48 protein-coding genes (2 of these 48 cut by a window edge) are annotated in these 57671 nt (G+C 70.4%); 25 read left to right on the forward strand and 23 right to left on the reverse strand.

Annotation, left to right across the window (positions count from 1 at the left end; all coding sequences use genetic code 11):
- Both Pla133_RS21230 and Pla133_RS21235 read left to right on the forward strand, forming a co-directional pair.
- Positions 1 to 704 carry the 3' portion of a sulfatase gene (locus tag Pla133_RS21230; RefSeq protein WP_419191810.1) on the forward strand. It extends 607 nt beyond the left edge of the window, so 704 of the gene's 1311 nt are visible here — the last part of the coding sequence; the start codon falls outside the window, past its left edge; the stop codon is at positions 702 to 704.
- Positions 704 to 1351: a toxin-antitoxin system YwqK family antitoxin gene (locus Pla133_RS21235; protein WP_419191811.1), complete on the forward strand. Its 648-nt coding sequence runs from the start codon at positions 704 to 706 to the stop codon at positions 1349 to 1351. The genes Pla133_RS21230 and Pla133_RS21235 overlap by 1 nt, the downstream gene beginning before the upstream one ends.
- 542 nt (positions 1352 to 1893) lie before the next feature.
- Here the strand turns inward: Pla133_RS21235 and Pla133_RS21240 are convergent.
- Both Pla133_RS21240 and Pla133_RS21245 read right to left on the reverse strand, forming a co-directional pair.
- Entirely contained in the window at positions 1894 to 3381 is a 1488-nt protein-coding gene (locus tag Pla133_RS21240) for a hypothetical protein (RefSeq protein ID WP_419195408.1), read from the reverse strand.
- A gap of 1136 nt (positions 3382 to 4517) precedes the next feature.
- The gene (locus tag Pla133_RS21245) at positions 4518 to 6149 is read right to left on the reverse strand and encodes a glycosyltransferase family 39 protein (protein ID WP_419191812.1); all 1632 of its coding nucleotides are present in this window, start codon (positions 6147 to 6149) and stop codon (positions 4518 to 4520) included.
- A 313-nt stretch (positions 6150 to 6462) separates the two neighbouring features.
- Between Pla133_RS21245 and Pla133_RS21250 the strand changes: the two genes are divergently transcribed.
- From Pla133_RS21250 to dprA, 3 genes are read left to right on the forward strand one after another with little or no spacing between them, the layout of a single operon-like run.
- Positions 6463 to 8235, forward strand: coding sequence for a phospholipid carrier-dependent glycosyltransferase (locus Pla133_RS21250; RefSeq protein ID WP_145069008.1), 1773 nt, complete (start codon positions 6463 to 6465; stop codon positions 8233 to 8235).
- Positions 8236 to 8276: 41 nt separating this feature from the next.
- Positions 8277 to 9692, forward strand: a complete 1416-nt coding sequence (locus Pla133_RS21255; RefSeq protein ID WP_419191813.1) for a sulfatase family protein — start codon at positions 8277 to 8279, stop codon at positions 9690 to 9692.
- A 56-nt stretch (positions 9693 to 9748) separates the two neighbouring features.
- On the forward strand, positions 9749 to 10657 hold the full coding sequence (gene dprA, locus Pla133_RS21260; RefSeq protein WP_419191814.1) for a DNA-processing protein DprA: 909 nt from the start codon (positions 9749 to 9751) through the stop codon (positions 10655 to 10657).
- A gap of 39 nt (positions 10658 to 10696) precedes the next feature.
- Here the strand turns inward: dprA and Pla133_RS21265 are convergent, their stop codons facing one another.
- Positions 10697 to 10888, reverse strand: coding sequence for a hypothetical protein (locus tag Pla133_RS21265; protein ID WP_145069015.1), 192 nt, complete (start codon positions 10886 to 10888; stop codon positions 10697 to 10699).
- On the reverse strand, positions 10885 to 11751 hold the full coding sequence (locus Pla133_RS21270) for a DUF6677 family protein (protein WP_145069017.1): 867 nt from the start codon (positions 11749 to 11751) through the stop codon (positions 10885 to 10887). Before Pla133_RS21270 ends, Pla133_RS21265 begins: the two co-directional genes overlap by 4 nt.
- Positions 11752 to 11888: 137 nt before the next feature.
- Between Pla133_RS21270 and Pla133_RS21275 the strand changes: the two genes are divergently transcribed.
- On the forward strand, positions 11889 to 12338 hold the full coding sequence (locus Pla133_RS21275) for an acyl-CoA thioesterase (protein ID WP_145069019.1): 450 nt from the start codon (positions 11889 to 11891) through the stop codon (positions 12336 to 12338).
- A gap of 181 nt (positions 12339 to 12519) precedes the next feature.
- On the opposite strand, the gene Pla133_RS21280 is transcribed toward Pla133_RS21275, so the two are convergent.
- Complete coding sequence (locus Pla133_RS21280) at positions 12520 to 12783, reverse strand: hypothetical protein (RefSeq protein ID WP_145069021.1); 264 nt, start codon at positions 12781 to 12783, stop codon at positions 12520 to 12522.
- A 375-nt stretch (positions 12784 to 13158) separates the two neighbouring features.
- Between Pla133_RS21280 and Pla133_RS21285 the strand changes: the two genes are divergently transcribed.
- The 7 genes from Pla133_RS21285 (at position 13159) to iscX (ending at position 18858) form a co-directional block, all read left to right on the forward strand.
- Positions 13159 to 13791, forward strand: coding sequence for an RrF2 family transcriptional regulator (locus tag Pla133_RS21285; protein WP_145069023.1), 633 nt, complete (start codon positions 13159 to 13161; stop codon positions 13789 to 13791).
- A 41-nt stretch (positions 13792 to 13832) separates the two neighbouring features.
- Positions 13833 to 15053 (forward strand): IscS subfamily cysteine desulfurase, encoded by a 1221-nt coding sequence (locus Pla133_RS21290; RefSeq protein ID WP_145069025.1) that lies wholly within the window; start codon positions 13833 to 13835, stop codon positions 15051 to 15053.
- A 113-nt stretch (positions 15054 to 15166) separates the two neighbouring features.
- Complete coding sequence (gene iscU / locus Pla133_RS21295; RefSeq protein ID WP_145069028.1) at positions 15167 to 15571, forward strand: Fe-S cluster assembly scaffold IscU; 405 nt, start codon at positions 15167 to 15169, stop codon at positions 15569 to 15571.
- Positions 15568 to 15894, forward strand: coding sequence for a HesB/IscA family protein (locus Pla133_RS21300; protein WP_145069030.1), 327 nt, complete (start codon positions 15568 to 15570; stop codon positions 15892 to 15894). The genes iscU and Pla133_RS21300 overlap by 4 nt, the downstream gene beginning before the upstream one ends.
- Before the next feature lie 14 nt (positions 15895 to 15908).
- Positions 15909 to 16649, forward strand: a complete 741-nt coding sequence (locus tag Pla133_RS21305) for an iron-sulfur cluster co-chaperone HscB C-terminal domain-containing protein (RefSeq protein WP_145069032.1) — start codon at positions 15909 to 15911, stop codon at positions 16647 to 16649.
- A gap of 21 nt (positions 16650 to 16670) precedes the next feature.
- Positions 16671 to 18548: a Fe-S protein assembly chaperone HscA gene (hscA, locus tag Pla133_RS21310; protein ID WP_145069034.1), complete on the forward strand. Its 1878-nt coding sequence runs from the start codon at positions 16671 to 16673 to the stop codon at positions 18546 to 18548.
- Between the two features lie 100 nt (positions 18549 to 18648).
- The gene (gene iscX / locus Pla133_RS21315) at positions 18649 to 18858 is read left to right on the forward strand and encodes a Fe-S cluster assembly protein IscX (RefSeq protein WP_145069037.1); all 210 of its coding nucleotides are present in this window, start codon (positions 18649 to 18651) and stop codon (positions 18856 to 18858) included.
- Between the two features lie 246 nt (positions 18859 to 19104).
- On the opposite strand, the gene Pla133_RS21320 is transcribed toward iscX, so the two are convergent.
- The 5 genes from Pla133_RS21320 to Pla133_RS21340 all read right to left on the reverse strand — a co-directional run bounded on the left by Pla133_RS21320 (position 19105) and on the right by Pla133_RS21340 (position 26214).
- Complete coding sequence (locus Pla133_RS21320; protein ID WP_145069040.1) at positions 19105 to 19641, reverse strand: DUF1697 domain-containing protein; 537 nt, start codon at positions 19639 to 19641, stop codon at positions 19105 to 19107.
- Entirely contained in the window at positions 19638 to 20036 is a 399-nt protein-coding gene (locus Pla133_RS21325; protein ID WP_145069042.1) for a VOC family protein, read from the reverse strand. The genes Pla133_RS21320 and Pla133_RS21325 overlap by 4 nt, the downstream gene beginning before the upstream one ends.
- Positions 20033 to 23578, reverse strand: a complete 3546-nt coding sequence (locus tag Pla133_RS21330; RefSeq protein ID WP_145069044.1) for a hybrid sensor histidine kinase/response regulator — start codon at positions 23576 to 23578, stop codon at positions 20033 to 20035. Before Pla133_RS21330 ends, Pla133_RS21325 begins: the two co-directional genes overlap by 4 nt.
- A 468-nt stretch (positions 23579 to 24046) precedes the next feature.
- Complete coding sequence (gene gpmI / locus Pla133_RS21335; protein ID WP_145069046.1) at positions 24047 to 25582, reverse strand: 2,3-bisphosphoglycerate-independent phosphoglycerate mutase; 1536 nt, start codon at positions 25580 to 25582, stop codon at positions 24047 to 24049.
- 23 nt (positions 25583 to 25605) lie between these two features.
- On the reverse strand, positions 25606 to 26214 hold the full coding sequence (locus Pla133_RS21340) for a hypothetical protein (RefSeq protein ID WP_145069048.1): 609 nt from the start codon (positions 26212 to 26214) through the stop codon (positions 25606 to 25608).
- A 108-nt stretch (positions 26215 to 26322) separates the two neighbouring features.
- Here Pla133_RS21340 and Pla133_RS21345 point away from each other — a divergent pair, with 108 nt between their 5' ends.
- From Pla133_RS21345 to Pla133_RS21380, 8 genes are all read left to right on the forward strand, one after another.
- A complete protein-coding gene (locus Pla133_RS21345; RefSeq protein ID WP_145069050.1) occupies positions 26323 to 27096 on the forward strand; it encodes a M48 family metallopeptidase in 774 nt (257 codons plus the stop codon).
- Positions 27097 to 27316: 220 nt separating this feature from the next.
- Positions 27317 to 28786 (forward strand): glycogen synthase, encoded by a 1470-nt coding sequence (locus Pla133_RS21350; RefSeq protein ID WP_145069052.1) that lies wholly within the window; start codon positions 27317 to 27319, stop codon positions 28784 to 28786.
- A gap of 7 nt (positions 28787 to 28793) precedes the next feature.
- Positions 28794 to 29702, forward strand: a complete 909-nt coding sequence (locus Pla133_RS21355; RefSeq protein WP_145069054.1) for an ROK family protein — start codon at positions 28794 to 28796, stop codon at positions 29700 to 29702.
- Positions 29703 to 29777: 75 nt separating this feature from the next.
- Positions 29778 to 30713, forward strand: a complete 936-nt coding sequence (locus Pla133_RS21360; RefSeq protein WP_145069056.1) for an ABC transporter ATP-binding protein — start codon at positions 29778 to 29780, stop codon at positions 30711 to 30713.
- Positions 30710 to 31846: an ABC transporter permease gene (locus tag Pla133_RS21365; RefSeq protein WP_145069059.1), complete on the forward strand. Its 1137-nt coding sequence runs from the start codon at positions 30710 to 30712 to the stop codon at positions 31844 to 31846. The genes Pla133_RS21360 and Pla133_RS21365 overlap by 4 nt, the downstream gene beginning before the upstream one ends.
- A 305-nt stretch (positions 31847 to 32151) precedes the next feature.
- Positions 32152 to 33603 (forward strand): FAD-binding oxidoreductase, encoded by a 1452-nt coding sequence (locus Pla133_RS21370; protein ID WP_145069061.1) that lies wholly within the window; start codon positions 32152 to 32154, stop codon positions 33601 to 33603.
- A gap of 167 nt (positions 33604 to 33770) precedes the next feature.
- The gene (locus Pla133_RS21375) at positions 33771 to 34934 is read left to right on the forward strand and encodes an FAD-binding oxidoreductase (protein ID WP_419191815.1); all 1164 of its coding nucleotides are present in this window, start codon (positions 33771 to 33773) and stop codon (positions 34932 to 34934) included.
- 523 nt (positions 34935 to 35457) lie between these two features.
- Positions 35458 to 36759, forward strand: a complete 1302-nt coding sequence (locus tag Pla133_RS21380; RefSeq protein ID WP_145069065.1) for a (Fe-S)-binding protein — start codon at positions 35458 to 35460, stop codon at positions 36757 to 36759.
- Here the strand turns inward: Pla133_RS21380 and Pla133_RS21385 are convergent.
- The 9 genes from Pla133_RS21385 to Pla133_RS21430 form a co-directional block, all read right to left on the reverse strand.
- On the reverse strand, positions 36729 to 37511 hold the full coding sequence (locus Pla133_RS21385) for a hypothetical protein (protein ID WP_145069067.1): 783 nt from the start codon (positions 37509 to 37511) through the stop codon (positions 36729 to 36731). The genes Pla133_RS21380 and Pla133_RS21385 overlap by 31 nt on opposite strands.
- Positions 37512 to 38258, reverse strand: a complete 747-nt coding sequence (locus Pla133_RS21390) for a hypothetical protein (RefSeq protein ID WP_145069069.1) — start codon at positions 38256 to 38258, stop codon at positions 37512 to 37514.
- 88 nt (positions 38259 to 38346) lie between these two features.
- On the reverse strand, positions 38347 to 39207 hold the full coding sequence (locus tag Pla133_RS21395) for a 3-hydroxyacyl-CoA dehydrogenase family protein (protein WP_145069071.1): 861 nt from the start codon (positions 39205 to 39207) through the stop codon (positions 38347 to 38349).
- Positions 39208 to 39241: 34 nt separating this feature from the next.
- The gene (locus Pla133_RS26635) at positions 39242 to 40273 is read right to left on the reverse strand and encodes a zinc-binding dehydrogenase (protein WP_419191816.1); all 1032 of its coding nucleotides are present in this window, start codon (positions 40271 to 40273) and stop codon (positions 39242 to 39244) included.
- Entirely contained in the window at positions 40270 to 41112 is an 843-nt protein-coding gene (locus Pla133_RS21410) for an enoyl-CoA hydratase/isomerase family protein (RefSeq protein WP_145069073.1), read from the reverse strand. Before Pla133_RS21410 ends, Pla133_RS26635 begins: the two co-directional genes overlap by 4 nt.
- A 372-nt stretch (positions 41113 to 41484) precedes the next feature.
- Positions 41485 to 42471: an ADP-glyceromanno-heptose 6-epimerase gene (gene rfaD / locus Pla133_RS21415; protein WP_145069075.1), complete on the reverse strand. Its 987-nt coding sequence runs from the start codon at positions 42469 to 42471 to the stop codon at positions 41485 to 41487.
- Between the two features lie 96 nt (positions 42472 to 42567).
- A complete protein-coding gene (locus Pla133_RS21420; protein ID WP_419191817.1) occupies positions 42568 to 43308 on the reverse strand; it encodes an NAD(P)H-hydrate epimerase in 741 nt (246 codons plus the stop codon).
- Entirely contained in the window at positions 43305 to 44849 is a 1545-nt protein-coding gene (locus Pla133_RS21425) for a hypothetical protein (RefSeq protein WP_145168492.1), read from the reverse strand. Before Pla133_RS21425 ends, Pla133_RS21420 begins: the two co-directional genes overlap by 4 nt.
- Positions 44850 to 44862: 13 nt before the next feature.
- On the reverse strand, positions 44863 to 46416 hold the full coding sequence (locus Pla133_RS21430) for a bifunctional metallophosphatase/5'-nucleotidase (RefSeq protein ID WP_145069081.1): 1554 nt from the start codon (positions 46414 to 46416) through the stop codon (positions 44863 to 44865).
- Positions 46417 to 46544: 128 nt separating this feature from the next.
- Here Pla133_RS21430 and Pla133_RS21435 point away from each other — a divergent pair, with 128 nt between their 5' ends.
- From Pla133_RS21435 to Pla133_RS21445, 3 genes are all read left to right on the forward strand, one after another.
- Positions 46545 to 47567: a hypothetical protein gene (locus Pla133_RS21435; protein ID WP_145069083.1), complete on the forward strand. Its 1023-nt coding sequence runs from the start codon at positions 46545 to 46547 to the stop codon at positions 47565 to 47567.
- Between the two features lie 348 nt (positions 47568 to 47915).
- The gene (locus Pla133_RS21440) at positions 47916 to 48737 is read left to right on the forward strand and encodes a hypothetical protein (protein ID WP_145069085.1); all 822 of its coding nucleotides are present in this window, start codon (positions 47916 to 47918) and stop codon (positions 48735 to 48737) included.
- Positions 48738 to 48815: 78 nt separating this feature from the next.
- Positions 48816 to 50120 (forward strand): MFS transporter, encoded by a 1305-nt coding sequence (locus Pla133_RS21445; RefSeq protein WP_145069087.1) that lies wholly within the window; start codon positions 48816 to 48818, stop codon positions 50118 to 50120.
- A 258-nt stretch (positions 50121 to 50378) separates the two neighbouring features.
- On the opposite strand, the gene Pla133_RS21450 is transcribed toward Pla133_RS21445, so the two are convergent.
- The 4 genes from Pla133_RS21450 to Pla133_RS21465 form a co-directional block, all read right to left on the reverse strand.
- A complete protein-coding gene (locus Pla133_RS21450) occupies positions 50379 to 53486 on the reverse strand; it encodes an SUMF1/EgtB/PvdO family nonheme iron enzyme (protein ID WP_145069089.1) in 3108 nt (1035 codons plus the stop codon).
- A gap of 43 nt (positions 53487 to 53529) precedes the next feature.
- Positions 53530 to 54183 carry an ECF-type sigma factor gene (locus tag Pla133_RS21455; RefSeq protein WP_145069091.1) on the reverse strand — a complete coding sequence of 218 codons (654 nt, stop codon included), beginning with the start codon at positions 54181 to 54183 and terminating at the stop codon, positions 53530 to 53532.
- 92 nt (positions 54184 to 54275) lie between these two features.
- A complete protein-coding gene (locus Pla133_RS21460; protein WP_145069093.1) occupies positions 54276 to 55190 on the reverse strand; it encodes a coiled-coil domain-containing protein in 915 nt (304 codons plus the stop codon).
- Positions 55191 to 55402: 212 nt separating this feature from the next.
- Entirely contained in the window at positions 55403 to 57163 is a 1761-nt protein-coding gene (locus Pla133_RS21465; RefSeq protein ID WP_145069095.1) for a mucoidy inhibitor MuiA family protein, read from the reverse strand.
- A 159-nt stretch (positions 57164 to 57322) separates the two neighbouring features.
- On the opposite strand from Pla133_RS21465, the gene Pla133_RS21470 reads away from it, so the two are divergent.
- Positions 57323 to 57671, forward strand: the beginning of a protein-coding gene (locus tag Pla133_RS21470) for an RNA polymerase sigma factor (RefSeq protein ID WP_145069097.1). The gene runs 377 nt beyond the window's last position; 349 of the gene's 726 nt are visible here — the first part of the coding sequence; the start codon lies at positions 57323 to 57325; the stop codon falls past the right edge of the window.

Consider the following 57671-nt stretch of genomic DNA (forward strand, 5'->3'; position numbering starts at 1 on the left):
ACCCGGCCCAGTCGCCGGCGTTCGGCACGGAGGAAGACCAAGACCTCTACCGCGGCGAGATCGCGTTCACGGACTTCCACATCGGTCGCGTGCTCGACGCCCTGGCGGAGCAGGGTCTCGACTCCGACACGGTGGTGGTCGTGATCGCCGACCACGGTGAGGAATGGAACGAGCACGGCCGCCGGGGCCACGGGCACAACCTGCACCGGGAGACCCTGCGGGTGCCGCTGATCGTGCGCGTACCCGGGGCCGAGCCGCGACGGGTCGCCACGCGCGTGTCGAACGTGGACGTGGCTCCGACCCTGCTCGAGCTGGCGGGCCTCGAGGACCTGCCCGGTGGTAGCGGGCGCAGCTTGGTGCCCCTGCTCGAGGGCGAGGCGCTGGAGGACGTGCCCGCCCTGGCCGAGCTCGGCCGGCGCGGACCGGAGCGCCAGACGAGCCTGGGCAGCGGGCAATGGAAGCTGATCCTGCACGAGCCCGAGGGGCGTGCGGAGCTCTACGACGTGCAGGCCGATCCGGACGAGAGCCGCGACCTCGCCGCCGAACGACCGCGCATCGTCGAACAACTCACGGCCGAGCTGCGCGCACGCCGCGAGGCCGCCATCGTCTCCGCGCCGCTGGACCTCGAGGCATCAGAGTCGGTCCAGTTGGGCGGCGCCGAACGCGCCGGCCTGGAGGCCCTCGGCTACGTGGAGGGCGAGTGATGGCCCGCGCAGGCCTGGCCGCCGCGTTGTTGCTGCTCTGCGCCTGCAGCGACGGCACGCGCGTCGTCGAGTACCCCAACGGCCAGGTCTGGTCCGAGGCCAAGCTCGTCCACGGCCTCCAACAGGGTGCCTGGCGCACCTATTGGCCCGACGGTACCCCCAAGTCCCTCGAGACGTGGAAGGACGGTGTTCTCGACGGCGACTACCGCGCCTGGTGGAGCGACGGCGCCCCGCGCGTCGAGGGCACCTACACCCAGGGCCGCATGGACGAGCAGTGGCGCAGCTGGTTCGAGAACGGCCAGATCGAGTCCGAGGAGTTCTGGCTCGACGGCCGCCGCGAAGGCACCTCCACCATGTGGTTCGAGAACGGCCAGGTCAGCTCGATCACCGACTACGCGAACGGCCAGGCCCACGGCGACATGCTGACGTTCTACGTGGACGGCCGCCCCGAGAGCGAAGGCACCATGGCTGGCGGCGAGCTCGACGGCCCCTGGCGCCGCTGGAGCGAGGGCGGCGAGCTGCGCTTCGACGGCAAGTACGAGGACGGCAAGCTCCACGGCTACTGCCGTTTCTGGAGCGACGACGGCGAGTTGGACGAGGCCCGCACGGGCAACTACGTCCACGGGCGCCGCGCGGGCCGGCGCTGACGTGGCAGTCGCCCGCTGCGACGGGGTCCGTGCAGTCCGTCAGGAGCAGCCGAGGCCGTCCGTGACTCGCTGTTGGAACCCGCGCCGACTTCGCCCTTCGGGGACCTGAGTCGGGGGCTGCCTCAGTCCTTCATGACCCGCAGGCCCGTCCGCGCAGCAGCATCGATCCTGCGGCTCGACGAGGATCGCACCGAGAGATCTGTTCACGTTCGCCTGCGGTCCATGTCACCCGTGTAGGGCTCTCGTGCATCTCTAGTCTCCTGGATCAGAAACTCGGCGTCACTTCCAGGAGGTCCGATCGATGCTGGCTAGGCGCGCCGACGACGCGTATCCGCTGCGATACTCGGAGGAGGCGCTGGCGACACCAGCGGCGATCGGAGCCCGGGAAGTAACGCCGAATTTCTGATCCAGGACACGAGGCGAATGGGAGCCCAGCGCCTTCTGCGCCGGGCTCCCACTCGCTCAAGCGGCGGTTTCGTGCCTGGCGCGGCACGAACGGAAACGACTCCGCGTGAACCGCTTGGCAACGGAGCCGCGCGCGTTCAAGGGCAGCCCAGGAGATGCAGGCCGTTCGAAAGTCGGACTGTGGATCCTAGCTCGCCCCCCTGCATGTAGAAGGACTGCCCGGCGATGCCCGGCTGGTCGAGACTCAACGGGACCGAGAACAGGCCCCCGGCGTCAAAGGAAACAACGCTCAGGAACGAAGCGGCGGGACCGACGTCGACCAAGATGTTCCCGAAGCCAAGGTCAAGCAGACCCGGTTCCGCGCTGACAACGAAGATGCCCGTAGCGCCAGGAGATGCACCCTCGAGCTGCACGCTGCCTGCAGCCGAGCCAGTCGTCGGTGAGAAGTCGAGATCGAGGGGGTAGTCCGAGCCATCGTCGAAGGTGCGTGCCGCACAATCTGGGTTGCGACGCAGCGCGACCGGGACGAAGCCGCTGCTCGGGAACGCGAATCCCACCGCGACCAAGGAGCCGTCGGCCCCGCCGTCGACAGCGCGGGTACTCGCCAAGGGAAGCTGCTCCCCGAACGTCGCAGGGAAGTCCTCGAGGGCGTACCAGCCGGTCGAAAAGTACTGAGAGGCGAATCGGCCGGTCCCTCGGAGTGTTCCGAGCGGCGTCCGACGAATGTTTCCAAGCGCGTGGAGACTGTCGACTTGGGTCCACACGGAGCCATCGAACCGCAGGTCGTACGCTTGCCCAGCACCGCCCTGCAGTTTGGCTTCACCCGTCGCCCAGAGCATCGTCGGCGACAAGGCTGCGATCGATCGGAGCTCGCGCTGGTTGCCGAGCTGAGGAACGGGAAACTCGGTCCATGAAGAGCCATTGAAGCGGGCGCTGAAGGCGTTGGCGTACCCTTGGGATGCCACGTTCCCGCCTCCAACGACCCACACATCGTTCGGGCCGGCGATCGTGACGGCCCGCGCAATTCGGTCGAACGGAAACGCGGGCGGAAGATCGTGGGCCACGAGCTCCGTCCCGTTCCACTGCAAGGCGATGGGCACGGCGACGCCCGCAAATCCCCAGCCGGCGAACCAGACTTCGTCAGTGCCCGCGGACTCCACGTCATCCAGGAAGACCGCAGTGACGCCGGCTGGCGAAGCGGGGACGCTGACGATCTCCCAGCTCACGCCGTCGAAGTGCATCACAAGGGGGAGCGAGTTCGGACCAGGGTGAAGGTTGCTGCTATCGTGGCTGCCGAAGACCCAGAGATCGCTTGCGCTGGTGCCATCGATTCCTTCGAGGCGAACCGATCCACCGGATTGGATCGGAAAGACTGGGATTGGCACCTCGTTCCATGTTCCGTTTTCGTCGAAGTGCATCACCCACCCATGGGTCATGGATGTAAAGACGGAACCTGTCTTGAAGCTCCCGACGCTCCAGATGTCCTTCGACGAGAAGGTCTTGACGTCGTAGAAGCGGGCTTCGATGGCATTCGATGGAGCCATGGGACCGAATGCCTCCCACACGCCCCCGGGATCGGGATAGAGCACGGGCACGTCCTGTGCCTCCGACTTGGTGGCGCCCAAGAACAGCCCCGCGATTGCGAGGCCGAGCGAGCCTAGCCTGGTCGAGCGTGGACCTCGCCCCACAGCCCGGATACGCCAACGCAGGGCGCTGGTCGAGACAGTGGGCAGCGAGAGGGGTAAGCTCGGGCGATCTTGGGCGCTCATGGTCGTCGCTACCGCGGTGGCGGCCGTTCCTGTGAGGTGAATCAGGAGACAGATGGGTGGAGTCGCTCTCGCGAATCGACACGATCCCGAGACGCGCAAACTCCGTACCAGCCCAACAACTCCACGACCGGGTGCTTTGGAGGAGGCTCGGATCCAGGAACTAGACCTGCGTCCAAGTCCCGGATGGGGCTTCAGGATCTCGTGTGGGTCGCGGGATCGAGGCCGCCAAGGGCGGCCCAGGACGAGTTCATCGAGTGACGGGACAGTGCGTGGTTCAGCCATCGCCCTGCTCACCGCGATCGTCGGGTCGTGTGTTTGGCTGACAGCCCGATCGGAGGACGAAGCGCGAAGTCTCCCGGCGGCCACGCAGGGAGGGCGTCACCGGAGTCTCGATTCCCACGGTGTCAGACCTGAGGACTGCACGAACTCTCGATGGGAGTCGGCAGGACCTTCGCACTTCAACCGGAGCCGAGCCGAGTGCGTCCCAGGTGCGCATCCACCTCCGGTACGCGAACGGGATCGCGGCGACCTTCGTGGATATTGCACTGATCCGGGGGCCGCGGGAGAGCCAGGGGCTAGACGACGCAGCCGAGTCCGCCGCGAGCGCTGAAGGAGTCTTGCTCGACCGGGGCGTCAGTGACGCGAACGGATCCCAGGCGCTGCGAGTCGGCCACTGGACAGGGCCCGACGGCCTCGCGTTCGAGGTCCGGGGGTCGCCTCGACTCAGGATCGACGAAGTGACGTGGAGCCTCGCCTACGACGATCGAGTCAACGCGGTCGCCGAGTTTCGAGAGGCTCCAATTCACATCAGGACTCTCACCGCGGGCGGCGACGGGTTGCCCAACTGTGCGCTCCAGGCAGCCGTCGTGTCTTCGGGCTCCGACGCCGGGCAACCTCCGAAGATCCGGCTAGGAGTCCGGGCCATGGGGGGCGCGAGCCGGCAAGCCTGCAATCGTGCCCCTTGTCGGTATCCAGGACTCCGCGACAGCCTGTCAGCCGCCCCACACCCAGACTTCCTGGAACGGATACAGCCAGTCGTGGGGCGCGGGTGAGAGTCCGAAGCTGAACAGGCGGCGCAGGGCGGGGGAGATTCCGGCGAATCGCTGCGGGGCGCCGTAGCGGGCGTCGAGGGCGGCCAGGAAGGCGCGGGCTTCGGGATCGTCCAGGCGCAGTTCCTCGCGCCAGTCGAACTCGCTGGCGACGAAGGCGTCGGCGGCTTCGCGTGACAGGACCGCGGGGTCGAATCCGGTGGGTGCGGCGAAGGTGAAGGGCGAGTCGCCGGCGGCTAGGCGGGCTTCGAAGCGAGGTTTGAGCTTGGGGCCGCCGTTCTCTCGCACGAAGGGCGGGTGAAAGAATGTCGGGACGACCGTGGTGCCGATGAGTGCGCCGGGTTCGAGCTCGGTCTCGCAGAATTCGAGGGCGCGCTGGCGTGGATCGGGCGCGAGCAACGCCGAGGCTTGCAGCGTGGAGAGGGCTCCGGTGGTGACGAGCAAGACAGTGGCTGCGAGCCGCCGCGCTGACGTGAGCCGCTCCGCGCGGCCGGCGATCAGCGCACCGGCGGCTACGCACAGGACGGGCGCCAGGGGCAAGAGGTAGCGCATGAAGCGCACTTTCGACGTGCCGAGTAGGCCGAACACGAGCAGGCCGAAGCCGGCGGCGATCAGGCCGCCGCGTCCTCCCCGGCGAGCCAGGGGCACCAGCCCGATCACGCCGACGGCGAGCAACGGCCAGCCGAGCAGGAAGGGCAGGTTGGTGACGAGGTGGTAGCTCCAACCGTCACCGGTGGCTTCGAACAGGTTGCCGTGGCCCGAGCGCGGGTGCTGCACCAGCTCGTACTCGAGGTCGCGCAGGAACTCGGCGCTGGAGAGGAAGGCGTGGGGCGTGCAGCCCGCGAAGGTCGCGAGGGACGCCAGGCCCGCGAGCAGCGCGCGTGCGAGCCTGGTCCTCGCGCTCGCCGCGCCCACGCCGATCCACGCCGCCACCACCGGCGCGAGGACCACCGCTCCCGCGCTGTACTTGACCGCCGCGGCGAGCCCACCCACGACCCCCGCGATCAACAGCCAGCGCCCCGGTCGACCCTCGCCCGGATCGAGGGCCCGCGCCGTTGACGCCAGGGCCAGGACCACGAAGGCCGTCGCCGGCGCGTCGGGCGTGGCCCAGGCCGAGAGCAGCGCGGCTCCGGGCGCGACCGCGAGGGCCAGCGCTGCGACGGTCGCCGCGGCGCCCCCGAGCAGCCTGCGCGCCAAGGCCCAGGTCGCGCCGATCGCCACCAAGCCCGCGATGAGGCTCACCGTCCTGCCGACCAGGTGCCAGCCGCGCGGACCGTCAATCACCCCCAACCAGGCGAGCGGCGCACCCAAGGCCGCCGGCAGGTACACCGCCAGGCTCCCGTACTGGAAGCGCGTCGGGTGCAGGGTCGGCTCCGTCGCCACCCGCCGCGCGGCGTCGACCAGGCGGTACTCGTCCGGGTGGAACGACCACAGGTGCCCTTCGCCCGGCAGGCCCCAGCCCATCCCGGCCAGGCGCAGGAGCAGTCCGAGCCCGAGGGCGACCCACAGGCCCCCACGTCCGCCCGCGATGGAGGTCGGCGCGCCGGGATCGGCCAATGGGCATGCACTCGCCATCGCGGCCATTGTGCGCGGCGCCGACACGCCGGAGCCAGCTTCGGTCGCGCGCGGCGAGTTCGCGGGCACAGGCTTCGCATCACCACGCGGTCGCTCGCTCCATGAACAGAACCTCCGTCGGCGGGGCGAGTCGACTTCCCCTGCCCAGGGGCACGGCGCGACTCCACCGCGCGGCTGCATCCCGTCGAGAACAGGGAGCGAGGCCCGCCCGCCAACCCGCCGACCCAACACCTCGACCGGGGTGGCATCGCTCCCCCGCCGCCGGCATCCTCCCTGGCGCGCGGCGCTCCCCCACCCTCCGCGCGCACCACCGATGCCCTCCGCCCCCGAAGCGAGCCCCCCCGTCGCCCGCGACGACGCTGCCGCCGCGGCCGGCCGGCGGCGGCTGTGGACCGCGGTCACCCTGCTGTGGCTCGCGGCCCTGGGCGGGCGGCTGCTCGGTCTCGATTACCTATTGCCCCACGCGCCGGAGCCGGACGCCTACGTGGTGCAGCAGGCCCTGTGGATGCAGGCCCACGACGGGGCGCCGACCGAGGGCGTGGACGCGGTGGTGTGGCGCAAGTACCCGCACCTGTTGGCGCGGGTCTTGAGCGTCGCCCTGCCCGAAGCGGCGGCCCTGCCGCCCCTCGAGCCGTCCACGCTCCAGCAGCACCTCGACCAGGCCGCTCGGCCGTACGTCCTGGGGCGCGCCCTCTCGGCGCTGCTCGCCAGCTTGGCGGTGCCCCTGACGTTTCTGCTCGCGCGGCGTTTCGTCCGTCCGCGCGTGGCTCTGATCGCGGCAGCGCTGATGGGCACCAGCCTGCTGCACCTGTACCTGTCGCAGATGGCGCGCCCCCACGGGCCGGTGGCGACCTTCACCCTGGCCACGACTTGGCTCGCCGTGGAGTGGTACCGCCGGCCGCGGGCGAGCGTGGCGGTGGGAGCCTGCGTCGCCGCGGCCCTGGCGGTGGCGACGCTCCACAACGGCCTGGCCGCCCTGGCGCCGCTGGGGGTGGCGTGGGTTCTGACCCTGCGCCGCGACGGCCCGCGCGCCCTGCTGCCGGCGGCAGGCGTGCTGCTCGCGGTGGGGCTGGCGCTGTGGCTCGCCTACCCCTTCCTCGGAGAGCCGCCGCTCGAGGTCGACAGCGCGCTCGGGCTCGACGCCGAGGTCGTCGCGGCCGGGCACGAGGTGCAGCTCGACCGCTTCGGCGGTGGCGGGTTCGCGGTGATCGGGCGGGCCCTCGTCGACTACGACCCGGTGCTGCCCCTGCTGGCCGCGATCGGTCTCGCAGCGCTGGTGCTGCGCCGCGGCTGGACCACGGAACAGCTCGGGCGCGGGGTCGTCGTCGCCGGCTTCGGGCTGCCGTACCTGTTGGCCATCGGCCTGTACGACTTCAGCTTCGAGCGCTTCGCCCTGCCCCTGTGGCCGCTGCTCGCGGTGCTCGGCGCCCACGGATTGGCGAGCCTGGCGCAGGGCATCGGTCCGCGCGCCAAGTTCGCCCTGCCGTTCGTCGTCCTTGCGATCCCCGCGCTGCTCTGCGCGCGCAAGCTGCAACTGAACCTGAGGCCCGACACCTACGAACGGATCGCCGCGCGCGTCGAGCGCCGGCTGGATTCGACCGACGGGCTTCTGCTCGCGCATCCCCAGGGGTTCCTGCCCCTACCGCTGCTCGAGCGCGTCACGCGTGAGCGCTCCTGGTCGGGCTTGACGGTCCTGCCCTGGCGCGAACACCTGCTGTGCTATCCGCCCGCGACCGACGCCAACCCGATCCTGGTGCGCCAGGCCCCCAGTCGCTCGGAGCTCGACGCGCGCGGATGGCGCGCGCGCGACGGCACCGTCTCCCCCGCCATGCTGCAGGCCCTGATCGACCAACTCACCGGCGTCGAGGGCGAGTGGATCCTGACCGTCGACCTCAGGCGCGGTGCGCGGCGCGGCGGCCAGGAACAGGCGCTCGAGCGTTTCGCGCGGCTGGTCACCACCGAGTCGCCTTGGCGCGACGGCGACGACAGCGGCGCCGAGGTCGGCTACCAGGGCGAGAGCGCGCTGATGCGCCTGGTGCAGGGCGAGCGCCTGGGCCCCTGCCTGCGCCTGTGGGACCTGCCCTGAAGGCAAACGGCGGGCGGCCGACCGACGTAGACTTCGAAGCCGTGATCGCTCGTAACCACACCGCGCATCCGCGCCCGCTCGCCGTTGCCGCCCTGGCCGCCGCAGTGGCCTTGACCGCCTGCAGCCACGCGCCGAAAGGCCCGCGCGACGTGCTGCTGGTGACGATCGACACCCTGCGCGCGGACATGCTCTCGAGCTACGGGCACCCGCGGCGCTCCACGCCGAACCTGGACGCCCTGGCCGCCAGCGGCGCGCGCTTCGAGCGCCACTATTCCACGGCGCCGATGACCGGGCCGTCCCATGCGACGATGCTGACCGGGCTCTACTCGTCCGAGCACGGCCTGTTGCGGAACGGGAAGCTGTACCCGTCGGAGCCGCCCTGCCTGCCGGAGGAGCTGGCCGACGCGGGCTACCAGACCCTGGCGGTGGTCGGCTCGAAGGTGCTCGACGCGAAGTTCGGCATGGACCGCGGCTTCGACGTCTACGACGACGAGATCAACATCGAGGACGGCGAACGCCGCGGGCGGCCGGTCAGCGCCGAGCGCTATGCGTCCGAGGTGGTCGACACGGCCCTGGCCTATCTCGGCGAGATGTCCGAGTCGGAGCCGGTCTTCGCCTGGATCCACGTATTCGACCCCCATGCGCCGTTCGAGGCGCCGGTGGAGCTGCTGCCGCGCCGCAACGTGCAGGCCATCTTCGACGACCGCCTCGAGCCCTCGGAGCTCTTCGACCGCGCCCACCTGCTCAAGGCCTACATCGGCTACGAGTTGGAGATCGCCTACACCGACCAGGAGATCGGGCGCCTGCTCGAGGGCTGGAACGCGCGGGAGCGTGGGCGCGACAGCGTCGTATGCGTCACCTCCGACCACGGCGAGGGCATGGGCGAACACGGCTACATGGGGCACGGGCTGTACCTCTACGACGAGCAGTTGCACGTGCCGCTGATCCTGCGCGCGCGGGGCGTGTTCGAGCCCGGGCTGGTCGTGTCCGAACGCACCTCGGCGATCGACTTGGGAGCCACGCTCTTGGGGCTCTCTGGCGCCGTGGAAGAGGTTCGCCTGCCGGGTGGCGACCTGGCCGCCTTCGGGCGGGGCGAGGGCGGACCTCGCGACGTGGTCGCCGAGCGCCCGCTCTTCAGCGAGTGGGACCTCGACCAATCCCAGCGCCGCGCAGCCCTGGATCAATTCGACGACCGCGGCAACGCGCGCGGGACCCACGTGGCTTTGGTGGCGGACGACTGGAAGTACATCTGGAGCTCCGACGTGGGGCCGGAGCTATACGACCTGGTAGCCGATCCGCGCGAAGTCTCGAACGTCGCGGCCCAGGCCGAGCAGCGTCTGGGGGACCTGGCCGAGCGGTTCGACCTCTGGCGGCGCGCGCGGCAACCGGCCTTCGTGAACGAGGAGCTCGACGACGACGAGACGCTGAAGATGCTCGAGGAGTTGGGCTACCGCTGAGCGCGGAACACGGTGGTTTACCTGTAACCGCGCGGGCGCCCGAGCGTCCCTGGGGTGTGGGAACGGCGCTCAGACGACTGGACCGCGGCGGCAGATCCTGGCCCGCGGAGTTGGACACGATCGAAGGCGCGCCCGAGTGCCTGTGGGCGCGGGGGCGAGTGGAGCTGTTGGCGGGCGACGACTCCGCGCGCGGTGGGCCGCGGGTCGCGATCGTCGGCAGCCGTGGGCCGAGTCCCTACGGCCAGGACCAGGCGCGGCGCTTTTCGGCATGGCTCGCGGCGCGGGGCGCGACCATCGTCAGCGGCCTGGCGCGCGGCGTGGACTCGGTGGCCCACGCAGCGGCCTTGGACGTTGGGGGCGACACGATCGCGGTGCTCGGCTCGGGCGTGGACCGTCCCTGGCCGGCGGGGCCCCTGGCGGAGCGGGTGGCTTCGGAGGGTCTCTTGCTGTCGGAGTTCGAACCCGGCACCCCGCCGGCCAAGCACCACTTCCCCCAGCGCAATCGACTGATCTCCGGACTGTCCGCCGCAGTGGTCGTGATCGAGGGCGCCTTTCGCTCGGGCTCCTTGATCACGGCGCGCTGGGCGGCGGACCAGGGCCGCGAGGTCTTCGCCCTGCCCGGCCGGGTCGACCAGCCCCTGGCGCGCGGTTGCCATCGCCTGCTGCGCGAGGGCGCGGCCCTGGTCGAGGATCCCGGGGAGTTGGCCGAGATCCTGGGGCTGGGCGCGGCGCCCTGTCACGACGGCTCCGCGGACTCGGTCGCAGAGGTGCCCCTGTTGGCGGCCCTGCAGGGCGAGACGTCGACCGCCGGTGAGCTGGCCACGCGGCTCGCGAGACCGCTGAACGAGGTGCTGACCGATCTCGCGCTGCTGGAACTCGAAGGGCGCGTGGCGCGTGCGCCGGGCGGCCTCTACCGGCGCGTCGAACGTGGCCCCACCGATCGCGGCAGGAGTGCGCGTCGATGATGACGGCGATCGCTCGTCTGGGCAGCGTGCGCCGGCCGGTCAGCCGACGTACAGGCCCATCAGGACCAGGGCCGCGGCCAGTGCGATGCACGAGCCCACGAAGACCATGGCCCGCCGGGGCAGGTCGCGGAAGGCCCCGCGGTCGTCGGCGTGGCTCAGGAACGACGTCACCACGACGATCGGAAGGGTGCCGATGGCGAACAGCACGACGTAGGCGAGGTAGCCGATCACGCTGCGCTCTCCCCGATCTCGACCTCGGCGCTGCGGTGGCGGTTGCGATGCTTCTCGCGGTCGGCCACCGGATCGCGGCCGAGCAGCTTGGATTCCTGCCAGGCGAAGACGTCCATCAACACGACGGCGTTGAGCAGACCCGCCATGGCGCCGAAGGTCAGACCGAAGTCGATGTACGGCATCGAGCCGCTGACCGGCGGGCGACCGCTCACGAACTCCGTCAACACCGCGGGCAGACCGCACATCAACTGCGCGCCCCAGTAGTAGAAGTGCCGTTCGCGGCTGAGGTTCGCGCCCTCCGACAGGACCGTGCCCAAGGCGAAGAGGCCAATCAGCAGCACGGCGACGATCACGCCGCGAAGGACCCTGCCCTGGAGCAGGTGACCGAGGCCGGGCACAGCCCAACCGGCGACCACGAACACGGCCGGGGAGAGGCCCGGGCGACGCTCGGCGCCGGCGCGCGCGGAGAAGTGCGCGTCGACCATCAGCGCCATGTTCGCCAAGCCGCTGAGTGCCGCGAGCAGGGAGCCGATCCAGATCCCGCTGGGATAGGGATGGGGCACGTAGCCCGGGTCGCCGAACCCGTGGCTCCGCATCTGCCAGATCAGTCCACCCAGGTTGCCGACCTCGGGGGTCAAGGCGACCGAGAAGGCTCCGCGCAGCTCGGGGTCGAGGAACTCGAAGGTCATGCCCCCGGCCAGCTTGACGCCCAGCCAGTACATGCCGCCCACGACCACGAAGGCCACCACGCCCTGGGCCACGCGGCCCAGGTACAGGTGCCCCGCCCCCGGCAGGAACCAGGTCAGAAGGACGGCGACGAGGGGCTCGCCACCTGCTCTCGCATCACTTCGGGGGGCATCCATCGGCCGGGTTTTCTATCAGGGCTGGAGTTTGGGCGCCACGGAAGATCAGAGCGGCCGAGGATCGGAACAGCACGAGAACGGCGCTGCCGAGCGTCCCGATCGCACGGTGCCCCCCGAGCGCTGCGTACGATGCCCCCATGGACGGCACGAGCCCCGAATCGATCGAATTGCCCCACCGGCATCGGATCCGCGTGCGCTACGCGGAAACCGACCAGATGGGCCGGGTCCACCACGCCAACTACCTGCTCTACCTCGAGGAGGCGCGGACCACGATGATGGAACAGCTCGGCTGGCCCTACGACGAGCTCGAGCGCTCGGGCCTGGGCCTGGTGGTGCGAAGCACGGACCTGCGCTATCGCGCGGCGGGCTTCTACGGGGACAGGCTCGTGGTCGAGACCGTCGTGGCGTCGATCCGTGGCGCCTCGGTGGAGCTGTCCTACGCGGTGCGGCGGGAGTCGAACGGCGAGCGCCTCGCGACCGCCGGCACCCAGCTGGCCTGCGTGAACCTGCGGTCCGACCCGCCGGCGGTGCAGATGCTGCCGGAGGGGCTGAGGCGCGCCTTCGAGGCCTGCCGCGGCGAGCTCTGACCTGCCGCTGGAGTCCTGGATCAGAAATTCGGCGTCACTTCCCGGAGGTCCGATCGATGCTGGCTAGGCGCGCCGACGACGCGTATCCGCTGCGATACTCGGAGGAGGCGCTGGCGACGCCAGCGGCGATCGGAGCCCGGGAAGTAACGCCGAATTTCGGATCCAGGACACTAGGACCCCGTCAGGCCGGTTCCGGCGGGAAGTCGTTCGGGTCGAAGCTCGACCCGGAGAGTTCGAAGGAGGACTCGTCTTCTCGAGCCACTGCCGGCGCCCAGTCGCGCTCACCGATGGGCGCTCCACTGCGGGGCAGCACCGGCGGGAGGGACTCCAGAACCCGCATGGCGCAGGCCGGGCAGGCCTGCCCCCCCTCGATCTCGTTGAGGATCGGCGGGTCGCCGAGCGGCTGCTTGCAGGTGAAGCACACGGGTTCGCGGGAGGACTCCATCACGCGTGGCTATCGGCCGTGCTCGCGGGGTGCCTGAAGTCCGGCCCCCTCCGGCGCAGTCCCAGCCCCCGTCAGACCCGCTTCCGGGCGTCGGGCTCCCGGACCCCCGCGGGTCGTCCGCCGAGATCCGGACACCGGCCAGGACCAAAGCTCACGTCCAGGGGAGGTTTTCGTCGATTACCCCCCTCCCAAGCCGCCCAGGGGGCGTCATAATCCCCCGTCGAGCCGCTGCCCGGACCTTTCGGGTCGCACGCTCGCCCTGCCGCGTCCGCGGCTTTCTTTTGGCCCACAAATAGCACTGTTTTGGTGCTCTTTGCCGGCTGCAAGGGAGCCGAGGGCGGACCCGAGGCGGGGCGGCACGCCGACCCGCACGCCATGCTCCAACTCACCAAGCGCACCGAATACGGCCTGATCGCCCTGGTCCACCTGGCGGACCGGGGCGGTGAATTCGTGAGCGCGCGAGAGATCGGCGAGCACTACCCGGTGCCCAAGCGCCTCTTGGCCGAGGTGCTCAAGGACCTGGGACGAGCGAAGCTGGTCGAGTCCCAGCGCGGCGCCACCGGCGGCTACACCCTGTCGCGCCCCTCCGAGTCGATCTCCTTGGGCGAGATCATCGCGGCCGTCGAGGGTCGACCGACCCTGACCGGGTGCGAGGCCTTGGGCAGCTTCCAGGGCGGGTCCTGCGACGTCTCGCCGGTCTGCCCGATCAAGAGTCCGATCCAGCGCGTGCGCGTCGGCATCTGGGACCTGCTCCAGCGCACCACCCTGCACGACCTGGCCCACCCCAGCCCCCTGGCCTTGGGCGCGCTCTTGGATGCGCGCGAAGGCGGCGTGGGCGAAGGCGGCATCAGCGACGGCGGCATCAGCGACGGCGGCCGCGCCATGACCACCTCGAACGGGTCCAACACATACAAGCTCGACCCCGGCGCTGCCGCTACGGCGCGCGCCAGCCGGTCGAGGACGAACATCGCACAGGCTGGACGACTCCCCCTCGGGGCCGAGTCCTGAGCCACCTCCACTTGACCCCCTCAAACAGTCGACGCCAACGGATGCAGCTGCCCATCTACATGGACTACCAGGCCACGACCCCGGTCGATCCGCGGGTCCTGGAAGCCATGCTCCCCTTCTTCACACAGGCCTACGGCAACGCGGCCAGCCGCAACCACGCCTTCGGCTGGAAGGCCGAGGAAGCCGTGGACGCCGCCCGTGAAGCCTGCGCTTCGATCATCGGCGCCTCGTCCAAGGAGATCGTCTTCACCTCCGGGTCGACCGAGGCGATCAACCTGGCGATGAAGGGCGTGGCCGAGATGTACGGCCACAAGGGCAAGCACGTGATCACGTCGCTGGCCGAGCACAAGGCCGTGCTCGACACCGCCAAGCACCTCGAGAAGCAGGGCTTCGAGGTGACCTACCTCAAGCCCGACAAGAACGGCCGCACGACCGCCGCCGACGTGGCCGCCGCCCTGCGCGAGGACACGATCCTGGTCTCGATCATGTGGGCCAACAACGAGGTCGGCACGGTCAACGACGTGCGCGGCATCGGCGAGCTGTGCCACGAGAAGGGTGTGCTGTTCTTCACCGACGCCACCCAGGCCGTGGGCAAGATCCCGGTCGACGTGGCCGCCGACCACGTGGATCTCTTGTGCTTCTCGGGACACAAGATCTACGGACCCAAGGGCGTCGGTGCCCTCTACGTGCGCCGCCGCAACCCGCGCGTGCGCCTGGTGGCCCAGATGGACGGCGGCGGACACGAGCGCGGCATGCGCTCGGGCACGCTCAACGTCCCCGGCATTGCCGGTTTGGGCGAGGCCTGCCGCTTGGCCCAGGCCGAACTCGAGACCGAGGCCGCCCGCGCCATTGCCCTGCGCGAGCGCCTGCAGCAGAAGATCGAGGCGGAGCTCGACTTCGTGCACCTGAACGGCGACGCGGAGCACCGCCTGCCCGGCTGCCTCAACCTCTCCTTCAACTTCGTCGAGGGCGAGTCGCTGCTGATGGGCGTCAAGGACCTCGCGGTGTCTTCCGGCTCGGCCTGCACCTCGGCCAGCCTCGAGCCCAGCCACGTGCTGCGCTCGATGGACGTCGGCGACGACCTGGCCCACAGCTCGATCCGTTTCGGCCTGGGCCGCTTCACCACCGAGGAGGAGGTCGACTTCGCCGCCAGGCAGGTGATCGACACGGTCAAGCGCCTGCGCGAGATGTCGCCCCTCTACGAGATGGTCGTCGAAGAGGGCATCGACCTGTCCACCGTCAACTGGCAAGGCGGCCACTGAGCCCGGCGGCGAACGCCTCCAGACACGACCTGACCGTACACGGGTCTCGGCCGACACCACGACCGCAGTACCCACCGACCACACTCCCAACGGAAACCAGCGACACCACAGCCATGGCCTACAGCGACAAGGTCCTCGACCACTACAACAACCCGCGCAACGTCGGCGCCCTCGACAAGAAGTCGGAGAACGTCGGCACGGGCGTCGTCGGCGCGCCCGAGTGCGGCGACGTGATGAAGCTCCAGATCGAGGTCGACGGCGACCGCATCGTGGACGCCAAGTTCAAGACCTTCGGCTGCGGCTCGGCGATCGCCAGCTCGTCGCTCGCCACCGAATGGGTCAAGGGCAAGACCCTCGACGAGGCCCTCTCGATCTCCAACACCGAGATCGTCCAGGAGCTCTCGCTGCCCCCGGTCAAGATCCACTGCAGCGTCCTCGCCGAGGACGCGATCAAGGCTGCCGTCAACGACTTCAAGGCCAAGCGCGCCACAACCGCGCAGGAGCAGAGCGCCAAGTGATTACCGTCACCGATAGAGCCGTCGGCGAAGTCCGACGCATCGTCAGCGAGCAGAGCCTGCCCGAGACCACCGTCCTGCGGGTCGGCGTCAAGGGCGGGGGATGCTCGGGGTTCAGCTACACCCTGGGCTTCGACGACAAGACCGGCCCGGCCGATCAGATCTTCGAGTCCAACGGCGTCCGCGTCGCCGTGGATCCCAAGAGCTTCCTCTACTTGAGCGGCACCCAGATCGACTTCGAGGAGAGCCTGATGGGCCGCGGCTTCAAGTTCGGCAACCCGAACGCGTCGAAGAGCTGCGGCTGCGGCGAGTCCTTCTCGGTCTGAGCGAATCAAGGCCGATGTCAGAGCGCGACGCCGATGACCGCAGCCGGGCGGCGACCGAGCCGGCCTCCGGGGGCGAGCGCACGTCGCGGCCGGCTTCGTCGAGGTCGGCCTCGACGACGACTTGGACGCCGCAGTCCTGCTCGAGTTGCTCCGCGGACCTGATCAGCCCGCTGGTCTGCGCCGCGTGCCGGACGCCCCTGGTGGCCGAGCCGGCGCCAGGGCCGTTCGAGGTCTTCGGCTTCGAGCGGACCTTCGAGCTGGACGGGCGGACGCTGATGAAGCGGCTGCTGCAGCTCAGCAAGGCCCTGCACCCGGACTTCTACGCCGGCGCGGACCCGCAGGTTCGCTCCCTGGCCGAGCGCAGCACCGCGGAACTCAACGCCGCCCACAAGATCCTCGCCAACGACTACCGCCGGGCGGACTACCTGGTCCGCGCCCTCGGGGGCCCGACCTCCGAGGCCGACCGACAGATGCCCCAGGCCTTCCTGATGGAAGTCCTGGAGTGGAACGAGGCGCTCGAAGAGCTGCGCGCCGGCGAGGGCGCCGCCGACGGCCCCGAACAGTTGGCCAGCCAGTTGCGCGAGGCCCGCGACGAGGCCATGGACGCCCTGCGCGGACACCTCGTGCCCCTGCCCGCCGCGGGCGCTGCGGTCCTGGCCGACGCGCGACGCGACCTCAACGCGGTCCGCTACGTGGACCGCGCCCTCGAACAGCTCAGCGAGATCCGGCTCGGCCGCGCTTCCTCGCGCCGCTGACGCCCCGCCCCCTCTCCCCCCATGGCCTTCCTCGAACTCGACGTCCTCAACAACGCGCCCAAGGCGATCGTCGGCATCGACCTCGGCACGACCAACTCCCTCGCCGCGATCTTCCGGGAAGGCCGCGCAACGGTGCTGCGGCCCGAGGGCCACTCGGGCAGCGTGCCGTCGGCGATCTGGTTCGGCACCGAGGGCAAGGTGCTGGTCGGACGCGAGGCGCGCGAGCACGCCGTGGCCGAACCCGGCCGCGCGATCTTCTCGGCCAAGCGCTTCATGGGCCGCGGCCTGGCGGACTGCGGCGACGACCTGCGCCAGGTCCCTTTCGCCGCCGGCGAGAACGCCAACGGCGTGGTGCAGTTCGACGTGGACGGTCGCCCGTACACGCCCCAGGAGCTCTCCGCGCTGATCCTCAAGAAGGTCCAGTGGGTCGCGAGCCAGGCCCTGGGCGGCGCCCCCGTGGAGCGCGCCGTGATCACGGTCCCGGCCTACTTCGACGACACCCAGCGCCAGGCCACCCGCGACGCCGCGCGCCTGGCGGACATCGAGGTCGTGCGGATCATCAACGAGCCGACCGCCGCGTCCCTGGCCTACGGCCTGGACCAGCGCAAGGAGGGCACCGTCGCGGTCTATGACCTGGGCGGCGGGACCTTCGACGTGTCGATCCTCTCGATCGAGGACGGCGTCTTCCGCGTGCTGTCGACCTCCGGCGACACACACCTGGGCGGCGACGACCTGGACCGCACCCTGGTCGAGCTGGCCCTGACCGAGCTCGGCGACGCCCTACCCGCCGAGGCCCGCGAGGACCGCGCCTTCCTGCAGGCCGTGCGCCTGGCCTCCGAGCGCTGCAAGCACGAGCTGTCCAACCGGACCTCGGCCGAGCTGCACCTGGTCAGCCCCGAGTACGACCTGAACTGGCGCCGCGAGATCACGCGCGCGGAGTTCGAAGAGCGCGCCGCGCCCCTGATCGAGCGCACCCTGGACGCCTGCCGCCAGGCCCTGTCCGACGCCGGTCTGGGCGCCGACGCCATCGACGAGGTGGTCATGGTGGGCGGCTCGACCCGCGTGCCCGCGGTCAGGGCGCGCGTCGAGACCTTCTTCGGCAAGCGCCCCCACACCGAGCTCGACCCCGACCAAGTCGTGGCCCTGGGTGCCGCGGTTCAGGGCCACGTCCTGGCCGGCGGCACGCGCGACATCCTCCTGCTGGACGTCACGCCTCTCTCGCTCGGCATCGAGACCATGGGCGGCGCGGTCGACAAGGTCATCCAACGCAACTCGCCGGTGCCCTCCCAGGCCACGGCCGGGTTCACCACCTACGCCGACAACCAGACCGGGATCGACTTCAACATCGTCCAGGGCGAGCGCGAGCTGGCCGCCGATTGCCGCAGCCTGGGACGCTTCAAGCTGACCGGTATCCCGCCCATGCCGGCCGGGATGGCGCGCATCGCGGTGCGCTTCCAGATCGACGCCGACGGCATCCTCGAGGTCACCGCCAAGGAGGAATCCACCGGCGCTGCGTCGTCGATGGAAGTCCAGCCCATGAACGGCCTGACCGACGACCAGGTCGAGACCATGCTCCAGGCCTCCTACGACAACGCCAAGTCGGACTTCGACCAGCGGCGCGTGGCCGACCTGAAGGTCGAGCTGGGCACCATGCTGCACGCGGTCTCCACCCACCTCGACAAGGTCCGTGACGACCTCGATCCCGAGTCCCTGGCGGACATCGAGGAGGCCGCGGCCGAGGCCGAGGCGGTTCGCGCCGACGCTGGCGGCGACGTGGACGTGGCGCGGGCGCAGGCTGCCCGTGACGCCTTCGAGCGCGCGACCACGCCGATGGCGGCACTGCTGATGGATCGCGTCGCCAAGCAGGCCCTGGCCGGCAAGGCCCTGGGCGATGTTTGAGCCCGGTCGCGTCTGAGCCCGGTCGCGGGGGCCGCCTCCGAGCGCAGATCCCGCCCGCCCGGCCAAATCCTTCTCCAGCCGCTCCAGCCCGAATCGAGTAATGTCCGATACCGTCGATTGGTCAGACTTCAACGAGGTCGCCTACAGGCTCCACGAGTCGCGGCCCCAGACGGACCCCCTCACCGTCCGATTCACCGACTTGCACGATTGGATCTGCGCCCTCGACGGCTTCGTCGGGGACCCCAAGGCCAGCAACGAGAAGGTCCTCGAGGCCATCCAGATGGCCTGGCTGGACGAGCGCGAAGACTGACAGCTCCCCCTTAGCACATCGTGGCGGCCCCCCGCCGCGAAGGAACGATCCCCTGCCGGTGTGAAAACGCCCCGGTCGGGTCGGGCCGGTCGCCCTTAGAAAACAAGGCGGCTGGCCCGAGTTCTTTCGCGGGCCCCGTCTCGAGCGGCGCCTCCGCAGGTCGCCGACGGATGGCGCCGTGTTCCGGCTCGGCTGAACACGTCCGTGGCCGCGGCCCTGCCCGGGTGCACCGATGCCCGGGTGCGCTCAGCCGCAGGTGCGCTCGACGAGCGCCGCGACCGTGCGCCAGTTGCGGACGGTGATGACCGCGTCCAGGTGACGATCGAACCAGTCGTTGTCCAACTTGGTCCGCGCGACGCCATTCGGCAGGTGCAGGAAGGCGTCCGCACCGACCACGGCGAAGCGGTCGCCCGGCGATCGCTCGGGGTCGAGGGCCTTCACCTGCCGAGCCGACGGCTCGCGCGAGAGGAACCCGACGAAAAGGGAATCCTCCGGCGCACCTTCGAGCGCGTAGGGGTTGCCCAGGAACAGCACTTGCAGTTGACGCGCACTGCGCACGACGACCGGCACCGCGAAGCCGAACCGCTCCTCGAGCGCCGCAGCCGCGAGCTGGGGCAGGCGCTTGGCGAGGGTTGCCGTGGCTGTGAACACGGCGTTGCCGCTCTGCAGGTGGGTCGCCACGTTGGTGCAGCCGAGCCCCTCCAGGATCGCCGCGAGCTCGGCCATGGGTACCCGACGCTTGCCACCCACGTTGACGCCGCGCAAGAGGGCTACGTACCTCATCCCCAGGACCCCCGGTAGATCACCACCCGATAGCCGTCCAAGTCGACGAAGGTGCGTCCGCCCCGATCCCAATAGGGGTTGTGGGCGGGCACCTGGGCGAAGCCAGCGGCGGCCATCCGATCACAACGCCGACTCCATTGGGCTTCGTCCTCGATGTAGAAGACGAGCAGGTTCTCCGGTGAGGGCGGCTCGCCCGCGCCGCCCCCCTCTTCCTGGGTGAACTCCAAGTGGTAGGGCCCCCCGGGTGCTCCGAGCATCGCGCCGTCGAAGCCCTCGTGGGCCTCGAACGAGCCGATCAGCTCGAAGTCGAGGCCGTCGCGGTACATGGCGACGATCGCCGCGAGCTGCTCCGTCGGCCGCGCCACGCGCAAGTGGGGCTCCGGATTCCCCTTCATCGTCCGTCCCCCAACTGAGTCCCGTTACCCGCGCCGTCATGACCACCCCCCGCCGCGTGGGGGACCGGTGCCAGGTGACTGAGGGTGCGCGACAGGTCGTGGAGGCGATAGGGCTTGGGCAGGGCGGCTTGAAAGCCGTGTTCGGCGTAGCGGGCCATCACTCCGTCCTCCGAATAGCCGCTGCTGGCGACGGCGCGCAGTTGGGGCGAGCGCTGTCGCAGTCGCCGAAGGATCTCGACCCCCGAGAGATCTCCGGGCAGGGTCTGATCGATGATCGCGAGGGTGAAGGGCCGACCCTCGGTGCTGGCCCGGTCGAGCAACTGCAGCGCGTACATGCTCGAGTCCGCCACTTCGGCCTCGAACCCGCTGACCTGCAGCATCTCCATCAGCAGGAGCCCCACGTGTCGATCGTCGTCGACGACGAGCACCCGTTCGCGCCCGGAGGTTCCGCGCGCCGCGACTTCCGAGGGCTCGGCAATCAGCTCGCCCTCCGCGGCTGGCAGTAGGATCCGGAAGGTCGTGCCGCGCCCCGACGCCGATTCCAGGCCGATGACGCCGCCGTGGCGCTTCACGATCGAGTTGGACGTCGCCAGACCCAGCCCGGTACCGCCTTCGCGCGTGGTGAAGAAGGGGTCGAACACCCGAGCCTGGATCTGGACCGGGATACCCGGGCCATCGTCGCAGACCTCGACGCACAGGTACTCGCCTTCGCCCACCGCCCGCTCGGTGGCCTCGGCCCCGTCGACCCGATGGTTGCGAAGGACGATTCGCACGCTCCCGCCGTCGGGCTGGCACTGCCGCGCGTTGAGCAGGAGGTTCTCGAAGACCTGACGCAACTGGCCCGGATCGGCCTCCGCGCGGTGCAGTTCCTCCTGCGCTTCGACGGTCACGGCGATGCGCGACCCGGCGAAGGCCATGCTCGCAGTCTCCTCCACGACCTCCGCTACCGAAACCGGGCGGCGTACCGGCTCGCCGCCGGTGGCGAAGGTCTGAAGCTGTGCCGCGAGCTGCGCCGCGCGATCGAGGGCGACGTCCGACGCGTCGAGTAGTGGATTCTCTGCGAGCGCCGTCTCCATCCGGAGCAGCGAGAGGTTCCCGGTCAGGATCGTCAAGACGTTGCGCAGATCATGGGCGATGCCGCCGGCCAGCATCCCCAGCGAGCGCAGTTGGTTGGTCTTGGCGAGCTCGGCCATGGTCGACTGCAACTCCCTGGTGCGGCGCTCGACCTCGACCTCCAGGGCGCGCGCGCGTCGGTGGTCGGACGTTGCGCGATAGACCCCCAGGGCGGCGCCGACGCTGAGCAGGGTCAGAAGCGTGACGAACCACCAACGGCTCCAGACCGGCCCCACCGCCAGGATCCGCGGGCTGAAGAGGCTGTCGCTCCAGGCCGATCCGGCGGAGCGCGCCTGGATCTCGACCTGGTGTTCCCCGGCGGGTAATCCGGTGAAATGGGCGTCGAGGTGGCCGGCCCCAGACTCGTACGACCACTCGGTCAGTCCAGCGCCGCGGTAGCGAAACTCGACGTTGCGCTCGCTCAGAAGCGATCGGCTGCCTACCAGCAGGCGCAGGTCGTCGCGCGCCGCCTCCAAGCGCGCGGTTGCGTGCAGCGGCTGCGTGACTGCGCCGACAGTCATCGAGAGCAGCTCCAACCTCGGCGGCTGTCGCTCCACCTCGAAGTTGGCCGGGAAGACTGTCACGCCGTCCGTGGTCCCGATCCAGATCCGACCGAAACCGTCGATCTCCACCGCCGCACGGTTCGACTCCAGACCGGTCCGCTCGGCCATCCACTCGAGTGAAGTCACCCGCCCATCGTGGGCGCACTCGAAGCCGTTGTCCGTGCCGATCCAGAGCCGGCCGCGATCGTCCTCGACGACCGAGTACACCGGGCGTTCCAACGGAGGCGACAGGGGTGCGCGCACCAGTCGGTCGCCTTCGAGCAACCACAGCCCTCGCGCGCTGCCGCACCAGACGCGACCGTCGCCGCTCTGGTAGACGGTGTAGAAGTGGTTCGTGAGATGGGTCTGCGGCCTGTCGCCCTCAGCGGCGGTCACTTGCCGCCAGCCGCCACTGCCGCCGATCCAGACGCCGAGGGCGGACGCCACCAGGACTCGGCCGTCGTCCGTCACCTCCAGGCGACGCAGCCCGGCCGATTCACCGATCCCTCCAAAGGCCCGCTCGAAGGATTCACCATCGAACAGCCATACCTCGTCACCGGTCGTGACCAGGAGTTCGTCACCCCAGGGGTGAACCGACGAGAGCCAGCCCTTGGCCTCGGCCGGCGGCAGTACGAGTTGGGGCGGACCCTCGCCGTCGAAGTGGCCGATACCGAGGCCGTTGACGGCTATCCAGACCCCGCCCTTTCCGTCCGCCTCGAGGTCCATGACGCGCGCCAGAGCCGGGCGCGTGGGGTCCGCGCCGGGCAGCGGCACGTGTCGTAAGCCCGCGGACCCCACGACAGTCAGCGCGCCGTGGTGCCCGAGCACGATGCGGCCATCACCGAGGCTCGCGATCGCACTGACCTCGCCCTCACACAGCCCCACGTTCTCGTCGAAGAACTGAAGGCCCGGATCGGCGATCTTCATCGCCCCCAGGTCGGACGCGAGCCACACCAGCCCCTCGTCGTCGCGCCACAGGGCGTTGACCCCGTCCGCCACGAGGCCCGAGTGTCGGTCGATCTTGCGCACGCTGCCGGTCGCTGCGTCGTGGTGGAAGATCGCCCACGGGGTGCCATAGATCGTCGCGCCACGGCCGTCTTCGACCAGCGCCACCAGCGACCCACCGGTGACCACCGGGGCCGGGAGACCGCGCGCCAGGAGCTCGACCTCGCCCCGGGCCCAGACTCGCGCCAGCCAACCCTCGGCGCCGAGCACCAGCAGCGAATCGGCCGCGGTCGCGGCGCAGAGTCCCACGATCGAGCCCGGCGGCAACTCGCCGTCCAGCGCCAAGGGGCTCAGGGTCCCCGTCCGATCGACGGTCGCGAGGCCATCGTCCAGCCCGACCACGATTCGATCTCCGAAGCGCTCAATGGGCCGGGCACGGTCGCGCGGCCCGTTGACCGCGCTCCACTCGGAGCCGTCCCAGCACAGCAGACCCCGGGTCTCGGTCGAGACCACTGCGAACGCGTCCGCTCCACTTCCGACAACCTCGAAGTCACAGGCCGGCTGGAGTTCGTTGGCGGAGGCGAAGGGCTCGAGCGACGTCAGTTGTCCCTGTTCGCCGTGCAGCACGGTGTCGGGCGAGCAGACGATCCAGGGCTCACCGTCGTCGGCGAAGCGCACGAAGCGCACCGGAGTCCCGGGTACCAACTGGTCGGCGAAGAGCCTCTTGAAGTCGGCGCCGTCGTACTCGAACAGGCCGCCACGGGCTGCGAACCAACGGTGCCCCCCCGGGGCCTGACGCACGTCGAGGACCATCGAGCTCGCCAGGCCGTCCGCCGCCGTGTAGCTGTCGACCATCAACCCCTGACCGAACGCCGGGAAGGCCAACGCGACGATCGCCGCGCCGACTCGCAGCGCGTTCAGAGAGATCTCGGGGCGGGACATGGAGGGGAGTGGGAGGACAGGCATCCCGGAGGACGACACCAGCGGCGTCGGCATGCTCCGGGACGCGGTGCAGCCTAGTGTCCTGGATCCGAAATTCGGCGTCACTGCCCGGAGGTCCGATCGATGCTGGCCAGGCGCGCCGACGACGCGTATCCGCTGCGATACTCGGAGGAGGCGCTGGCGACGCCAGCGGCGATCGGAGCCCGGGAAGTGACGCCGAATTTCGGATCCAGGACACTAATGAGACCACCGCAGGACGAGCGGCGCCCAGGCGCGGGAGCCCACCGCAGACGCTCGGAACATCGCCGGGACGGGATAGTGATCCTAGTGCTCGGCCCCGGGCGGGATCGAGGCCGCGCCCACAGTGCGGTCCCCTCGGTCGCCGCGCCAACGTGGCAAGCGACGCAGATCGGTGACCTGGAGTCCGAAGTCCGGCAGCAACGGCCGCAGGACTTCGACCTCAGGTCGCTATCGATCGAACAGGGAGACGCCGTCCATCCCTGCCGAGGGGCGCAGGCCGGCCAGCTCGAGTAGGGTCGGCGCCACGTCGGCCAAGATCCCCATCGGTCGCAGCCGCGCTCCCAGCAGGTCCGTGCCGCACAGGACGATCGGGACCGGGTTGGTCGTGTGTGCGGTGTGCGGCTGGTGCGTGAGCTCGTCCCACATCATCTCGGCGTTGCCGTGGTCGGCGGTGATCGCCACCATGCCGCCGCGCTCGACGACCTTGGGCACGATCCGCCGCAGGCACTCGTCCACGGCCGTAACCGCCGCGCAGGCCGCCGCCTCGATGCCGGTGTGGCCGACCATGTCCGCGTTGGCGAAGTTGACGATGTAGACGTCCGTCTCGTCGCGCTCCAGGGAGTCGAGCAGGCGGTCGCACACCTGCGGCGCGCTCATCTGCGGCTGCAGGTCGTAGGTCGCCACCTTCGGGCTGGGCACCAGGATGCGCCGTTCCCCAGGCAGCTCGGCCTCCCTACCGCCGGAGAAGAAGAACGACACGTGGGCGTACTTCTCGGTCTCGGCCAGGCGCAGTTGGGTCAGACCGGCTTCGCTGACCAGGTCCGGGAAGGTGCCCGTGAGCTCGCGCGGCGGGTAGACGATCGCGAAGGGGAAGTCCGCGCGGTACTGGGTCATCGTCGTCAGCAGCGGCCGCACGCGCGGCGTGCGCTCGAAGCCGTCGAAGCTGTCGAGCCCGAGAGCCGCGCAGATCTCGCGCATGCGGTCCGAGCGGAAGTTGAAGCAGATCACGGGATCGCCGTCGCCGATCCGCCCACGGTCCGGATCGCCGACCACGAAGGGCTCGAGGAACTCGTCCGAGGTGTCGGCCTCGTAGCTGGCGCCGAGGGCCTGGGCCGCGCGGTCGACGCGCAGGCCGACGCCGCCCACGAACAGGTCGTAGGCGCGCTTGACCCGCTCCCAACGCTGGTCGCGGTCCATGGCCCAGTAGCGACCGATGACCGAAGCGATGCGGCCGACCCCGGCGCGCTCGATGTCCTGCTCGAGGGCGGCGATGAAGTCGGCGCCCGATCGCGGCGGGGTGTCGCGACCGTCGGTGATCGCGTGGACGCAGACCTGCTCGGGCGCGAGTCCGCGCGCGGCCGCGGCGTTCAAGAGCGCGCGCAGGTGCCCGTCGCTCGAGTGCACGCCGCCGTCGCTGACCAGCCCCATCAGGTGCAGGGTGCGGTTCTCGCTGCGCGCCAACTCGAACGCCCGCGCCAGGGCGCCCATGCCCGCGAACTCGCCGTCGCGGATCGACTTGTCGATGCGCGTGATGTCCTGGTACACGACGCGACCGGCGCCCAGGTTCATGTGCCCGACCTCACTGTTGCCCATCAAGCCCAGGGGCAGACCGACTTCCTCGCCGCTGGCCGACAGCAGCGTGTGCGGGTACTTGCCGAGCAGCTCGTGGTAGTAGGGCGAGCAGGCCCGAATCACGTTGTGCTCGGCGGCCTCGCGGTGGCCCCATCCATCGAGGACGATCAAGAGCAGGGGTCGCGTGTTCAAGGTGGGCTCCGAGCCTTCAGGGGTCAGTCGTCGGAACCGCCGTTGGCGGCGGTCCGGTGGGGATCGAGCGATCGCATCCGGGAGAGGCGCTGCTGGATCTCCGCGAGGATCGATTCGCCCACGCGCAGGCGCAGTCGCAACTCGTCGCTCGCCTCCATCCGGCCGGCTAGCGAGCGCAGGGTCGACAGGGTCAGCTCCAGGGCCGCCTGGGCTTCCAGCGACGCAGGGACGAGCCCCGAGGGCAGACCGCCCGTGACCTCGGAGGTCGCCTGCCCCGCGGCCGAGGCCGCCACGCCGCCCAGCCGCACCACCGCCGCGGCCCCCTCGAGCACCTCGAAAGCGAGGTCGAAGACGCGCTGCAAGAGGCGCGCGCGGTCTTCATCGGGAGCGATCGCCAGGCGGTCGTCGAGGGTCCGCGCCTCCTCGGCGACCTCTTCCAGGATCCCGGCCAGGGAGCCGAGCTCCCTGGCCCGGCCCTGGGCGTAGGTCGCCGTTCCCCCCTCGAGCGCCCCATCCGCGGCACGGGGACCGTCGGCGAGGGCTGGGCCCGCCATGCGCCGGGCAGCTCCAGCGGCCTCCACGGCGGCTCGCGCCACGTGGTTTCCGGGCGTGGAGTCAGGGCTCGGTTCCATGGGGGGAGACGCCTGTCGCCCCGGCCGCCTGCGGGGAGCGGCGCGACCGGGGGCGAGGGCGCGGTAGTCTAACCGACCTCCACCGCGACCCAGCCCGGCTCGAACCCCATGAAGCTCCGTCAACCGCTCGCCCTCGCCGTCCTCTTCGCCGGCCTCTTCACCGTCGTCGCCTGCGCCACCACGCCGATCAGCGGACGCAAGGCCTTCATCCCCTTCCCGGTCAGCGAAGACGTGACCCTGGGCGTGGCCGCCTACGACCAGTCCATCGGTGGCCTGCCGCTGGTCACCTCGGGCCCCCAGTTCCAGATGGTGCAGCGCGCCATGGATCGGCTGGTCGCCGCCCTGGGCGCCGACGACCCGGGCTTCGAGTGGGAAGTGCGACTGATTCGCGACGACAACACGGTCAACGCCTTCTGCCTGCCCGGCGGGAAGATGGCGGTGTATACCGGCATCCTCCCGGTGGCGCAGACCGAGGAGGGCCTGGCCGTGGTGATGGGGCACGAGATCGCCCACGCGATCGCACGCCACGGGATGCAGCGGATGACCCTCGAGTACGGCGTCCAGGGCGCGCTGGACATGGCCGAGGCCTTCCTGTCGCCCGACCTGGCCACCTACCGCGACCTGACCGAGGGCGCTACGGACCTGCTCGTCTCCAAGCCCTACGGCCGCGACAACGAGCTGGAGTCGGACTACATCGGGTTGATCCTGATGGCCCGCGCCGGCTACGACCCGCGCAACGCCACCAAGTTCTGGGAGCGGATGTCTTCGCTCGGCTCCAGCGGCACGCCCGAGTTCCTCTCGACCCACCCCAGCCACGGGCACCGGATCGAGGAGCTCGAGGCGAAGATGCCCGAGGCCTTGGCGATCTACGAGAATCGATGAGGACGGGCGCCGCGCGGGCGAGTCGGAGGCTGAAGCCCGCTCGTGGGTCCCGGGCGGGGATTGCGACACGGATCACTAGAATCCCGCAAACCATTACGCGCCATAACCTTAGCCTCACAGGCCAGGCCCTGCGCGTGCGTCACGCGGGCCCCTTGACTACCATCCGACCCGCGCCGGGGACCCCCTTCCCACCCACCCCAGTCCCCCTGGCGAGCTCGCATTGAAGGTCGCCTTCGTCACTCCCGAACTTCACTCCCTGGTTCGGCGAACGAACCTGGCGAGTGTCGCCCAAGACCTCGCTCGCGCTCTGCGCTCGGCCAACGCCGACTGCCGCGTGTTCATGCCGAACACGAAGGACGTCGAGCAGGACAAGCTGACGGACCTCGAGCGCATCGCGACGGTGCCCGTCGACTCGCCCCAGGGCCGCGTGGTGTTCGACGTGCTGCGCGGTCACCTGGACGGCCTGCCGGTCTTCCTGTTCGACCAGGCGCAGCTCTTCGGCGGAAGGCATCCCTACGGCGACGAGAACGGGCCCCACGAGGACAACTGGAAGCGCTACGCCCTGTTCTCGCGGGCGGTGCTGGCCTCCTTCCCCTCGCTGGACTTCCCGGCGGACGTGATCCACGGCCTGGACTGGACCTTCGGCACCCTGCCGCTGTTCCACCAGTTGCACTACCTCGGGCGCGACACGGGCCTGGCCGCGGAGCGCGCCGGGACGTTCTTCTCGATCCACAACCTGGCCATGCAGGGCTCGTTCGAACGCGAGATCCTGCCGCGCATGGGTGTTCCTCACGAGTACTTCCGCCTGGTCGACGGCGTCGAGCTCGCGGGCAAGGTCAACTTCCTCAAGACGGGCGCCGAATTCGCGACCGTGATCGGGACCCACTCCCCCACCCACGCCCTGAAGATCCAGGAGCAGGATCGGGGCTACGGGCTCGAGGACACCTTCCAGCGGCGCAAGAAGGAGCTGATCGGGATCCACAACGGCGTCGACTACGCCTCCTGGAACCCGTCGACGGACCGCCTGCTGGCGGCGCCCTTCAGCGCCAAGGCCGGCGCCGCGGGCAAGGCCAAGTGCAAGGCGGACCTGCAGAAGTCGCTGCTCCTGGACGGCTCGGACAAGACGCTCCTGGCCTGCCACATCGGCCGCTGGGATGCCGACTCGGGCTTCGACCTCTTGGCCGAGGTCTTGGCGCTGGTGCTGGAGCACGACGTCGAGCTGGTCGCGATGGGCGCCGGCGGCGAGGACATCACGCGGCGGCTGCGCACGATCGAAGGCACCTTCGTCGGGCGTGTGCGGATCATCGAGGGCTACGACGCGGCGGCCGCGCACCGGCTGCTGGCTGGTTCGGATGTGCTGCTGATGCCCTCGCACTACCAGCCGGCGAACCCGCTCTTCGCGATCGCCCTGCGCTACGGCGTGCTGCCGATCGTCTACACGGAGAGCGGGCTCGAGGACACCATGCCCGACGCCGAGACGGCCAAGGACGGGCTGTCCTTCCACTTCGACCCGTACACCGGCGACGGGCTGCTGGCCACGGTGTTGCGCGCCGCGCAGCTCCACAAGGACGGTCCGGCCTGGGACAAGTTGGTGGCGCGCGCCCTGTCCCAGGACTATTCCTGGGAGCGGACCGCGGCCGACTACCTCAAGGCCTACCGCCGCGTCACCCGCCGCATCCGCGGCCGCTAGCGCGTCGATGCGCGCCCTGGGGTTCGACGTCGGCGGGTCCGCGGTCAAGGCCGGGGCCGTCGATCAGGATGGGGGCCGGCGCCGCGAGGCGCGGCGCGAGGTTCCGGCCGACGTCAACTTCGACGTGCTTGCGCGCCTGTTGAAGGAACTCGCCGACGAGCTCGGGCCGGCCGAAGCGGTCGGCGTGGGCGTGCCCGGCCTGCTCGATCGCGCGGCGGGTCGCGTCGAGGTCTCGCCCAACCTGCCCTGGCTCCAGGGCGGCGACCTGCGAGCGGCCGCCGGCGCGGCTACGGGGATCGCGGCGGCGCGGGTTCAGGTCGAGAACGACGCCAACGCGGCGGCCCTGGGCGAGGCCTGGCTGGGCGCCGGGCGCGGGGTCGACGACCTCCTGTGCGTGACCCTGGGAACGGGAGTCGGCGGCGGCCTGATCCTCGGCGGACGCTTGGTCCTGGGCGCAGGCACCGCCGGCGAGATCGGTCACGTCAAGGTCGACCCGCTCGGCCCGCCCTGCGGCTGCGGCGGGCGAGGCTGCGTCGAGACCTTGGCCTCGGCCACCGCCGCCCGCCGGCGCGCCATCGAAGCGGGCTTGCCTGCCGATGACCCGGGCGATTTGGAGCAGCTCGGTGAGCGGGCTCGGGCTGGCGAGGCTCCCGAGGCGCAGCTGCTGGCCCGCATCGGCCGCGATCTGGGCTACGGCCTCGCGGCCGGGCTCAACCTGCTCGACCTGCGGACCTATGTGATCGGCGGTGGCTTCGCCGCGGCCTTCGACGGGCTGGAGCCGGGGATCCGGGCGGGTCTGCGTGAGGGCAGCTACGGCCGACGCGTCGACGAGCTGACCCTGGTGCGCGCCGAACTCGGCTCGTCAGCCGGCTGGATCGGCGCGGCCCGCGCCGCCCTGGTCGCGGCCGGACATTGAGTCGAACTCGCGCCGCAATAGGCCCGCCCGATCTGCGAACAAGGGGCTGCACCGGTCCCAACTGCCCGAGCCCCCATGAACAACGAATCACCGCTGCGCGTCGAGAACCTCTCGATGCGCTACCGCAGGGGCCTTCTGCGCCACGGGCACCAGGCCCTCGACTCCGTCTCCCTCGAGGTCGGACGCGGACAGGTCTTCGGGCTCCTCGGTCCCAACGGCGCGGGCAAGACCACCCTGATCAAGGTGCTGCTCGGCCTCGCGGTGGGCTGGAGCGGACGCGCGGAGCTGTTCGGCGAGCCGGCCAACCACCGCGCCGCGCGCAACCGTGTCGGCTACCTGCCGGAGTCCCACCGGCTCCCGCCCTACCTCACCGGGCGCAAGACCCTGGAGCTGTTCGGAATGATGTGCGGGCGCGATCGGCGCTGGCTGCGCGAGCGCATTCCGGTCTGGCTCGAGAAGGTCGACATGACCCGCGACGCCGACCGCAAGATCCGCGAGTACTCCAAGGGCATGCAGCAGCGGGTCGGCCTGGCCGCGGCACTGGTTCACGAGCCCGACCTGGTCTTCCTGGACGAGCCCACGGACGGCGTCGACCCGGTCGGTCGCGCCGCGATCCGCGAGGTGATCGCCGAGCTGCGCCAGCGCGGGACCACGGTCTTCCTGAACTCGCACCTGCTGCTCGAGGTCGAGCGCATGTGCGATCAGATCGTGATCCTCGACAAGGGCAGGATCCTGAAGCAGGGCTCGCTCGAGCAACTCACCAACGACACGGGCACGGTGCGGGTCGTGCTGGCGAGCGAGCCGCCGCCGGATCTGCGCGTGCGGCTCGCGGAGCGGGAGCTTTCCGTCGACGGATTGGGCCTCGAGTTCCTCGGTGAGCAGCCGGAGGTCGACCTGGTGGTCGACCAACTGCGCGCCGCCGGCTGCTCGATCCGCAGCATCGAGCGCGAGAAGAACGACCTCGAGGACGTATTCATCGACCTCGTGCAGGGCTCGGGGGTCAAGCAATGAGCGACTATCGACGCAGCAACGTCGCCCGGGCCCTGCTCGCCGACGCGGTGGCTCAGGTGCTCGACAACAAGGTCTTCCGCATCCTCGCGGTGCTCAGCGCCCTGATCGTCGCGCTCACTTTCGCAATCGGTTTCCGCGAGGACTCGATCTGGCTCTTGGGTGGCCTGCGCGAGTACTTCTACGAGGACCTGTTCTCGTTCTTCGGCGCGACCATGCCCGTGGGCGGAACGACCCAGCAAGAGGCGGTCATCAGCTTCCTGCAGAAGCTCTTCGTGGACTACTTGGCCGGCTACGTCGGCATCCTGTTCTGCATCGGCGCCACGGCCTTCTTCGTGCCGGCGATGCTCGAGAAGGGCTTCGCCGACACGTTGTTCTCGAAGCCGGTGAGTCGCTGGTCGCTCCTGCTCTCGCGCTACCTTGCGGCGCTGCTGTTCATCGCCTTCCTGTCGGCGTTCCTGGTCGGGGGGATGCACCTGGGCCTCTCGATCAGCTCCGGCTACAGCGATCCGAGCTTCCTGTGGTCGGCGATCACCCTGGTCTACCTCTTCGCCCTGATCTCGAGCTTCTCGGTGCTGTTCGGGACCTTCACGCGCAGCACGGTCGCGGCCCTACTCTTGACCTTCGCGGCCTATGGCGTCACGACCGGCGTGCACAACGCCTGGATCCCGATCCAGATGGGCCGCGAGCTCGGCGCCTTCGACGAACTCGAGAAGTCGCGCGAAGAGGGACGCAGCAACGAGGTCGCCGACACCTTCATCGACGGCCTGATCGCGACCGCCGAAACCCTGCACTACATCCTGCCCAAGACCGTCGACGCCAAGTACATCACCGCCGACCTGCGCGACCAGGTGATCAGCGATCCGGAAGAGGCGCGGGCCAGGTCCGAACGGCGCTCGCGTCGCGGGGCAGGCGGCGACGACGACAGCGCTGAGGCCGCGGACAGCAAGGCAGGCGGCAGAGCGTCCCAGGGTCGCCGCAGCGCGGACCTCGACCCATGGACGTGGTACGAGACCAAGGTCGGCTGGGACGCGAGCCTGCCGTTCAACTTCGGCTTCTCGATCGCCAGCTCCTTGGTCTTCGTCGGCGCCGCCCTGGGGCTGGCCTGGCTGCGCCTGCGACGGATCAGCTTCTGAGACCGAGCGCGGGCTAGCCGGATGGGGTGATCAGGCCGATCTCCTTCATGGGCAAGGGTTGACACCACCGATTGCAGCCCCTCGCGGTGACTGCGGCCAGGAGATCGGCCTGCTCACCCCATCCGGCTAGTGTCCTGGATCCGAAATTCGGCGTCACTTCCCGGGCTCCGATCGCCGCTGGCGTCGCCAGCGCCTCCTCCGAGTATCGCAGCGGATACGCGTCGTCGGCGCGCCTAGCCAGCATCGATCGGACCTCCGGGCAGTGACGCCGAATTTCGGATCCAGGACACTAGGCTACGGCTCGGATGAGGGAAGACCTGATCGGAGAGCTGCGGGCGATCGTCGGTGCCCGGGGAGTGATCGCGGACGCGACGCGCCTGTCCGCCTACGAGTCCGACGGACTGGCCCTCTTGAGCGAGCAGGCCGACCTGGTCGTCCTGCCCCGCGACACCGACGAGGCGGCGCGGGTGGTTCGCGCCCTGCACCGGGCCCAGGTCCCGGTCGTGGCCCGCGGCGCGGGCACGGGCCTGGCGGGCGGCGCGCGGCCGGTGGCGGGGGGCGTCGTGATCTCGACCGCTCGCATGCGCGACCTGCTCGAGCTGGATCCGGTCGACCGCTTCGCGCGGGTCCAAGCGGGCGTGGTCAACGTGGACTTGGATCGCGCGGCCGCCGAGCACGGCCTGCGCTACGCGCCGGACCCCTCGAGCCAAGCGGCCTGCACCCTGGGCGGCAACGTGGCCAACAACTCGGGCGGCCCCCACTGTTTCAAGCACGGCGCCACGGCGCGCCACGTGCTCGGGCTGGTGGCAGTGCTTCCGGACGGGGAAGTCTTGGACCTGTCGGAGCCGACTCTCGAGCCCGACGCGGAGGCCACGGGCGGGCTCGACCTCGCGGGCTATCTGGTCGGCTCCGAAGGCACCCTGGGCCTGGTGACGGAGGTGACCCTGCGCCTGGTCCCGCGGCCCGAAGTGGTCGAGACCCTGCTCGCGGTCTTCCCGACCCTCGACGGCGCCTGCGACTCGGTCAGCGAGATGATCGCCGAACACCTCGAGCCCTCGGCGATCGAGATCCTCGACCGGCTGACGATCGAGGCCGTCGAGGCCAGCGTCTTCGCGGCCGGCTACCCCACCACCGCCGAGGCGGTGCTGCTGCTCGACCTGGAGGGTGGCCGCGCGCTGGTCGAGGACCTCTCGCGCCAGATCGAGCCGATCGTGGCCCGCCACGGCGGCTTCGACCTGCGCCGCGCCCGCAGCGACGCCGAGCGCGCAGCCCTGTGGGCCGGACGCAAGGGGGCCTTCGGCGCCATGGGCCGTGTGGCCCCGGACCTGTACGTGGCCGATGCGGTCGTGCCGCGCACCAAGCTGCGCGAAGTCGTGGCCCACACTGTCGAGGTCTGTCGCGAATTGAACCTGCGCCTGGCCACCGTCTTCCACGCCGGTGACGGCAACCTGCACCCGAATATCTGCTACGACCGTCGCGACGCCGACGATGTGCGCCGGGTGCTCGAGGCCGGCGACCGGATCCTGGAGAAGTGCATCGCGGTCGGCGGTTCCCTGACTGGCGAACACGGAGTGGGCCTGGAGAAGCGCGACCACCTGTGCCAGGCCTTCGACCAGGCGGACCTCGACGCCATGGGCGCCGTGCGCCGCGCCTTCGATCCCGAGGGGCGCTGGAACCCCGGCAAGACCCTGCCGGTGAGGGCCTGCCTCGAGCTTCACGCCGCCCGGCCTCTGCGCGCGGGGGCGGCGCCGCGATGATGGCCGGTGGAAACAGTGCGGATGGAAAGCGAACCGATCGGAGTGGCGCCGATGGGGACGGCGGCGATCGGGGTGGTGCGACGGCAGACGAGAGGTTCCTGGCGCGATTGGAAGCCGCGGCTGGTGCGACGCTGTCGACCCTGGAGCTCCCAGCCGGTCCTGTCCCGATGGTCGCACCCGAGGATCTGAGCGGTGCCGCCGAGGTGCTGCGACTCTGTTCCGGGGAAGGTCGTCGCGTCCTGCCCCTCGGCCGGGGCACCAAGCTCGGCTGGGCGCCCCCGATCGGGCCGGTGGACGTGGCCCTCTCCACCCGCCGCCTGACCGGCATCGTGGCCCACGAACCCGCCGACGGAACGATCACCGCCCTGTCGGGCACGACCCTGGCCGAGCTGGCGGCAACTGCCGCCCTGGGCGGCGGCGCGATCACCCCGCTGTTGCCCGACGCGGTCTCGGCGACCCTCGGCGGCGCCCTCTCCAGCGGCCAGGACGGTCTCGACCGCCTGCGCCGCGGCGCGCCCCGCGACCATGTCCTGGGCGCTCGCCTGCTGCTCACCGACGGCACCCTAGTGAAGAGCGGCGGTCGCCTGGTCAAGAACGTGACCGGCTACGACCTGCACCGCCTCGTCTGCGGTGCCCACGGGGGCCTGGCCCTGATCGTCGAGGCCAGCCTGCGCCTGTTCAGCGAGCCGCGCGCGACGGCCTTGATCCGTGTCCGCTACGACGACTTCGAGCCGGCCTGCGCAGACGCCCTCGCCCACGGCCGCGGCGCCGACTCCCCACGTCGCGTCACCCTGCGGCGCGAGGCGGGAGGGGTGCTGCTCGAGATCGAGCTCGCCGCCAGCTGCGTCGAGGTGGATGAGCAGAGTACCGCCCTCCATCGAAAGCTGCCGAGCCCCGAGCGACTCGACCTGCCCGCCTCCGCGGCGCGCACCGAGGACACTGCTGCGCGCGCGATCATCACCACCCGCCCCGCGCGGATGGCGAGCCTGGTTCGATCGATCGAGCAGCTCACCGGCGAACTCGGCAGCGGTCACCTGGGCCTGGTCGAGCCCTGCCTCGGCCGGGCCACGGTTCGGTTCGACGGCGAGGCGGGTGAGATCGAGCGGTTCGCCGCGGGCCTCAACCGGCTGGAACCCACGGGAGCCAGGATCCAGTGGCGTGACCGTCCGCGTCCTGCGGTCGACTCCGCTTGGGCCTATGGTGCGGCGGAAACTGGAGAGACTGAGGGGAGGCGAGTCGTCGAGCGAACAGCTGGAGTGGCCCTGGCCAACCGCATTCGCCGCGCCCTGGATCCCACTTCCACCCTCGTCCCACGGTCCGGGGGCGCTTGACCCCCATGGGGCGGCGGGCATGGTTTCGGCGGTTGCGGGCCGAGAACCCTCCCGCCCCGGTCGCACCCGCCTCCACCCCCAACCACCCGGGATACCGAACGGCACGCCTCGAGGTTGCACCCCGGCCCCGAAGAATCGACCTTGGTCCAGGCGAGTCGGGCTCTGCGACGCGATTGGTCCAAGAGAGTCCGCGGGTCGCGTGGACGGCCGAGAGCCCATAGTTCACGGTTCGTGGCCTGTGGTCCGTAGTCCGCGGTCCGCGGTCCGCAACCCTCGATCCTCGGCTCGTGGACCGCCTTTCGCCGATCGTGCTCCCCAACCAGCCGGCTCAGCACGCACTCTCTGCCCGTCGCCTGCGGATGGCGACCGGTCAGCCGCGGCGGGCGGCACTCCACTTCCGGCCGGGCCCTTCGCCCCTCGCGAACTGGCCCCGTCCCGACTGGCCCCGTCCAGCTCACGCGATCCTCGGCCGTGTCCGTCGCGCCGGGAGTGACCTCGAAACGCCGAGGTGCTTCCACCTCCCATGGACCTCCACAACCCCAAGGACCTGGTCGACCACGCAGCCACGTTGGATTGCATCCACTGTGGCCTGTGTCTGCGCTCCTGCCCGACCTACCAGTTGACGGGGGTCGAGTCGTCGAGCCCGCGGGGCCGGGTGCATCTGATGCGGGCAGTGGCGGAGGGCCGGATCGAGGCAGGCCAGGACTTCGAGGATGAGATGGACTTCTGCCTCCTGTGTCGTCACTGCGAAAGCGTCTGCCCGGCCGGGGTGCAGTTCGGGCCGATGATGGAGGTGACCCGCGATGGGTTGGAGCGGCGCCGTGGTTCGAGCCTGCGCCGACTCGCTCGTCGCGCGGCCTTCGCCTGGTTGCTGCCGAGCCGTTGGGCCCTGGGCGCGGCCGCGGTCCTGGCGCGCTTCGGCCAGATGAGCGGACTCGATCGCATGGTGCGCGCCCTGCTCGGCGAGCGCGGACGCTTCATCGACGGCGCGCCGGCCGTGCCCCCGGCGAGGGATCGGCGGCGCCTGCCCGCGGTCACCCCGCGCCACGCCGCGGCGACCGATCGCGGGTCTGTTTGGATGCTCGAGGGCTGTGTGATGCCGATTCTTCTCGGCGGGACGAACCGCGCCACGGTCCAGGCATTGACGGCCCTCGGTCACGAGGTGCGCGTTTCACAGGCGATGGTCTGTTGCGGGTCCCTCCACGCGCACAACGGGGAGCGGGGCCTGGCGCGGAAGCTGGCGCGCAAGGCGATCGAAGCATTCGAGGCCGAGCCGAGCCTGCCGATCGTCGTCAACAGCGCCGGGTGCGGGGCTCACCTGCGCGAGCTGGCACACCTGTTCGAAGCGAAGGACCCATGGCGCAGCCGGGCCGCCGATGTGGCCGCTCGGGTGCGCGACTTCTCGGAGGTGGCGGCTCCGATTCTCGCCGGGGTCGCGCGTGCCGACGGCTCCGGCGAGGCACCGATCACCGCGGCGTGGGACGCACCCTGCCACCTGTGCCACGGCCAGGCTGTCCGGCAGCCGCCCCTCGACGTTCTCGATTCGCTGCCGGGCGTCGATACCCGTCCCCTGGCCGACTCCGAGAGCTGCTGCGGATCGGCGGGGCTCTACTCGCTGCTGCGTCCCGATGACTCGAGTGCGGTGCTCGAACCCAAACTCGAGAGCCTGCGACGCAGTGGGGCCCAGGTGCTGGTCACCGCCAACCCCGGCTGCCAGCTCCAGTGGAGCCAGGGCATCGCGCGGGCCGGCTTGGATGTGCGCGTGGCCCACCTGGCCGAACTGGTCGCCGAACGCTACACGCCTGCGGTGTCGCCCGAGTCCTGACCGTCCGAGAGTCGGAGTACATCCAGCACCGCCTTGAGGGGCTCGACGCTCGCGTGCTCGTTCCCCAGCGGCCAGTGGGCCACCAGAATCTGACCCGTGTCCGCGCTCGACAGGTTGACGCGGATCAGGTCGTAGAAGCTGCCGTCGTCGAGGAACTGGCGCAGGTGGACGTAGTCCGCTTCCCAGGGGCCGAAGCCCACCACGCCACGGTCGACCAGCCCCTGCCAACTGCTGCGCTGGTCGGGCTTCTCCAGCCACCTCTTGCGACGCTCGGACAGCATCTGACCGCTGGGCAGGTTGCCGGTCTCGAACTGGCGAGCGACCGGCACGGGTCCGGCGTAGCGCCCGATCAGGACCACCTCGGGCAGCTTCGTCCGCAGGTCCCCGGTGGGAGCGCCGGGGACTCCGCCGGACGACTCGGCCGCTCCGTCTGCGGCGGAGGCAGTGCTCGCGTCCCCTTCGCCGCCGACATCACCGCGTGGCTCCGCCGGCTCTACGGTCCGCTCGAGTCGCACCCACCGTTGCTTGCTGGCCACCGCGGTCCCACCGGCGAAGTGCAGGGAGTAGGGCAGCTCGACGCCCGGCTCGAAGAGGTCGTCGTAGAGCTCTCGCGAGTCCGCGCCCTGCACACGCAGACCCAAGACGGCCACGCCCAGGCCGACCACCAACATCAGACCCAGCATCACGAACAGCACTCCGAACAGGCTGTCCGGCCTCCGGGTGTCTTCCGTGGCGACGGTGGGCGCCGCCACCTACTTGCCCCCCCACACGTCGAAGGGCGCGAAGAAGTCCTGCAGCGCAGCCTCGTCGAGCACGACACCGGCCTTGTTCGAGGACAGGTGCAGCAGGAGCGGCCTGGCGCGTTCCCCGCTCAGGTCGACCTGGAGCACTTCCACGGACTCGCCCGACATGAATGGATTCACGGGCCCGGTGGAGTCCGCGGCGAAGCGTAGGGCCTTCAGCTTGCGACCTTGGAGCGTCACCTCCAGTTGTTCACCTTCGGAGACCTCGACCTCACCCTCACCCGGGGAGTTGGCCGGCTCGTGCAGGAACTCGAGCTTCTCCTTCTGCGTTGCGCCGACCGGCAGGCGGTAGAGCATCGCCGTCAGATCGCTCTTGCCGCTGCTGTCTCCCGGCCGATTGATGATCAGGAGCTGCATGTCCGGGACCTTGTCGAGCTCCTTGTCGTCCATCCCCGGAATCCGCCGCATCATGCCGGTGATCAGCCGCGGCTCGACCTTGAGCGGCTCGTAACCCTCAGGCCGCACCGCGCCGAACGGCATCACCTCGCTGATCACGGGCCAGGCCGCCTCGGGACCGAAGGTCGAGAACATCTTGTTCCCGAACCAGACGCTGCCCCCGATGAAGAGCATCAGGACGATCAGGCAGCCGCCTCCACAGCCCCAGATCCACACGGGGAAGGCGCGTCCGCCCTGGACGTCGTTCTCGAGCTGGGGGTGCCAGTCCTGGTTGTCGGTGGCCGTCTTGGTTTCGCTCATGGTCGATCGGTGGCTGGGGTAAGGCTGGGTCTACGCGCGAGCCAGCGGTCCATTCGCCGGCTGTCGAAGTCGGTTGGGCACCGGCGGTTCAGCTCCAGTCGTAGAAGCCCTGGCCGGACTTCTTGCCGAGCTCTCCACGCTCGACCATCTGGCGCAAGAGCGCGGGCGGTTCGAAGCGGGGCCCGAGGGCCTCCGAGAGGTAGTCCGCAATGGACAAACGCACGTCCAGACCGACCAGGTCGGTGAGCTTCAGGGGCCCCATGGGGAATCCGTATCCGAGGGTCATGGCCTTGTCGATGTCCTGCGCGGAGGCCACCCCCTCCTCGACCATGCGGATGGCCTCCATGCCGATCGCAATCCCCAGGCGCGACGAGGCGAAGCCTGGACGATCGATGACGGTGATCGGGTCCTTGCCCATGCGGGTCGCGAGGCCGACCGTCGCCGCCACCGCCGCGTCGGAGCTCTGGTCGGCGCGCACCACCTCGACCAGCTTCATGATGTGGACGGGGTTGAAGAAGTGCATTCCGACCACGCGCTCGGGGTGCGGTACGACCTTGGCGATCTCGGTCAGGGGGAGCGAACTGGTGTTGCTGGCCAGGAGCACGTCCGGCCCCAGGCGCGCGCCGAGGTCGGAGAGGATCCCCTGCTTCAACTCCAGTCGCTCCGGCACGGCTTCGATCACGCAGTGCACGCCGGCCGAACCACCGGCGAGGTCGGTCGTGGTCGACAGGCGCGCCAGGGCAGCGTCGCGCACATGGGCCTCGACCTTGCCCTTGTCCACGCCCTTGTCCAGGTTCGCGCGGACCTTGGCCATGGCCGACTCGAGGGCGGCCTCGTTGACGTCGGCCAGGCGGGTCTCGATACCGATCATGGCCAAGACCTGGGCGATGCCGTGGCCCATGGTGCCGGCGCCGATGATCAGCGCCCTTTCAATCGTGTTCGCGTCCATTGCAGTCGGGGGGGGTCTCGGAGTGTGTTCTGGTTCAGGAGCCGGGCAGCAGCACGATCTTGCCGACCACGCCGCCGGACTCGAGTCGCTCGTGGGCCGCGCGGGCTTCCGACATCGGCACGGCCGCGTCGAGGACAGGTTGATAGATGCCGCGCGCTACGCGATCGAAGATCTGAGGCAGGGCGGAGGCCGGCCCCATCGTGGAGCCGAGGATCGTCTGATTCTTGATGAACAGGTGCGGGAGGGTGATCTCGACCTTGGCGCCGGTCGTGCCGCCACAGGTCACCAGGCGCCCCAGGCGCGCCAGGCTCCGCATGGAGCCCGACCACGTGGCGGGCCCCACGTGCTCGACTACCACGTCGGCACCGTCGCCGTCGGTGAGTCGCTTGACCTCCCGCGGCCAGTCCGGGTCGTGGTGGTCGATCACGCTCTCGGCGCCCAGATCCAGGGCCAACTGCCGCTTGGCGTCGCTGCCCGCGGTGGCCAGGACTCGCGCGCCGAGGTGCGAAGCGATCTGGATCGCGGCGGAGCCGACACCGCTGGAGCCGGCGATCACCAGGACCGTCTCGCCCCGTTCTAGCTGCGCCCGCTCGATCATCCCCCAGGCGGTCAGGAAGGCCAGGGGCACCGCGGCCGCTCGCACCGGATCCAACCCGTCGGGCAGGGGGCAGAGGTAGCGCTGCTCGATGGCGACCAGTTCGCGATCGAAGCCGTCCCCGTGCTCGCCGCGGATGGCGTAGTCCTCGGCCAGGTGGTCCAACCCCTCCAGGTCGAACTCCGAGCGGCCTGACGAGTAGCCGGGCTCGAGCACGACCTTCTGACCGGGATGGAAGGCGGTGACTCCTTCGCCCACGGCGACGACCTCGCCGGTACCGTCGCAGCCGAGAATGCGCGGGAACTCGACCTTGAAGCCCGGCATCCCGCGCCGGACCCACAGGTCGAGGTGATTGATCGAGACGCCGAGCACACGCACGAGCACCTGACCCGGGGCAGGCTCCGGATCCGGAAGGTCGTCCAGGCGCAGGACCGAAGGGTCCCCGTGCCCGTGAATACGAAGGGCCTTCACCAGGCGGTCCCCCCCTCGAAGTGCGGCGCGCGCTTGCCCATGAAAGCGGCCAGCCCCTCCTTGGCATCGGGACCGGAGAAGAGCTTCGCCTGCAGCTCGCGCTCGAGGGCCAAGCCCTGCTCGAGCGGCAGATCCGCCCCGCCCTGGACCGCGCGCTTGATGTGTCCGACGCTGGCCGAGGAATGCGCCGGGTTCATGAACTGACCGGCGTACTCGAACACGGCGGCCAGGAACTCTTCCTCGCTCTGTGCCTCGATCTGGCGGTCGACCAGCCCCAGGGCTTCCGCGCGGTCGAAGTCGAAGCGCTCGCCGCTCGCCATCAGTTCGATCGCCTTGGAGCGCGGCAGCATGCGAGCCATGCGCTGGGTTCCGCCGGTTCCCGGCAGCACCCCGAGCGCCACCTCCGGCAGTCCGCACTTGCCCGAGCCCTTGCGCGCCACGCGCAGGTCACAGGCCAGCGCGATCTCGAGCCCGCCCCCGACGCAGTGACCGCCGAGGGCCGCGATCACCAACTTCGGCGTGTGCTCGAAACGCAAGAGCGTCTCGTTGGCGTGCAGGCAGAAGTAGTACTTGAAGTTCGGCTCGGCCCGCTCGAGCATCGAGATGTCCGCGCCGGCGCAGAAGAACTTCTCGCCCTCGCCGCAGACGATGATCACTTCGACCTCGCGGTCGAAGCGCGCGCGCAGGATCGCCTCGTCCAGGTCGCGCATCATCTCGAAGCTGTAGCCGTTGGCGGGGGGGCAGGTCAGCGTGAACAACGCGACGCCGCCACCGCTCTGGTAACGCACGCGACCGTTGGCCAGGGTCTCGGGGGCGGATAGGTCGGAGGGCTGGGGCATGGCAGAGGGCTTCGGAGACGTTCGCGGCGGCGGATTGGACGGAGCGTTCTAGTGTCCTGGATCAGAAATTCGGCGTCACTTCCCGGGCTCCGATCGCCGCTGGCGTCGCCAGCGCCTCCTCCGAGTATCGCAGCGGATACGCGTCGTCGGCGCGCCTAGCCAGCATCGATTGGACCTCCGGGCAGTGACGCCGAATTTCTGATCCAGGACACTAGTGGCACACGCCGCGTGGCTCCACCCGCGGCAGGCCAATTCGGCGATAGGGTTGCGCGAAGAGCCCCTGGGCAGGCTTCGCTCGCGCGTAGGCGTTCGTACGAACGGGCACCGTACGAGCGGGCACCATACGAACGCTTGCGCGCGGAAGGATCAGGGTCAGCGGTAGGGATCGTCGGTGTGCAGGTAGCTCTGCACGTACTCGGCGATACCGTCTTCGAGGGTCGTCGACGGGGCGCTGAAGCCGGCGGCTCGGATGCGGTCCATCTTGGCCTCGGTGAAGTACTGGTACTTGTCGCGGATCTCGACCGGCGTGTCGACGAACTCGATCAGCGGCTCTCTTCCGAGCGCGGTGAACACCGCGCGGGTGAGATCCACGAAGGAGCGCGCCTTGCCGCTGCCGCAGTTGAACAGGCCGCTCACCTCGGGGTGGTCGTAGAGCCAGAGCATCATCTCGACGCAGTCGCCGACCCACACGAAGTCGCGCAGCTGCCCACCGTCCTCGTAGTCGGGGTTGTGGGAGCGGAACAGGACCGCGGGCTCACCCGCCGCCGCCCGGGGGTAGGTCTTGGCCACGACGCTCTTCATGTCGCCCTTGTGGCCCTCGTTGGGGCCGTAGACGTTGAAGAACTTCAGACCGGCCCATTGGGGCGGCGAGGGTGCGCCCTCGGCGACCAGCCTGGCGGCCCTGCGGTCCACGGCGAGCTTGCTCCAACCGTAGGCGTTCAGCGGCCGCAGCTTGGCCAGGGCCGAGATCGAGCCGTCGTCGTCGAAGCCGAGTGCGCCGTCCCCGTAGGTCGCGGCCGAACTGGCGTAGATCATCCGCGCACCGTTGCGCGCGCACCACTCCCACAGGTCCAGGGTCAGGCGCAGGTTGTTGGCGACGATCTTGTCCGCGTCGCGCTCGGTCGTGGCCGAGATCGCGCCCATGTGGAAGATCGCCTCGACTCGTCCGCGGTTTCGCTCCAGGAAGAAGGGCAGGTCCTCCGGACGCACGACGTCCGCCAGCTCTCGCTTGGCGATGTTGCGCCACTTCTCGCCGTCGCGCAGGCGGTCGACGATGACGAGTTCGTGCTCGCCACGGTCGCAGAGTGCCGCGACGAGGTTCGAGCCGATGAAGCCGGCTCCTCCGGTGATCAAAATCATGGTCGGGACGGGTGGTACGCGCTCCAGGTCAGGAGCACCGCGGGGGCTGACCAGAGCGGGTCACTGCGAACGTGGGACGCCACTCGGGGGCGCAGTCTAACGGGCGCGGCAGGCCGAGAGTTCCGGGAGCACCTCGACCAAGCAGCGCGGGATGCCGATCTCGGCAACCCGCACTCGGCCCGCGCAGGAGGGCCCGGCCCCTTCGATCAGCCCGCGCTTCCAAACGGCGAAGGTCACCGTCACGGTCGCATGGGCCACGGGCCCCATGCGCTCGCCAGTGTCGGCCTGGAGTCCGCTGGGAAGGTCCACCGCGAGGATCGGAGCCCCGCAGGCGGCCAAGCGCTGCACGACCGTCGAGTAGGGCGGTCGCAGGGGCCGCACGAGGCCGGTGCCAAAGAGGGCGTCCACGATCAGCGCGGCCCCCTCCAAGGCCCCCTCCAGGGCCCCACCGACAGCGGCAGGCTCGTCTGCGCCCGAAACCGGAAGGCTGGTCAAGTGAACCCCCAGGGCCTCGAGCCGGGCGAGGTTCGCGGCCGTGTCGGCGGAGAGGCACTCCCGTAATTCGAAGGGCCCGACCAGAACCGGTCGAACATCGACGCCCCGGTTGAAGAGGGTTCGAGCGATGACGAGGCCATCGCCGCCGTTGTTGCCGGGTCCACAGAAGATGGCCACTGGACCACGAGAGCGACCCAGAAGCTCTTGGGCAGCGTCGGCGCAGGTCCGGCCCGCGGACTCCATGAGCAAGTCGGAGGGCACGCCGAACTCGCTGGTCGCGCGTCGATCGAGTTCACGCACCTGGTCAGCCGTGCCGATCCTGGTCTCGCCCGGGTGGGTCAATCTCCGAACCTCACCGAGGTGCAGATGCCCCCGCTGCGCCGCGCCAGGTCCTGCCACCGGCGCTCGAGACCGCTGTTCGGGTCGGTCAAGATCACGTCGAAAGCAACCTGCCGGAAGCGATTGCGCTCGAGCAGCAGTTCCGGGATCAACTTCATGTCCCAATGGGGACCACCGGTCGGCGCTCCGTCGGTGAGGACGATCAGCGTGTCGACCTCCTCGTCTTCGAGCGCGAGGTCGATGGCGTCCCAGACGTTCCCGCGACCGCGCAGCCGACTTTCCTGGAACCACTCCATGGCCGCCGCCAGGTTGCGGCTGGTCGCCTGGACCAGCTTCGACTCCCAGCTCGCGGGCTCGGTGGCGTAGGTCACCAGGTTGATGCGGGAGTCCTCCGGCAGCAGCTCGAAGAAGCGACGCAGCTCCACCTCGACCAGCGACTTCAGGGGCCGGCCGTCGTCGCCCGATTGCCACATGGACCCGGACATGTCGATCAGCACGGACATGCGGTCCGACAGCACTGGCAGGCCCGCGAGCTTGGCCACGGTGTCGCCGACCTCGATGTCCCGCTCCTCGCGCTTGGCGCTCCAGTCCTCGGCCAGCGCCTCGGCGTAGGCCCGCCAGGCCTTGGCGTTGCGACCGATGCCTTCGCCGGTCATGCCCCGCAGGGCCGCCACGATCATCTGCTGCAGGCGCAGGCGCGGCTCGTTCTCGAGCACGTCCGCGAGGGCCAGCAGCGCCCCGCGATCGCCCTGGGCCTCGAGCCCGCGCGCGGCGGCCCGCCGCAACGCGAGGGGCCGCTTCTCGTCCAAGAAGGTGAGGATCCGCTCGGGCCCATCCGCCTGACCCAAGGTGCCCAGCGCGATCAGGGCTCCGCACTGCACGGCCTGGTCCCGATCCCGCAGGGCGTCCTCGATCCGATCGCGGGCCTGGTCGAGCTTCATGGTCGCCGCGGCCACCAGCGCCGCACCTCGCGCCGCCCCGTCCTTCTCGTTCCGCGCCGCCTTGCCCAACGCGTCTTCCAGCTTGCCCAGCTCCTGCTCGCCCAGGCGACCCGCGAGGGCCAGGCGCTCCACCGACCAGGCCGCCATGCGACGCACGGGCGCTTCCTTGTCGGAGAAGGCGCCGCGCAGCTCCGCCGGCTCGACCGTCCGCTCCGCCCGTCCGAACGATTCCACCACCCGCTCGCGCACCAACGGGTTCTTCGAACGCAGGGCATCGCGCCCGTGGATCACCTCCAGGACATCCTCGCCCGCAGCCCTGGCCAACTCGAGCTGGGCCCGGTCGGCGACCTCCGGCTCCTCGTCGGCCAGACGCTCGACGATCAGCTCCCACGCCTCGACGGTCCCGATGTCCGCCAACTTGGACACGGCCGACCGTCGCTTGCGCTCGTCAGGCCCGTGAATGTCGTCGACCACGTCCTGGGGCAGCTTGTCGCCGAGGGCCGTCGTGATCAGCAGCAGGCCGGCGCCGGCTGCACGCAGGAAGGGAAGTAGTGCTCGCATCTGCATGAAGGACGAACGGGCGCGTCCGAGGTTACACGTCACCCGGGATTTCGTCTCAAAGTTCGAGATAGCGGTCGTCCGCGGGCGGGGTGACCGTCCCCCGCTCCGCCAGGTCACGCTCGAGTAGGTCCCGCAGCAGCGTCCCCGTATCGATCCGCGGCACCTCGTGGTCGAACTCGAACAGGCGATCGCCGCCGTCCGCCAGGAAGGAGTTGGTCGCCACCCGGTACACCCGATCCGGGTCCACCGGTTCGCCGCCAACGGTCAACGCGACCCGCTCGATCAAGCCCTCCGCGTCCAAGGCGTAGCCGATTCGCATCCCGCTGACCTCCAGCATCGAGCGAGCGACGCCCAGCAGCTTGCCCTCGACGCTCTGCATCAACTCGGCTCCCGTCAGCTCCAGCACCACCACGGTGTTCGGGAAGGGCAGCAGCTCGAACAGGTCGCGCCGCGTGAGGGGGCCCGGCACGAGCTGCTTGCGGATGCCTCCGCGGTTGTGGATACCGATCTCGGCGTCCGCGCCGACGCGGAAGACGTCGGCGATCCAGTTCCCGATGGCCATGGAGCGCAGGTTGTCGCCCGGCTCGATCGGCCCGGCCAGCTGCCCCACGGTCTCGCCCATGGCCTCCTCGGCCGCCGCGGCCAAGCGCTCGACCCGCGCTGCGACCTCGGCGTTGGCAGGTTCACCCTCGGGCGCCCGCTCGAGCTCGATCAGTCGCGCGGTCGACTCAAGCACGCGCTTGGTCACGGGATCGATCATCAGGTCCACGCGCCCGACCACCGTGGCCTTGGAACCGGCCTGCACGATCAGCGTGTCCCCGCTCCGCACGCCGCTGCGAAGGAAGGTGTGCGAGTGACCACCGACTATTAATTGGAGCGAAGGATCGCACTCGGCCAGGCGCCGGTCGACGGACACGCCGCAGTGGGTCAAGGGGACGATCAGGTCGACCCGATCCGCGAGCTCAGCCTCGGCGCGGGCGAGGGCCGCGCACTCCTCCTCGAAGACCAGGGTCCGCGACTCGGGGTGGGTGATGAAGGGCGTGCCCTGCTCGACCAGCCCGACGATCCCGATCCGCAGCCCCGCGCGCTCGATCACGCGCCAGGGCTCGACCCAATCCACGCGGGCGGAGTCGTCGGGCAGGCGCAGGTTGGCGCACACGGCCGGCGGCGCGGCCTCGGTCAGGATCCGCCGCAGGGGCGCGAGGCCCAGGTCGAACTCGTGGTTGCCGATCGCCATGGCGTCGTAGCCCACCGCGACCAGGGCCTGGACGAAGGGCAGCCCGGCGTCGACGGCGCCCTCGGGCGTGCCCTGGAACCAATCGCCGCCGTCGAGGACCAGCACCCCGCGACCGGGGCCGGTGTGCTCGGCGCGCACCTGCTCGATGAACTCCGAGACGCGCACGAGCCCGCCGACGTCGACCTTGCGATCCTCGATCCAGGTCGCTGCGCGCGGCAGGGCCTGGCCGTGGACGTCGTTGGTGTGGAGCACGACCAGGTGGATCGGCTGGGGCGAGTCCTGGGCCGCGGGCGGCGCGGGGGCCGGCACGGCGAGCAGGATCGAAGCCAGGACGAGCAGGAACGAGCGGGGCGCGAGGCGGGTTGCTTGCATGGGAGGGGCGGCGGCGGGGCGCCGGGCGGCCGAGCCTACGCCAGCGGCCTTCGGAATAGGACAGGCGGCCGTACGTGACCAAGGGGGTCCGCTCCACCCGCCGCCACCGGCCTCCAATAGGACCTCCCGTGCTCCAGATTCTGCTCGCCCTGGCCCTCGCCAACTCGATCCACGCACCCCAAGGCGCCGCCAACACGCCACCTCCGCGCCAATTCGACTTCTGGATCGGCGAATGGGCGGTCCACAACCGCCACCTGCAAGAGGACGGCACCTGGTCGGAGGGCGAGGACACCCGCGCGCGCATCACGCCGGTCTGCGACGGCGCGGCGATCCTCGAGGAGTGGTGCGGCCCCTGGTACGGCAGCTTCCAGAACGGCTTCTCCCTGCGCGCCTTCGATCCGACCACCGAGCGTTGGAAGCTGGTGTTGTTCTGGACCACGACCGGGCGCGGGGCCTTCGGCTCGCTCGGGGGCCGCTTCCGCCACGGGCGCGGCGAGTTCTTCGCCGGTTCGCCCCGGGGAACGTGGACGCGCTACAGCTTCTCCGACGCCCTGGCGAACTCCACGCGCTGGGACAGCGCGACCAGCGTCGACGGCGGTCAGAGCTGGAAGACCGACTGGATCATGGAATTCACGCGCACGCGGACGGCCGGCGAGGTCACCCAGGAGCGGTTGTTCGAGGAGGATTGGAACGCGGGGCAGGTGGCCCCGGACGCGGCCGCGCGGGAGCTCGACTGGACCCTGGGCGAGTGGAAGGGGCTGGCGGTGCGGCGCGACGGCGGGGGTGAGGTCGAGTTGCAGGCGCGCTTGCGCGTGCGCCTCTTGAACAAGGACGCCCTGGTGCTCGGCGTGCTCGAGTTGGATCGGGGCGACGAGCACGAGGAACGACTGGCCGTGCGCGGCTTCGAGGCCGGCGCTGGGGCCTGGCGCACGTGGCGGCTCGAGAGCGACGACCCGGTCCTGCGCACGGCCCAGCCCGAGGAGGGAGCCACAGGTCCGACGGCGTGGACCTATCGCCTCGACGAGGCCGGGCAAACCCTGCGTGTCCGCGTCGAGCGCCTGGGAGAGGGTCGGATGCGCCGGACGGAGACGGTCGCGGACAGCTCGGGCGAGGTGGTCGAGGAGTTGGTCGTCGAGTTGGAGCGAGGCTGACCGGGGGATCGGTCGGGCCATCGGGCAACAGATTCGACGGGCCGCCGGTCGGGCGATCCGTCGGGCTATCGGAAAGACCGAAGTGGGGTCAGGCCTTCGGTCGGGACCTCGAGCGCCACTCGAGCGCCCCACCGAGCGCCTGCGTCGAGGGGCGTTTCGCCGGCGGATCCCCAGGCCCACCAGCCCCCGCCCCTCCACCCCCGTGGACCTGCTCCAGAGCCCACCGGTTACACGCCTCTCGGTAACTCGCTCTCGCGGCACGGCACTTGATCTGGCCCGAAGCGCTCCCCAGTGCCCAGGCGCCAGCGCGCCCGGATTCGTCCCAACGACCGCGCCCCGAGGAATCCCATGTCCGTCCTGCTCCCCTGCCTGATCGCCGTCACACAGATCAGCGCGGCTCCCGTCCTGTCCGTCGAGAACCCCGGCTTCGGATCCAGTAGCGACCCGTCGACGGGCCCCTGGTTCGGCCTCGCCCTGGGCCAGGACCACGACTTCGTGGTCAGGACCCAGCCTGGCGCGCCCGTGGTCTTCGTCGCCAGCACCGGGGCGCCGACCGGGCTCGGCTTCGAGGGCCAGCCCCTGGCCGTGGACCTGGCCTCGGCCTTCGTGTTCGGGGCCGCGACGGCCGACGGCGCCGGCCAGGCGCGCTTGGGGCTCTCGGTGCCCACGACCCTCGGCGTCGGGACGCCCCTGTGGACCCAGGCCGCCGCGATCGACCCGCTCGGCTTCACGGCCAGCCTGTCCAACGGGCTCGAGCACGAGTTCACCGACCTCGCCTTCAACGTTGTAGTCGAGGGCTTCAAGAGCCAGCACCCGGCCGCCTTCACCGCGCCCAGCACCCTCTTGCTCACCGACGACGCCGCCTGGCAGGCCTTCTGGTTCCAGCACAACCCCTTCGTGCCGGCGCCGACCGTCGACTTCACCCGCGACGTCGTCTATGCCTCGTTCGGCGGGCTGACCCTGTCCTCGGGCTACAGCCACCACGTCGATGCCCTGATTCCGATCGGCGGCGGTGTGCGGGTCGAGTCGACGCAGTTCACGCCGGGGCTCGGGTGCGCGGTCCTGTTCACCCAGCAGGGGCCGTTCCAGTTCGTGGCCGTGGACCGGGCGGCCGCGGGGGCGACCTTGGTCAATCAGACGACCCAGACGCAGAAGCCGCCCTGCCCGTGAGCTGCGGGGGAGTTGCGACCGGACGCGACAGGGGCGGCGTTAGCCTGTTGCCGACCCGGGTCCCGCATCTCCCCCACCATGACGCCCCCGCTCGTTCGCCGCGCCTACGTCTCCCTGTCCGGTTGGAAGGGCGGCGCCGAAGCCGCGGACCTCGACCCGCCGGCGCGGGGCCACCAGCCGCGGAACTTCTTCCTGCACGCCCTGTCCCTGGCCGCGACGAAGACCGGCGACGGGCTGGCCGATCCGAAGTTGGTCTTGAGCTGGCTGTTGGGAGCGGTCGGCGCGCCCACGGGGCTCGTCGGCCTCTTGGTACCGATCCGCGAAGCGGGGGCACTCCTGCCCCAGCTCGTCATCTCCGCGCGACTCGATCGCGTGCGGCACCGCAAGTGGACCTGGGCCGCGGGTAGCGCGGTCCAGGGTCTCGCGGTGCTCGGGATGGCGCTGTGCGCGATCACCCTCGACGGCGTCGCGGCGGGCGTCGCCATCGTCGGCCTGCTGACCGTCTTCGCCCTCGCGCGCAGCGTGGCCTCGGTCACCCTGAAGGACGTCTTCGGCAAGACCGTGGCCGGCTCGACGCGGGGCGCGGCGTCGGGCCTGTCGACGACGATCTCCTCGACCCTGGTGCTGGGCTTCGGGATCGCCCTGGCGAGCGGGCTCTTGCCGATCAACGTGGCGACGGTCGCCGGCGCCCTGGCCGTGGCCGGCGTGCTGTGGCTCTTGGGCGCGGGGATGTTCGCGAGCCTCGCGGAGCCGGCGTCGGAGCATTCCGAGGGCAAGCCCAAGGGCATCCTCGATCAACTCGGCTACCTGCGCGAGGACCCTCAGCTCACGCGCTTCATCGCCGCCCGGGGCCTGATGATGGCCACCGCCCTGGCGCCGCCGTACCTGCTGGCCCTCGGCGCCCAATCGACGGAGTCGGGCCTGGGTCAGCTCGGCCCCTTCGTGCTCGCGTCGTCGCTCGCGGGGCTGCTCAGCAGTTACGTCTGGGGCCGACTCGCAGACCGCTCGAGCCGCCGGGTGCTGATGCTCAGCGGACTCACCGCGGCCCTGCCCCTGAGCGCCGCCGCCATCCTGGGCTGGACCGGCGTGGTGACCGGCGCTTCGTCCCTCGCCCTGCCGACGCTCTTGTTCGTGCTGATGATCGCCTACCGCGGCGTCCGCATCGGCCGCAAGATCCACCTGGTCGACATGGCCCCCAAGAACCGCCGCGCGGCCTACACCGCCGTCAGCAACACGCTGGTCGGCGCTCTGCTGGCCCTCGGCGGGCTGTTCGGACTGGTCGCGCAGTTCGCCGGCGTCGAGACGGTCCTGCTGCTCTTCGCCGCCATGTCCCTGGCCGGCAGCGCGGTGGCGCGGGGTCTCGACGAGGTGCAGGGCAACTAGATCGACCGCGGTCGCGCGGGGAGGATCGCACGATCTTCAACCACGGAATCGTGCGACCGGCCCTCTCGCCCTGACCTTGCACGTAGACGTGCTCGAAACCGCCCAGCTCGGTTGCTACCTGTACTCCGCGGACAGCGGACGCGCAGGCGACCCCTGCGAGTCGTCGAGCGCGCCGGCGTTCGCAGAGTGCCGGCGGGGGCCGCGAGGCCGCCCCGGCCGATTGCGCTGTTTCGCGCGCGTGCTCACGAACAGTCCGGGTCAGGGCGTCCTCGCGACCCGCAAACCGACGAGAGCGTGAGCGATGTCGGGGAACATGGCGTTGCGCAGCGAGGCGCGAGCGCTCCACGGGTCGTCGATCCAGGATCCACCTCGCAGCACGTGCATGTCGCCCTGTGCCTCGTCGTCCGCGCTGGCGTCCACTGGCTGGGGACGCGCCGCTAGCTCAGAGTAGAAGTCACTGTCGTATGCCGTGGAACAGGGCTCCCAGACGTTGCCGAGAAGGTCGTGGAAGCCCCAGGAGTTGGCTCGCTGGGTGCCGACCGGCGCCAGCAGGTCGCGCTCATCTTCGACATCGAAGGAAGTCCAGTTCCGGAAGCGCGGCTCGGTGGTTCGTGCGGCAAGCCTGCTCGAGGCGCCCGCCGCGACGGAAGCCTCTCCCCACCAATCCTTGCCAGCGGAGTTGGCGCGGCAGGCGTACTCCCACTCGGACTCCCGCGGGAGCCGGAGGCCGTAGTGCTGGGCGAAGGCCTGGGCATCGTTCCAGGTGATCTGAACCACCGGCCAGTCCTTCCCGGTCACATCGACGTCCAGAAGAGGCAAGGGGTCTCTCCAGGTCGCGCCGGGGTCAACGTGCCCTGCGCCGCCCACGCCTGCGGTGTAACCGCCGGAGTTCCGCTCGGCCTCCGTTGCGTACTCGGCACTGATCACGAAGCGGCCCCACTGCGCGTGCGTCACCTCCGTCTCGGCCAGATAGAAGGGCTCCGGGACGCGAACTTGGTGGGCAGGCTGCTCGTCGCGGGCGGCCTCTGTGTCATCGCGGGAGGCGCCGCGGAAGTAGGTGCCAGGCGGAACGAGGAGCATGACGATGCCACTCGCGCGGTCGCGCACCTTCCAGGGCAGACCGGTCGCCTCCATGCGGCGCCGCGCCTCCGCGTCGGTGACCACCTTGGGATCCGGACGGGCAATGATCAGCTCCGCCCAGGCGGGAACGTACTGAGCCGGCTCGGCCGTTATGGTCTCCCGAGCCGCCTCGCGCAGTGCGGTCAGCTCCACCGTCAAGCTCGCGATTTCGGCCTCGAGGAGAGCGCTCGACCCCTCGGCCGCGGCGACCAGGTCCCGAAGCTCGTCGACCTGTTCCTCGGCGGACTGCTTCTGCGCCTCGGTCTGGGAGACGACGCCGTTCAGGCGCGCGACCTCGACCAGCGCGTCGTCGCGATCATCGCGAATGGCGGCGAGCTGCAACGCGAGTTGATCGCGCTCGCCGGAGATCTTGGCCAAGTCTGTCTCCGTGCTGAAGAGCAACCGTCGAACGCTTTCGAGCTGCTCTCGGAGGGAATCGCGCGCCGACTCCAAACCGTCGATGCGTTCCTCGAGGCTCGCGGTCAGAGTGCCGTCGGTCGCCATACGCGCCTCGCGCTCCGACTGCAACTCATTGGTTCGCAGGAAGGCCTCGAGCTGGAAGCGCAGTTGGCTGAACTCCGTGACCGCGCCAGGGCCGGCAGAGTCGTCGAAGCGCCCGTCTTGCATCAGTTGTTCGGCGTCGGCCTCGCGATCGGCGATGGCCTGCCATCCGGCCAGCTCTCTCAGGCGTTCGGCCACCCCCTTCTCGAGCCGCCGGTACTCCCCGCGCTTCTCCGCCGCGCGCATGGCCGCGGCATTGTCCGCGGCGAGCCGGGCCAGGTCCCGCTGGAGCTTCCGCAGACCCGGCCAGGCGGCGCCCAAGTCGGCCGAGTCCACGGTAGCGCCCAGCTCCAGGTGGCGTTGACTCGCCGCGGCCACGCGCGCGCCGATGGTCGGGCAGTCCTTCTCCCAGGGAGTGCTGGTCAGAATGTCGCCCAGGCTCGCCAGCAGCGGCTCCGCTGCCTCCAGGTCGTGGCTGAGTTCGAGCGCGCCGCGGCGCGCCTCGACCAGTTCGCGCCGGGCCTCGGCCGCGGCGTTGGCGTCGCCGAGAGTCAAGCTGCGCTCGAGCGCCAGGGCCAGCTTCTCGATGCGCGCCTTGGCACCCTCCAAGGCGGGATGGTGGAGGTTGGGACGACGCTCGAGCTCGCCGGCCAGGACGAGATTGGCGCTGTCCTCGACCTCGGCCACCTTGGTCTGGTAGCGACTCCAAAGACTCTGGCCCGTGACCAACAGGCCCAAGATCACAACGACCGCAACGCTCAAGCTCCAGAAGGTGCGGCGGGAGCGCACTCGATCTTCGAACCAGGTGTCGAGGCGTGCGGCAACCTCGCCCGCCTCGGGCGCCTTGCCGTCGCCGGGTGACTCGGCGGTGATCAAGGCGTCGACCAGGATCACCGCGAAGCCGCGCGGGACCCCGCGGCCGGTCAAGTCGTTGAGCAGGTCGCGCCGCGGGCGAGTCATGCGGCTGGTGCCTGCGACCTCGCCCTCCGCTGGCTTTGCGTCGACGCTCCCACCGCCGAGGACCAAGTGACAAACCGCCGCCGCCGCGCGCAGGTCGTCGCGAGGCTCGGGGCGGCGCCCGTCCAGGACCTCCGGCGCCGTGACCGACTTGGTCCCGCGCCCGCCGTCGACTGAAGTGATCGAGCGACCATCGCTGCCGATCGGACCGGCCACACCGAAATCGATGAAGCGCAGCTGCCCCTTGCCGTCGACCAGGATGTTGTTGTGGGACAGGTCGGCCCACAGCACTCCGCTGGCGTGCAGCGACGCTACCTTGTGCAGGAGCTGGCGGCACAGGCGCAGGCGCTGTTCCAGGGTCGGATTCTGGCGCTTGAGGTAATCGCGCAGGCTGCGGGCCTCGATGTACTCGAGGACCAGCATGGGCTGGTAGGTATTGCGCGGGTCCTCGAGGTAGCCGTCGTAGCGCACCACGCTGGCCGGCAGGTTCGATCGGCCCAGGACCTGGTTCTCACGCAGGTACTGGCGATAGGAGCGGTCGTCGAGCGGATCGAGGACCACCTTGAGCGCCAGGTGGCGACGGCCCCGCCGATCGTGGGCGCGCAGGACCACGGCCGTCGCGCCGCTGCCGACGACGGGCTTCGCCGCGAGCTCGTAGCCCTTCTCCTCGATTGCGGTCAAGGTCGCGGGCCAGACACGTTCCAGCTCGCTGGATCCGCCCAGACCGAGGGCTTCGTGCAGGTTCCCGTCGGGGGGCGCGGACTCGGACGAACTACTGGAAGAACTCATTGGGGGGGGGGGGCAAGGGGTCGCGAAAGGGGGGGTCGGGGTCTCAGGCTCCGAAGCGCTCGCGCAGCGCTTCGATCGCTGCTTCCTTGAGCCGCATGGCCGCCTTCTTCTCGGTGCCCATCTGGGCAGCGATCTCGTCGTAGGTCAGCCCGTCGATGTACCTGTGTCGCAGCACCGTCGCCCGCGCGGGCCAGGGCTCGGCGCGGCCGTCCCAGCGCTCGAGTTCGTCCAGGGCCGGCTCCAGGTCGAGGCCGTGCTTGCGGCGAAAGTGCTCGGCTCGGCCGTCAGCAAACTCGACCAACGAGTCGTGCTCGAGCGGGGTGCTGCGCCGGCGGCGGAGCACGTCACGCAGGAGATTCGCGGTGCAGACCGAGGCCCAGCGGACCAGCTCGCGCTTCGACTCGAGTCGCAACAAGGGGTCGTCCTCCCGCGCCAGGACCCGAGCGAAGAACTCGTTGACCAGGACGCTGTACTGGACGCTGGTCTGGTCCGAGGTGCGGCTGTCGATCTGGCGCAGGACCGGGCGCAGCTCGCGGTCGAAGTAGCCGTAGATCCACTCGATCGCGGCATTGCGGGCCTTCTGCAGGGCGATCAGGGTCGCCCCTCGATCCGACTCGGGTGCTGCTGCATGGGCCGCAGCTGCGTCCCGGTGGCGTTGCAAGAGGTCGGCCAGGGTCTCATCGTCGGAGGCGTTCATCGTCGGCAATCGGGGGCTTGGCGCTCAGGTCCGCCCGATCCTATCCGCGTGGGATCCAACCCAGGCGGGGATCGGGCGGAGGGGTCAATTGCTCAGCGCAGTTGGGCGGTCGCGTTGTTGGTCCGGGCAATCGCAAACGTCACTTCCCAGGCCTCGGGCAGCGCGGCAACAGTGTCCTCCGCCTCCACCTCCGCCTCGCCCCCGTGGATGGCCCGCAGGCGCTCGAGGCGCTCCCAATCGGCGGCCACGCGGTTGGTTCGCCCGGCCGCCGGGACCACGGACCGGCGCGCCTCGTTGCCGGCCTCGAGCCGATCGACCTCGACTCGCAGCTGGTCCGCCTCGGCACCCAGGGCCGAGCCGAAGTCGAGCGGGGCCCCGGCCACGGCCGAGACGAGCTCCAGGGTCTGGCCTTCGAGCCGCGCTTGGTTGCGCCGCGTGCGGAGGAGGTCGATCTCCTGCTCGAGGGCGAGCAACGAGTCTCGCATGTCGGACAGGGCCCGCTCGCCGTCGGCGATGCTGGCCGTGAGTTTGGCGAGGCCGGCCCGGCGGATCTCGAGCTGGCGAGCTTCACGCTGATCCTCGGCCAGGAGTTCGTCGAGGTGCGTCTGGAAGCCCTCGAGGGAGTACTTGCTGCCGGCGAATTCGATGTCGGTTCGCTCTTCGGCCATCGCGCTCTCGAGCACGGGATAGGCCTCGGCGAGCAGGCGTTGTCTCCGGGTCCCGCGTTCCTCGAGCTCGAGGACCTGGACTTCGAGCAGGCCGAGCTCGCGGCGTGAGAGGTTCAGAGCCACCTGATGATCCGTGAGCTGGCGACGCTGGTTCTCGACGTCGTGGTCGAGCTTGCGGTCTCGCACCTCGATCGGGACCTGCTCGATGGCCCCATTGACCGACAGGTGGGCACCGGCGCGGGCGAGCTCGATGAGATCACCGAGCGGGCGGTCGGCGACGAAGAAGAAGCCGACCGGAACGAGAAGCAGGGTGAGGATCAGAGTGAGAAGGGTTCGCATGGCAGTTTCGGGCGGGGGGGTGAGCGGGCGGCCGAAACCGCCCGCGGGTCGTTTCCCACCCAACGAGCAGCCCCACCTCGACTCCGGCCCAATCTCAAAAAATCGTCGCCCTCTCGGCCGCGGCGACGGTGCCCCGCCGTGACCGCCTGCGGCCCCGCCGCCTGGGCCGAGCCGGCCCCTCCGGCACGCCCGCCCGTCGACCGTCGCGACCCTCACATCCCCGTCAGCCCCTGACCCTTCGGCCACGCCACCCGCAGGCGCCAGTGGGCCTGCGCCTCGCCGCCGGCGGGAACCTCGAGCCGGAACGTCGCCACGCCCTGCTCGTCGCGCAGGCGGTCGAAGCGTTCGCCCGTGAGCGGCGCCGGGGTCGTGCGGTCGAAGCGCACCTCGATGCGCTCGTCGTTGGCGCGCGGCACCGCTTCGTAGAGCAGCACCTCGCGGGGCTCGCCGCTGGCGTTCGCGACGCGCACCATCCAGGACTCGGTGCGCGTGACCTTGCTGCCGAACAGGCCCGGTTGCTCGAGGTTCTCGTCGAGCAGCACGCGCTCGACCGTCAGGCTCGGGTCCAGGCCCAGGGCCAGGTCGAACTCGGCGCCGTCGACCACGCGGGGCAGGCGCGCGGTGCCCAGGTACTCGTCGCCCACGTGGATGCCGACCTGGCCGGGCAACAGGGTCCAGCCGGTGCCGTTGGTGGCGCGGCCGCGGACCCAGACGGTCTCGTCCAGTGCCGGCACGCAGTAGCGCTCGACCGCGACGTCGAGCTCGCGGCGGCCGACCAGGACCGTGGTCGGCTCGGGCCGACTCTCGATGGTCTCGCGCTGGGGCAGGCGGTAGCGCAGGTGCAGGCCGGCGGACTCGACGCTCGCCTCGGCCTGCGGCACCGCCATCCGGGCCACCGCAACCTCGGCGTCCAGGTAGCCGAGCCCCTCCAGTTGTCCCAGGAAGGCCCGGTCGTAGCCGTCGCCACCGAGGCTCAACCAGCGCGGTGCGGGCTGCGGCCCTTGTGCGCCGCGGCGCGGTTCGGCGGTCGAGAGCACCATGGCCACGTCACTCCAGTCCTCGCCGCTCGATTGCCACACGCGCGCGCGGTAGACGAGCTCGACCGTGTCCAGCGCCTGCGACGAGCGCAGGTCGTAGACCGGCGTCCAGCGCGCTCCCGGCACCATGTACTCGACCACGATCTCGCCGCCGCCGATCATCGTCTCGACCAACTCGAGGCGCAGGTCGCGCACGGCGGCGCCGCCGCGGCCGAGGTCGCCGAGCTGGCGATCGAGGGCCGCTTCGCGTCGGCGCAGGTCGTCCAGGCGCCCCTCGAGCTCGCGCCGCTCGCCGCCCAGTCGCTCCAGCTCGCTGCGCAGGAAGGGCAGGGTCTCGCGCCAGTCCTCGACCCGCTCGGCGCCGGTCGGTCCGCCTTCGCCGCCGAGGCCGTCGGAGAGCTCGCGGCGCAGGTGCGCGTCGATGGCGCGCACCACGTCGAGGGTGCCGGCCGCGTCGCCGATCTCGGCCCGCAGGGCTTCGAGCTCGGCGCGCAGTTGCTCGAGGCGCGCGTCCGGCAGGGCTTCGCGGTGCTCGGCCAGGAGCTCGAACTCCACCAACTCGGCCTGGGCCACGCGCACCCGCAGGCTGCTCTCGTCCAGACCCGCCGGAAGGCCACGCAGGAAGACCTCGGTCGCCCCCCCCGGCCGCTGGGCGACGCGGCGCACCCGCGCTGAGTCCGGGTAGACGGTGACCTCGTCGATGGTCGAGGCGACCTCGGCCGTGGAGGTCAAGAGCGTGATCCGTGGCTGCCCGAACTGTTCAGAGGGGTCCTGGACCGTGACGTGCGGAATGATGGTGCTGCCCTGGGGGATCGCTGCCTGCTGGTGGCGCGCGATCAAGTCCTGGAGGGCCTGCTCCATGCTGTCCTGGGCAGCCAGGACCGGGGCCAGGAGCGGAAGGGCGAGGAACAGGGCAGCAGGGCGGCTCGGGTGCATGGCGGTTCTCCCGGGGCAAGATCGCCCCGTCGGTGACGGAACGGCACGGGGGCGCCGGAGCTTGGGGCCAATCCCACGCGGGCAGGCGGCGGTCTTGTGCCTGGCACCGGACGTCCGCCTACCCGCAGCCCCCTTGGCCTCGAACTAGACTGCCTGCCCTTGCCCGATCGATCCCCGAGCCCCCACTTCGCGACCACGCGCTGGAGCATCGTCGCCCGCGCCGGGGCCGGCGCCGCCCCCGAGCGCGGCGCGGCCCTGGCCGAGCTGTGCGAGCTCTACTGGTACCCGGTCTACGCCTTCGCGCGCCGCCGCGGCGCGGACCCCACGGACGCCGAAGACCACGTCCAGGCCTTCTTCGCCGACCTGCTCGAGCGCGGCGACATCGCCCGCGCCGACCGCGAGCGGGGCCGCTTTCGCTCCTTCCTGCTCGCGGCCTTCAACAACTTCGAGTCCAAGGCCCGCGAGCGCGAGGGTGCGCTCAAGCGCGGCGGTGGCCAGCGTGCGGTCT

Origin of the sequence: Engelhardtia mirabilis, assembly GCF_007748095.1 — a bacterium.
Taxonomy (GTDB): Bacteria; Planctomycetota; UBA1135; order UBA1135.

Excerpts from the sequence above, each read along its gene's own strand:
- Pla133_RS21285 (WP_145069023.1), top strand. The coding sequence starts at position 13,159 with ATGCTCCAACTCACCAAGCGCACCGAATACGGCCTGATCGCCCTGGTC.
- Pla133_RS21235 (WP_419191811.1), top strand. The coding sequence starts at position 704 with ATGGCCCGCGCAGGCCTGGCCGCCGCGTTGTTGCTGCTCTGCGCCTGC.
- Pla133_RS21250 (WP_145069008.1), top strand. The coding sequence starts at position 6,463 with ATGCCCTCCGCCCCCGAAGCGAGCCCCCCCGTCGCCCGCGACGACGCT.
- Pla133_RS21365 (WP_145069059.1), top strand. The coding sequence starts at position 30,710 with ATGAGCGACTATCGACGCAGCAACGTCGCCCGGGCCCTGCTCGCCGAC.
- Pla133_RS21370 (WP_145069061.1), top strand. The coding sequence starts at position 32,152 with ATGAGGGAAGACCTGATCGGAGAGCTGCGGGCGATCGTCGGTGCCCGG.
- Pla133_RS21280 (WP_145069021.1), bottom strand. The coding sequence starts at position 12,783 with ATGGAGTCCTCCCGCGAACCCGTGTGCTTCACCTGCAAGCAGCCGCTC.
- Pla133_RS21440 (WP_145069085.1), top strand. The coding sequence starts at position 47,916 with ATGTCCGTCCTGCTCCCCTGCCTGATCGCCGTCACACAGATCAGCGCG.
- Pla133_RS21340 (WP_145069048.1), bottom strand. The coding sequence starts at position 26,214 with ATGGAACCGAGCCCTGACTCCACGCCCGGAAACCACGTGGCGCGAGCC.
- Pla133_RS21305 (WP_145069032.1), top strand. The coding sequence starts at position 15,909 with ATGTCAGAGCGCGACGCCGATGACCGCAGCCGGGCGGCGACCGAGCCG.
- Pla133_RS21245 (WP_419191812.1), bottom strand. The coding sequence starts at position 6,149 with ATGGCGAGTGCATGCCCATTGGCCGATCCCGGCGCGCCGACCTCCATC.
- Pla133_RS21380 (WP_145069065.1), top strand. The coding sequence starts at position 35,458 with ATGGACCTCCACAACCCCAAGGACCTGGTCGACCACGCAGCCACGTTG.
- Pla133_RS21395 (WP_145069071.1), bottom strand. The coding sequence starts at position 39,207 with ATGGACGCGAACACGATTGAAAGGGCGCTGATCATCGGCGCCGGCACC.
- Pla133_RS21355 (WP_145069054.1), top strand. The coding sequence starts at position 28,794 with ATGCGCGCCCTGGGGTTCGACGTCGGCGGGTCCGCGGTCAAGGCCGGG.
- Pla133_RS21345 (WP_145069050.1), top strand. The coding sequence starts at position 26,323 with ATGAAGCTCCGTCAACCGCTCGCCCTCGCCGTCCTCTTCGCCGGCCTC.
- Pla133_RS21275 (WP_145069019.1), top strand. The coding sequence starts at position 11,889 with ATGGACGGCACGAGCCCCGAATCGATCGAATTGCCCCACCGGCATCGG.
- Pla133_RS21290 (WP_145069025.1), top strand. The coding sequence starts at position 13,833 with ATGCAGCTGCCCATCTACATGGACTACCAGGCCACGACCCCGGTCGAT.
- Pla133_RS21450 (WP_145069089.1), bottom strand. The coding sequence starts at position 53,486 with ATGAGTTCTTCCAGTAGTTCGTCCGAGTCCGCGCCCCCCGACGGGAAC.
- Pla133_RS21455 (WP_145069091.1), bottom strand. The coding sequence starts at position 54,183 with ATGAACGCCTCCGACGATGAGACCCTGGCCGACCTCTTGCAACGCCAC.
- Pla133_RS21375 (WP_419191815.1), top strand. The coding sequence starts at position 33,771 with ATGGTCGCACCCGAGGATCTGAGCGGTGCCGCCGAGGTGCTGCGACTC.
- rfaD (WP_145069075.1), bottom strand. The coding sequence starts at position 42,471 with ATGATTTTGATCACCGGAGGAGCCGGCTTCATCGGCTCGAACCTCGTC.
- Pla133_RS21320 (WP_145069040.1), bottom strand. The coding sequence starts at position 19,641 with ATGAGGTACGTAGCCCTCTTGCGCGGCGTCAACGTGGGTGGCAAGCGT.
- Pla133_RS21410 (WP_145069073.1), bottom strand. The coding sequence starts at position 41,112 with ATGCCCCAGCCCTCCGACCTATCCGCCCCCGAGACCCTGGCCAACGGT.
- Pla133_RS21465 (WP_145069095.1), bottom strand. The coding sequence starts at position 57,163 with ATGCACCCGAGCCGCCCTGCTGCCCTGTTCCTCGCCCTTCCGCTCCTG.
- Pla133_RS21390 (WP_145069069.1), bottom strand. The coding sequence starts at position 38,258 with ATGAGCGAAACCAAGACGGCCACCGACAACCAGGACTGGCACCCCCAG.
- Pla133_RS21430 (WP_145069081.1), bottom strand. The coding sequence starts at position 46,416 with ATGCAAGCAACCCGCCTCGCGCCCCGCTCGTTCCTGCTCGTCCTGGCT.
- Pla133_RS21325 (WP_145069042.1), bottom strand. The coding sequence starts at position 20,036 with ATGAAGGGGAATCCGGAGCCCCACTTGCGCGTGGCGCGGCCGACGGAG.
- Pla133_RS21445 (WP_145069087.1), top strand. The coding sequence starts at position 48,816 with ATGACGCCCCCGCTCGTTCGCCGCGCCTACGTCTCCCTGTCCGGTTGG.
- Pla133_RS21460 (WP_145069093.1), bottom strand. The coding sequence starts at position 55,190 with ATGCGAACCCTTCTCACTCTGATCCTCACCCTGCTTCTCGTTCCGGTC.
- Pla133_RS21270 (WP_145069017.1), bottom strand. The coding sequence starts at position 11,751 with ATGGATGCCCCCCGAAGTGATGCGAGAGCAGGTGGCGAGCCCCTCGTC.
- iscX (WP_145069037.1), top strand. The coding sequence starts at position 18,649 with ATGTCCGATACCGTCGATTGGTCAGACTTCAACGAGGTCGCCTACAGG.
- iscU (WP_145069028.1), top strand. The coding sequence starts at position 15,167 with ATGGCCTACAGCGACAAGGTCCTCGACCACTACAACAACCCGCGCAAC.
- Pla133_RS21360 (WP_145069056.1), top strand. The coding sequence starts at position 29,778 with ATGAACAACGAATCACCGCTGCGCGTCGAGAACCTCTCGATGCGCTAC.
- Pla133_RS21330 (WP_145069044.1), bottom strand. The coding sequence starts at position 23,578 with ATGTCCCGCCCCGAGATCTCTCTGAACGCGCTGCGAGTCGGCGCGGCG.
- hscA (WP_145069034.1), top strand. The coding sequence starts at position 16,671 with ATGGCCTTCCTCGAACTCGACGTCCTCAACAACGCGCCCAAGGCGATC.